The organism is Thermoflavimicrobium daqui (assembly GCF_003313465.1).
GTDB lineage: Bacteria > Bacillota > Bacilli > Thermoactinomycetales > Thermoactinomycetaceae > Thermoflavimicrobium > Thermoflavimicrobium daqui.
Window position 1 is genome coordinate 1 of record NZ_KZ845681.1, and the last position, 45118, is coordinate 45118.

The window sequence follows — 45118 nt, forward strand, 5'->3', positions numbered from 1 at the left end:
CATTATCCAAACAGTAATAGTCTTCAACAAGATCATAGATAAAGTCAAAATTGATGCTTTCTTCGATTTTGCGGACCAAATGGTCCGCAGGTACCAAATCATCTAATGCTATAATCTCCATCTGATGTCGACCATTTTCCCCTCGTTTGGTTAACACAAAACATCCCCCATTTATAACTTTCTACTTTCTTTATTCGACAAAAAAAGCTTGTCGACCTGTTCAAAAATGAACTTTGTCGACAAGCTGTAACATCCCCATAAGGGATGTTTTTCTTTGTATATTGGTCTATCTTTCTTCACCCTTGTCCAAAATAAGAACAACTAGAATTGAAAGGAAAGATGGACCTTATGCGTATGGCAGATTGGTTAACATATACAGATATTGAACAACTTAAAAAACTAAATCAATATTACGGATTTACTGCAGATCGACACTCAAAACATGATTTAATTTGTAGTTTACTTCGCCATGTACATCAAAAAAATGCGCTACAAAAAATGGTGGATCAACTTTCTCCTTCCGAATATCGATTTCTGCAATTGCTCATTTTAGATCCAAGCCCATCCTTTACGATGGAAGAATTGATGGCTAAGGGAAGAGCAGCTCTAAATGGAGAAGATGGAGAACCTCGTAGCTTTGTCGTCAACGCTTTGAAAAAGGGATGGCTGTTTCCAGGATATTCGTTGCAAACCCAATTTTTGTACCATATTCCTTCAGATACACGTGAAAAAATGGTGGAATTACTTCTAGAACCCTATCAAAAATTTCGTACAGATCAACCCGCTTTTTATCGTGATGAAGAAATGCAGATGGTGCATGATTTGATTCATTTTTTAGATTTTCTACGCAAAGAAATAGTACGAATTACACATGATGGAGCTATTTATAAACAGCAGCAGCGTCAGTTATTTCAAACTTTTTATATCAAGGAAGAACCTCTGGTTCATAAAGGTCCGCGTTTTGGTTTTGGCAGACGTTATCACTTGTACCCTGATCGCTTTTCTCTCATCTATGATTATGCGTTTTATGAAGGATTTTTTGTCGAAGAAGACGGATATTTGTGTTTAACAGAATCTGGTTCCGGGAAAATAACTAAAACAATAGATGAGAATGAAGCTAAAAATCTTTATCGTTTCTGGATACGTCTTTACCGCAAACCCATATATCACCTTCCTATTTTGATTCGATGGATTGGATTACTTGCGCATCCAGGATGGTTTCCACTTCATCAAGCGTATGAGATTATCAGACCTTGGATTAAATCTTTCTACTATGAAACAGAAGAGTCTTTGTTTCAAAAGATGATACAGATGCTTGTACACTTAGGTGTTATTCGTTTGGGAAGTGAGGATAGTCAAAGTTTTATTACACTGACGCAAGTAGGTGTAAAATGGATGCATGGGATTTCAGCATTTCGTGAGAAGGTGATTGAAGACGGCTTTATAAAAACTTCAATCGAATGAAAGCAGTTGAATGGCAGGAACGGTTAGCTTTTTGTCGAAATTGTATATACGCAGATATATCTATTAGTAAATATCTAGAATCTACCTGTATGAACTAATCAAAGTATTTTACATGATCTGATTAAAAATTCAGATCATATCTTTAGAGGGTAGCCTCTATTTATAAATTGACCAGATAATAAATTGGTGAGTTGGGTAGGGGGTACAGAGCATATATGGGCAATAGCGTAACCGTTTCTGAGAAAAAAGAATTTCTAGATTGGTTTTTAAATCATTATGAGCTACAGAATAAAGGTGCTGCATTTCTGCTCCGATTCCTATCCTCAGATGAAAAGCTACTTCAGAAAGTTCACTTTGTTGAAAATGTACGTCTCTTACGGAAATGCTTGATTATCTCTACAAAATGTTCGAAAATGCCGTCGTTTCGTTTTATCAAGAATAAACGTATGGACTCAGATGTTGAAACCGCTTTCTTTGATATTAAGTTCTCTCCAAATGAAGACATTTATATTGGGCTATATTTTAAAGATCAAAATTCGTGCCCGGAATATGCCGCGGTATTGGAGGGGAACCCCATGGAAAAACAAGACTTGGTACAAGACAAGTTGCTAGGTCTGTTCGCGGAGATACTTCTTGACCATGCGGTACTCGATTTTAAGCAAAAGCAGCTCTATAAACAAATTGATGAAGCACTAGCAGCTGGAGACAGAGAAGCTTTTTTACAACTCAGCGAACAATGGCGGGAAATCCTAGAACTTAAAAAATAGATCAGATATAATTTTGCTCGGGGATAACCTGAGCTTTTTTTTGGAGAAAAGGATGGGTATCATGCGATTAATGGATATGAATACAACTGAATGGCAACAGTTTGCCCCCTATATCGATACACTTTGCATACCGATTTCGAGTTTTAGTTTACAGGAAAAACAGCTTAATCGTCTACAAGCACAAAGAGTTGAGCAAATTACTAAGCGCTTCGAAAAAAAGCTAATGGGAAGAGTGTTACTGCTACCACCCATTTCATATGTAGGAAAAGATTCATCTGTCTTCCTTTCTTATTTAAATGAAGTGATGACCGATTTATCTCAGCTTTCCTTTCATTATTTAATATTGGTGATCGATGGCCAATATAAATACATAGAAGAGGTTGATTTAACTCATTTATCTTTTATGGACTCAGTGGTGCATATGGTTCCAACAATAGAAGCAGAATTGGATGAAGCGGCTAAAGAGGAAATGATTGATCAAGAAATCATGAAATTATATAATAAAACGCTCAAAATTTGGCAAACTAACATCTAAATGGAATTGAGTGTCATAATATTGTCGGTATATAGTCACATGTATTTCCTTGACTTTCACTTTGAGCATTCGTTATTATGAAAGATGTCCTAGTAAGAGGTTTTATATTATTGTGTCCTATTTTTAAGTAAAAGGTTCCGGTTTTTCTTAAAGTGGACGGTTGCCTATAGAGGGAGGTCGGAAGTGTCGTGAGTAAAAAGGTTTCCCGCCGTAAATTTTTAACCTATATGTTAGGTGGGACAGCTGGTTTCCTTGGTGCAGGCATGCTCTTTCCAATGGTTCGCTTTGCCGTTGATCCTGTTCTCAAAAAAGGAGGCGGCGTTGGTTTTGTCGATGTGAATTTACCAGTTAATCAAATCAAAGATAAGCCAATTGCAGTTGAGTTTAAAGTACATCGGAAAGACGGTTGGTATGAGCCTGCAGAAGGTGAAACATTAACAGCATGGGTAATGAGACAAAATGGTAAGGTTGTAGCACTATCCCCAGTCTGTAAACATTTAGGTTGTACAGTAAACTGGGATAGTAATCCACAATTTAAAAATGAGTTTTTCTGTCCTTGTCATTTTGGTCGTTATTATAAGGATGGTACGAATGTTCCAGGAACTCCACCATCCAAACCACTGGATAAGTATCAGATTAAAGAAGAAAATGGAAAACTGTTGATCGGACCAGTAATTAAAGCTTAATATTGCAGCGACTGGAGGTGTAGCATGATGCTGCGCGCCATTTATGATTGGGTAGATGAGCGTTTAGACCTTACGCCGATTTGGCGTGATGTTGCTGACCATGAAGTACCCGAACACGTAAACCCAGCACACCATTTTTCTGCATTTATCTATTGCTTTGGTGGGCTGACTTTCTTTGTGGTCGTTATTCAGATTTTGTCTGGCATGTTTTTGGCACTTTATTATGTACCCGATATTGTGAACGCTCACGCAAGTGTAAACTACTTACAAAATGAATTGGCTATGGGAGCCATTGTTCGAGGAATGCACCACTGGGGTGCTAGTGTTGCGATTGTGATGTTGTTCTTGCATACGTTAAGGGTATTCTTTACCGGGTCCTATAAGAATCCACGTGAATTTAACTGGATCGTCGGGCTATTAATCTTTGCGGTGATGATCGGGTTAGGATTTACGGGTTATCTCTTACCATGGGACAATAAAGCATACTTTGCGACCAAAGTAGGTGTAGAGATTGCTGCCTCGGTGCCATTTATCGGAAAATACATCGCTATCTTCTTACAAGGTGGAGATATTGTTGGAGCGGTAACACTGGAGCGTTTCTTTGCTCTACATGTGTTCTTCCTCCCTGCAGCACTCTTTATGTTACTTGGTGTACACTTTATCTTAATCCGACGTCAGGGTATTTCTGGCCCACTATAAGGTCTACGCGTGAGGAGGGATCCACATGGCTCATAATCCAGAAGGAAACCGTAAACAAGTCCATTACGTGGGAGACTCGCGCGTTCGTGCAGACCGTCCGAAACGTTATGCCCCGGACTACTCCGAGTTTCCTGGTAAAAACGAAGCTTTTATACCTGACTTTCTCTTAAAAGAATGGATGGTAGCTGCCGTTTTCCTAGTTGGATTTATGACATTGGTCATGTCTGAACTTCCACCATTGGGGGAGAAGGCTGACCCTACAAATACGAGTTTTTTACCAGTGCCTGATTGGTACTTCTTATTCCTTTATCAGTTACTTAAATATAAATGGGCATCCGGTCCGTATGTCGTGCTTGGAACCGTTGTTTTACCATTAATCATGGCTGCAGCACTCTTACTTGCTCCTTGGCTTGATAGTGGTAAAGAACGCCGCCCACATAAACGGCCTGTAGCGACAGGATTGATGATCCTATCTGTCATTGCAGTTGCCGCCTTAACATGGTCAGCTGAAGCTGAGCACGAACAGCAAGCAGAATCAGCTCCTATCCGTATGCCGAAAGCGACCAAAGTCATGGCAGTGGATGAACAAGGTTATCAACTCTTTAAAGAGAGTGCTTGTATCAAATGTCATGGTGACCAACTCCAAGGGGTTAATGGTCCTCACTTAATCGGGGTAGGAAACAAGCCAGGTATGACCACAGATAAAATCATTGAAATTATTGATCATGGTCGTGGCGGAATGCCAGCTGGAATGTTCCAAGGTTCTGACCAAGAAAAACGTGCTTTAGCTGAATGGCTGATGAAACAAAAGCAAAAATAATAGATACTTAACGAAACCTGGTTGTGAATGCCCGCAACCAGGTTTTTACATAATGAAAGCGTGGGATCAAGTTGATTCGAGCTGCATTTAACTTTTTACAAGCATTATTACAGCAGCGTTGGTGTTTATGGATTTTATTTTGGGTGAATTTGTTAGGATCTCTATATGGATTTTACTGGTATAAGGATCAGCTTGCGATAACACCTTCACACTTGCTCATCTTTGTTCCAGATAGCCCTACGGCTTCCGCTGCTTTTACATTGGTTCTATTGTTTTTTCTCATACGAAAAAAAAGCCCTTTTACTGAGGCTTTTGCAGCAATTACCTTATTTAAATACGGCATTTGGGCTGTAGTGATGATCATTTGGGGAGGGATTTTAGATCCCCAACCATTTTTAAAGGCGCTTTCATGGCAACATTGGATGCTCATTGCTTCTCACTTAGGGATGGCAGCACAAGCTATTTTATATGCACCAAGATATTCGTATCGACTAAAAGAAGTGATTTGGGTTTCTGCGTGGACCTTGCTAAATGATGCGATGGACTATGGGCTTGATATTCATCCATGGGTACATCCAGCAGTCGAACTGCAACAAGCGTATGTAGCCTTCTTTACGGTGATGTTAAGCCTAATTAGTATTGCTTTATTTGTTTATCTTCGAAAAATACGAACAAGTCATCTTTCATCAATCCATACGACATATAAATAGCTTCATAAGAAAAGAGCCTTCCAGTAAATGGAATTAAAAGGCTCTTTATACGATGCTCTCTTTACTTAGCGTTATTCGGGTTTTTGTCGATAAGGTGCTTCACTTTAGATAGAGTGAATTCATCTTTTTCAATGGTTAACCAGATGATTTTTTTCCCTTTCTTAAAAACATGTAAGTGTCCCATTTGGTCTTCTTTAGTCCAGCCCCATTTTTTAATTTCATTTAAATACTCTGGAGAAGGGTAAAGTCCTTGCTCTCCACCAATATTCTTTAGCTGATATTTAGCATATTTTTCGATCATCGGATTATTGGCTTTTCCTTCGGCTAATTTTGCATGTTGTGGTATCGGAAACTCTTTATCGATACTGGAGTGGATGAAGGGGGCTTCTGCATGATTTGGATTGGAACAGCCACCAATGATACAAAGCATCCATAGTATAGGGAAAGAAAGTTTAAAAACGTTTTTCATTTTTAACGGTCATCCCCTTTTCCATTTCAGTTGTGCCAATTATTAAATATAGGAAGTAATGAAGGCATGCTTTCGTCATATTCCCTTCTGTGCTAAAAAGGACACGGAAAGGTCTCTTAGGCGAAAAACAACCCTTTTTTTAACAGGTTTTGGATAATCGACACTACCGTTTCCATACTATTTTCCATATCAATTCCCTGAGTACCTGCTTTATAAGTGAGTTAACCTTGATTGGATAAGCCTCCCCACTAGCATAAATGGGGAGGCTTATTAATAACCTTCATCTTATTTCGTTTTTTTCCAGGAATCTTTTAAAGACACAATCCGGTTAAAAACAAGCTTTTTTTTGGTTGAATACTTATGGTCTACACAAAAATAGCCATGACGAATAAACTGAAATCTTTCTTCTGGTTTGGCTTCGACAAGGGATGGTTCAACGATACAATCCTTCACAATCACTTTTGATTGTGGATTGATCATGTCTAGCCAATTGATTTTGTCATCCTTGGGAATTTCATGATTGATAAACAGTGAATCATATAAGTGAACGTCTGCTTTCACACCATGTAATGCTGAAACCCAATGGATGGTTGCTTTCACTTTACGCCCTTTGAAACCTGTTCCGCTTTTGGTTTCGGGATCATAAGTACAATGAAGCTCAATAATTTCACCGTCATCATCTTTAATTACTTCATTACATTTTATAAAATAGGCTCCTTTTAATCGTACTTCTTTGTCTGGAGATAGCCTATGGAAGCCTTTGACAGGTGTCTCCATAAAATCGTCTTTTTCAATATAGATCACTTTGGAAAAAGGTACATTTCTTTTCCCTAACTCATCATTCTTGGCATTGTTTTCGATGGGTAAGTACTCGAATTCATCTTCAGGATAATTGGTAATGACTACTTTTAAAGGATTTAAGATAGCCATTGCACTTGGCACTTTTGTTTGTAAATCCTGACGTATAAAATGTTCCAGCATGGCGATGTCAACCGTACTTTGATGTTTAATTAAACCAATCTCTTCAATAAAGTTTTGGATACTCTCAGGTGTATACCCTCTTCTCCTAAGTCCACGTATCGTAGGAAGCCTTGGATCATCCCATCCATCGACGTATTCTCCAGCGATTAATTCTTTGAGATAACGTTTACTTGTAACAACACCTGTTATATTTAATCTGCCAAACTCTCTTTGTTTGGGAGGCTCTGAGATATCTAATTCGTTAAGTACCCACTCATATAGAGGGCGATGGTCTTTAAATTCAATCGAACATAAGGAATGTGTGATTCCTTCGATAGCATCTTGAATCGGATGTGCAAAGTCATACATCGGATAGATGCACCATTTGTTTCCTGTTCGATAATGGTGTGCATGGATAATTCGATAAATAACAGGATCTCTTAAATTCATATTGGGTGAGCTCATATCGATTTTGGCACGTAAAACTTTAGCGCCTGTAGGAAATTCGCCATTTTTCATTCTCGTAAATAAGTCAAGATTTTCCTCAATAGAACGATTTCGATAGGGGCTCTCTTTACCTGGTTCTGTTAGTGTTCCTCTATATTCAGTCATTTCTTCTGGTGATAAGTCACAAACATATGCCTTTCCTTTTTTAATCAGAGAAATAGCATATTGATAGATTTCATCTGAATAATCCGAACCAAAATAGATACGGTTACCAGGGTTATATCCAAGCCAGTCTATATCTTCGATAATAGCATTGACATATTCGATATCCTCTTTTAAAGGATTGGTATCATCAAAACGGAGATTAAAGTGACCGTTAAATTTTTTGGCAATGGAATAATTAGTATGGATGGCATAAGCACTACCAATATGAAGATACCCATTTGGTTCTGGAGGGAATCTTGTACAGATTTCTCTACTAAATGTTCCTTCTTTAATATCCTCACTAACTATTTTATGTAAAAAATCCTGATGCATCGTTTCTTTTTCTTCACTCACTCTAAACGCCTCCTACTCACTTTGTTTTATATACAATAAAAAATCTCCTCTCCAAGACCTAAGTCTTGGGGACGAGATTTATATTCGCGGTGCCACCCCAATTTGTTAATATGTCACCATATTAACCTTATTTGGTATTGCATTGTGATGAATGCTCATACCATTGCTCGATAACAGGAGCTACTGTCACACCACCCCCTAGTGATAGGTTCCGATGTGATGCTCAGAGGCTTGGTTCAATAAACTATTCTTACTCCTTTCCAGCTACCGGAGCTCTCTGTAAAGAATGAAATTTACCTACTCTTCTCTTCATCGCATGTTATTTTTTTGAAAGTGTTCTTATGTAATGATGATCTCTTTATATGTTATCACTTCAGTCTCCTTCATGTAAATATGATTCATTATATCGATGTTTTTTTACTATCATGGGTATCTTAGGTTTTATTTATTCCAATTTTATTGTTCCTAATGTATTAGGGTTCCTTCTTTTCTCATTATTCACAAGTAGGGCTAGAAGAAAATCCCATTCATAGACATATTTCATTGGACAACCTGAATAAACTGTCAGCAAAGGATGTAATAGGAAGAGGGGATTGGGGTGTCACCACCACGTAGGATGAAGTGGATTGCTATTTTTTTGATCGGGTGCTTAGTACTTGTTGGAACCAAAATGGTTTGGGCCAATGAAAAATGGTCAGATCAGCAAGAAGAATGGTCTAAAACAGCGCTTAAAATTACAAATTCGATCAACAAAAAACAGTTTTTAGTAGCGAAAGAGGAACTTACCAAGTTGTCTACCCAATTTGCTGAGGCGAATTTTGCACATAAAAACTTAAGTGTAGCAGGAATTCGTGCTCTATCTGATACGATTTTAGAGTTAGAGCAAGAGTTAAACCGTTTAATGCCAAATGAACAAAAAATGAAAATAGCAGCATTAAGATTATCCATCGCTTTTGATACGCTTTCTCATCCTTATCAACCATTATGGAAGCAATATTATGATCCTTTAAAAGAAAGACTCCTTGAAGTAAAGCAAGCCGTACATAAAAATAAGACGGCTGAATTAAAGGAGGCGATCTATCAGTTCACCCGTGAATATAAATTAATTCATCCTGCCTTAATTATTAGTAAAAGCAAGCCAACGATTCAGAAGTTAGATTCATTGATTATGGCTTTACAGCGAGTAGATCAGCCAGAGATGATCCAGTCGAGCATAAAAGAGCTTGAAAATATATTATACCCACTCTTTTTTGGCTCGGAAAAAGATGTGATGGCCGCTATCGCACCTTTTGGAACATTACCTTTTTATTGGGTTTTACTATGGGTAAGTGGTTTTATCATCTTGATTTTGGCCTATGTTGGATGGAGAAAATATCAAGGAGAAGAACAAATTGCTCACCGTGCCTAAGAAAAAGCCGACTCTTCTACTGAAATAAGAGAGAGTCGGTTTTTTTTTGGAGCAGATCTGATCGTATGGTCCCTTAGAAAATAGTGCATCTTGTTATGAGTCGACTATTTGCTTTTTTTCGGTAAGGAAGGATCAACACAACCATTACTACCGATACTGGCATGATCAGGTAGCTTTTTTACTTTTTCCATATTGAGATTTTTGATATCACCGCACTTCGAATTTCTATTTGAATAAATTCCTTTTTTCTTAGCCATGTTTATTTGCTCTTTTATTCTTTCTTGCTCTTCTTGAGGAAGGTCACTTACTTTAGCTATGGGAAGATTTGTGACTTGCTCCTTTTTTGATTGAGTTGTCTGAGAAAAAGCAAAAGGTATGGATACTCCTAAAGCTATAATAGTAAGCCCAATTGCCAAGGACATTTTAAATTTACTCATATCGTATTCCTCGCGATCTTTGGCGATATATAAATATTTTATCGTTTATATACAAGATAAGACACTATATTTTATGCAAAATATAATAATAGATTTCCTCTTTGTATAATGATTGATCTCATGTTTCTCTTATGAATCTAATAAAAAAACCGGCTCTTTCTGTGAATATAAAGAGCCGGTACTTTTTGTTTTCTATCGAGACATCCAGTATACTATTCGATCATATGTAGAGCCAGTAAAGCGAGGCCCATAGTTGGCACTATCTGCATTGGAGCCGCAGCTATTTAATGAAATGACCGCAGTCCAGCCAACTTTTGTATTCCAAATAGGTCCTCCACTCATTCCACCTAACACATAACCATTATGTTGAATGGCATTAGGCCAGTTGGTTAAAGAAGTGATCTTACCTAAACTTTTATATTGATAATTACCATCATAACTACCTTCAGCAGGATATCCATGAGCAAGGACTTGTTCCCCCACTGCATGGTTAGTCGAGCGAATATCAAACCATGAATTAGAAACAACATCCGTTCTCACAGCAGCAAAGTCATGTTTAGCATCTTTAATATACATAGTATCTCGACTTGGCGTTGTTGTGTTGACCCATCCTGCATTTACCCAAAAAGCAGAAGTGGCACCTGAATCATATGGGAAATGATATCCATTTTGACCGCGGAAATAATAGATTGCATTCGCAGGCGTATTGGAGAGTGTATCATAAACACAATGGCCAGCAGTGATCATGGTGTTGTTATCGACGTAAAACCCAGTACACAAATAATCACCATCAGGAAACTCTACCACTAAACTGGCGATAGCATTATTTGGCGCAGAGGTGGTATTGGTTACTTGTTGTAGGTTGTTGGCTGTTTTGATTCCAATATTGGAGAATGAAGCCGTTTTTGTGTTCTGATCTGCTATATTTTTTGGATTTTCAGTTGTTTTTGCATTTCCTAAGGAAACGTCAATGCTACCATCACTTCCGATACTAGCATGATCAGGTAATTTCTTTACTTTTTCCATATCAAGATGATGAATACTACCACCTTTAGATTTTTTGGATAGATTATTATGTGAGTAGATTCCTTTTTCCTTGGCTAATTCCTTCATTTTTTTAATTTTTTCTTGTTGTTCTTTAGGAAGCTCACTTACTTTCTTCTTTTGCATTTTCGCAACTTGCAATTTTTCTGACTTCGGTTGCGAAGTTTGAGCAGAAACAGATGGAAGTGTCATTCCTGTAATTGCCACAGAAAGTCCGATGGAAAGAATGATCTTAGAAAATTTCCCCATATACTAAAACACCTCATAATAATATTATTTTTTTAAGAATACTATATTAGTATACAATAGTAGACGTAATTTTTATATATTTTAAATAGAAAATAGCATTTATCTTGGGAAAAATGTATAGCTATGTAATCTGGGATGTTTCAGCTCGTTCGATAGAGAATGAAGTATGCCGCGATATAAAAGCATTATTAATGAATCATCATCTGCTAGAGTGAAGACGTATTATAGTATAAAAATTGATTTGAGTTTAGAGAAGAAGACAAAGCCATTTTAAATTCTATTTTGGCTTTATATTAAGATTATTTATTGAATAGGGGAATTTTTTTATGATAAATTAGTAATGGCAATATTATAAAAATATAGTTTACTCTACTCTCTAACAAAGTGAAAAGGTGATTTGAGGTATAATTAAGATGTCAAATGAAAAATTTTATAAAATATTGGGCATTTATTCTAATTCCTCTGAAGAAAAAATTGAAAAAAATAAACGAACAATTACTGAAATCAAGATTGAAAAACCCTTTTCAATTGGGTTTCCCTTAATTTTATCTAAATGATCAATATTAATAAAAATGACTGGAGGTTCTTACAGGAGTCTCCAGTCATTTTTATATTACAGTTCAATTTAGAATAAGGCTTTTTCATATATCAGTTTTTAATAATCTTCTCTGAACCAATTTTTTCAAACGTAAATCCTTCACCATGAACATCCCTAGCATCATGTACCACGATAAAGGCATCAGGATCAAGATCATGTACAATTTGTTTTAGTTTTGGCAATTCATTAGGAGCTACTACGACATAAAGAACATCTTTTTCTGAACCGGTAAAAGCACCTTGTCCTTTTAAAATAGTGACACCTCGTTCCATTTTTTCGGTAATTTGGTCTGCTACGGATTGAGCATGGTTGGAGATAATCGTGGTTGCCTTCGATGCATTTAAACCTTCCACGACAAAATCGACGACTCGTGCCCCTACGAAGACTGAGACTAAAGTATACATCGCCATATTTAGATTAATAACAAAAATAGAGCTACAGATGACAGCAAAATCAAATAAGAACATCGTTCTTCCGATACTCCAACCAAAGTATTTATTGACAAGGCGTGCGATAATATCGACACCACCTGTAGTTCCACCAACCCGAAAGATGAGTCCTAACCCGATACCAACGAGAACTCCTGTGTAAAGGGCGTTGAGAAGAGTATCTGTTACCGGCTTTCCTAGATTTTGGGTTAATCCCAAAAAGACCGAGACCGCAGTTGTTCCAATAATAGTGTAAATCAGTGTTTGTTTGCCAAAGACTTTATAACCGACAAAGAAAAGTGGCAGATTAAGTAGGAAAACGAGGATGCCTGTGTCCCAACCTAGTTTGTAATGCAATAGCATGGCAATCCCAGTAAAGCCCCCTTCGGCTAATTTACTAGGAATAGCAAAGTAGTTAATTCCGATAGAAAAAATGAATGCACCAATAAGAATTATGATAATATTTTTGATGTGAAGATAAAGCTTGTTTTTCATATAACTTCTCCTCTTAATGAATCTAGTAGTCCGGAATCATTATACATTTCTGGATAGGAACCTTTCAATGTATGTTTGTTTGAGATCTTGTAGTAGATCAGTTAACATGAGAATGGACAAGGGGGTCGGAAGTTTATGTCTGATAAGACATTTAAAGAGATTCAGCAAGAAGTTGATCAGTACATAGGACAATTTAAAGAAGGGTATTTTCATCCTCTCTCCATGTTGGCACGACTAACTGAAGAAGTGGGAGAACTAGCTCGAGAAGTAAATCATCGCTATGGTGAAAAACCCAAGAAACCAAATGAAGAGGAGAATTCGATTCAAAATGAGTTAGGTGATATCATCTTTATTGTCACCTGTTTCGCTAACTCTTTAAACATTGATTTGGAACAAGCTTTTAATGAAGTGATGGATAAATATAATTCTCGAGATAAAAATCGCTGGACTCGTAAAGAAAAATAGGAAAAAGCGATCCATTCTTTTTTATTTTGTATGGGTAAACAGGGCTATTTATAAAGCAGAGAGTCATTTTTCGGCTAAGAGACCTCCCGTTCCATCTCCATGAAAAAGAGTTGGAATCCGATAGACATTAGGTACGTGACGAGAAAGTGACCTCTGTTTACTCTCTTTATTTACTCAATCAACACGTGAGTATGAAATAGAAAATTCGACAGATAAAGGAGAATAATCATCATGAGTATACGCGTAATTGTAGCAGGAGCTAATGGAAGAATGGGACTAGAAGTTGTAAAATTGATACAACAGACTAATCATTTTACCCTAGCATGTGGTGTCTCACGCTCACAAGCTGGAAAAGATGTAGGAGAAGTGGTGGGAGTGGGTAAGATGAATGCGCCATTTGTTCGTAGCGTTGAAGAAGCATTAACTCAATTCCCCGCTGATGTGATGGTGGATTTTACAACTCCACATGTGGTTCAAAAACATATGGAACTCGCGATCGAAGCAGGAGTGCGTCCAGTTGTCGGTACTTCTGGACTCGGTGAGCAGGAGATACAAGAGCTAAAGCAAACTTGTAAAGATAGAAGGATGGGTGCTATTATTGCCCCTAATTTTGCGATTGGAGCTGTTTTAATGATGGTATTCGCAGCACAAGCCGCAAAATATATGCCCCATGTAGAAGTGATCGAAATGCATCATGACCAAAAATTAGATGCTCCATCAGGTACTTCAGTCAAAACAGCCGAGCTGATTGCTGCGAATCGTCAGGAAATCAAACAGGGACATCCTGAAGAAAAAGAAATGATTACGGGCGCTCGTGGTGCCGACTATCAAGGTTTCCGGATTCACAGTGTACGTTTACCTGGTTTAGTAGCCCATCAAGAAGTGTTATTTGGTGGTGCAGGACAGCTACTCACGATACGCCATGATTCACTCAATCGTGAATCCTTTATGCCAGGAGTGAAGTTAGCAGTGGAAAAAGTGATGGAACTTGATCATTTGGTTTACGGCTTAGAAAATATCCTCGATTTATAAAGAAGGAGGATGGAATGATGGCAAAATTGACTCGCCATCCCTTGTTATGGGGAGAGACACCCCTCATGCCACTACCTCGTTTGGCGAAAAAATTAGGAGTAGCAAGTGTTTGGATGAAGAGAGATGATTTGACAGGAATTGCTTTTGGTGGAAATAAAGTGAGAAAGCTCGAATATTTGCTGGGACATGCCTTACAAGAGGATTGTGATTTAATTATTACGGGTGGGAGTCCTGGTTCGAATCATTGTCGTTTAACCGTTGCCGTGGCTAATCATATTGGACTTGATACCTGGCTATGTTTTAGTGGAAATAAGTTGGGGGAAGTACAAGGAAATCTTTTTCTGGATCAATTGTTAGGAGCAAAGGTATTTTTAACAGGCTGTTATGGATCGGAAGCCCTCTTAACAGTGATGGAAGAAAAGGCCGAAGAAGCTAGAAAGCTAGGAAGAAAGCCTTATGTAATCCCTGTTGGTGGATCAACCAATGTAGGCGACTATGGTTATTTTCATGCTTGGCATGAGTATATAGCACAATTGGATCAATTAGAAACAGTACCCAATTTTGATGAAATTTATGTAACAGTAGGTACAGGTGGAACGATGGCAGGACTGCTTGCTGGACAAGCTTCCACTCCTAACTCATCCCGAATTGTAGGGGTTAGTGTCTGGCAGGATCAGAAACAAGCCACACAGGATATTTTACATCTTACAAATGATCTCCTTCGTGAAATAGATAAGCCAATCAGTGTGACTATTGAGGATATCCATGTATTCGATCAATATATTGGTCAAAAGTATGGAGTTCCGTCAGCAGAGGGAAATAGGGCGATTCGAATGCTCGCAGAACTAGAAGGGCTTTTTGTGGATCCTATTTATACAGGAAAAGCATTAGCAGGGATGATTGATCAGCTAAGCCAAACGAATTCAGCTCATAAACATGTTTTATTCTGGCATACAGGAGGTACACCTGCTTTATTTACTCATGTTTCTTCGTTATTAGAGAAGGGAGAAAGATAACTATGATTCAAGAGCATGGACAAGTGGACATCCTTGCTTTTGCAGCACATCCTGATGATGCAGAGTTAGGAATTGGTGGTACATTAGCGGTTCATGCTGCAAAAGGGTTTAAAGTCGGCATTTGTCATCTGACTGATGCGGAGCTATCTTCGAATGGTACGGTGGAACAAAGACAAATCGAAGCAAGGAAAGCGGCTGAGGTTCTAGGTGTTTCCGTAGTGATTGGTCTTGAATTTCCGGATCGAGGTTTAAATCGTTCCCCTGAACAAATTCTATGTATGACTCAAGTCATCAGACAATGTAAACCCAAAGTCGTTTTAGCTCCTTACTTTGAGGATCGACATCCAGATCATGTAGCATGTAGCCTGATGGTTAAGGAAGCGGTCTTTGATGCTGCAATTCGCAAAAAGCAAACACCCGACAATGCTCCTCCCCACCGTGTGTCTGGATTATATTATTACTTTATTAATGATATTCAAAAGCCCGATCTGATTGTGGATATCAGTGAAGTTTATGAGAAAAAGCTGGCAGCAATCCGAGCATATGCTAGTCAATTCGATCGACAAGCTGGTGAAGTGGATACGCCTTTAAATCAACCTTCTTATATTCCGATGGTGGAAGGCAGAGACTCGATCTGGGGACATCAGATTGGTGTACGGTATGGAGAAGGTTTAATCAGTCCAAATCCCATTGCGACTGAAATATTAATCCGATGACAGGAGTGACCAATAGAAAAGTGAAAATAGGAATTACCTGTTACCCTTCACACGGGGGATCTGGTGTTGTTGCTACGGAACTAGGGAAGCTGTTAGCAGAGCGTGGGCATCAAATTCACTTTATTACCTATGATATGCCTTTTCGTTTGGGACAATTTCATCAAAATATTCGTTACCATAGTGTTGAAGCGAATCGGTATGCGGTATTTAAGTTTCCTCCATATGATTTAGCTTTAGCGAGTCGCATGGCACAAGTAGCGAAACTAAATGAATTGGATTTATTACATGTTCACTATGCCGTTCCCCATGCGGTGGCAGCCGTTTTAGCGAAACAGATGGTGGGAGATCATCTCAAAGTGGTGACTACACTCCATGGAACAGATATTACGGTGTTAGGAGAAGATCCCTCATTAAAAGATATTATTTGCTTTGGATTGAACCATAGTGATGCGGTGACAGCCGTTTCACATAGTTTGGTAAAACAGACTGAAGAAATGTTTTGTATGAACAACAAAATAGATATGATCTATAACTTTGTGGATTTACGAGTGTTTTATCCACGAGATGTTACGGATATACGCTTACAATATGGACAAAAAGATGAAAAAATACTGCTTCATATTTCAAACTTTCGACCTGTAAAACGAGTGAAGGATGTTATTCGGATTTTTGATCGTGTTCAGCGAGAGGTCCCAGCTCGTTTACTCTTAGTTGGAGAGGGGCCTGAATGGTCCAAAGTTTGTTCCCTAGTCGAAGAGTTAGACCTTACTTCCAAAGTTATTTTTCTGGGAAAACAAGATGAAGTAGCTCAGTTAGTTTCCTTAGCTGATTTGATCCTTCTCCCTTCAGCGACAGAAAGTTTTGGGATGGTGGCACTAGAAGCGATGGCATGTGGAGTACCGACAATAGGCTCTAATACAGGTGGAATCCCGGAAGTCGTAGAACATGGAGAGACGGGATTCTTAGCAGAAGTAGGAGATATAGAGGCGATGGCTGCTTATGCAGTCAAATTGTTACAAGATGAAAGGCTTTATCAGTCTTTTTCTAAACAGGGTTTAAACCGTGTTCAGGAGAAGTTTTGTGGATTAAAAATTGCGGATCAATATGAACAACTATATCATAGAGTGATAGGAAGATAGCAAAGAAACATTCGTCGAGTCAGGTTCTAGAAGCGAACTGGAACAGGAGCGAATGGTTTATCGGAAAGTAGGGAGACCAAATGAATCCGAAACGTGAAGCCGCTCTTTATATCATAAATAAGTTGGAAGAGATCGGATTTGAAGCATATTTGGTAGGAGGGTGTGTACGGGATGAGGTGTTAAAGCGTTTGCCTCAAGACTATGATGTTGCCACCAATGCCTTGCCTCAAAAGGTACTAAGCCTATTTTCACGAACGGTTCCAACTGGGCTAAAGCATGGAACAGTAACTGTCATTCATCAGAACATACCTATTGAAGTGACCACATTCCGTACAGAGTCTGACTATCAAGATTTTCGGCATCCAAATAAGGTCGAATTTGTTTCTATTTTGGAACAGGACTTGGCTCGACGTGACTTTACGATGAATGCGATGGCACAGGATCGGAATGGAAAGATTTATGACTTTTATGGGGGGCTCACGGATATTCAAGCAGGGCTGATTCGTACAGTTGGAAATCCAGAAGAACGTTTTGCCGAAGATCCACTTCGAATCGTTCGTGCAGCTCGTTTTGCAGCTCAATTACAATTTACTTTAGATAAGAAGACAAAACAAGCTATTCATAAATTGAAACCATTATGTGTTCATCTTTCTATTGAACGGATTATCGCTGAAATCGAAAAAATTTGGCAAAGTAGGGCAATCTCAAGTGGAATCTCGTTGTTATTTGAGGATGATCTGATCCGTTTTTTGCCTCCGTTTACCCACTGGGAATATCAGAAAGCTACCCGAGCGCAATTGGAAAAGTTTGATCAACTAAAAGACCGAATTGTATGTTGGGCTTATCTGATGAACCTTTGTACGAATGGCTCTAAAGATGTAGAATTGAAACTACTACAAATGCGTTTGCCTAATCGAGATATTCAAGCGATTCTCCAGTGTTATCACCTAGCTATTGATTGGCCAGCAGAGATCACAGAGGAACATGGAAAGCTGATGTTACTACAGCATGGTTGGATAGGAGTACAAAGGGCGATTTTTCTTGCAACTGCATTAGGAAGAATTGCAGTATCTAAACCGATTGAGGCAAAGTTTCAAACTTGGTGGCAGGAAATGCCTGTTAAAAGACTAAAAGAATTGCAAATCAATGGACGTGATTTATTAAAGGTTCTACAAAAGCCAGCCGGACCTTGGTTAAAAGAGAAGTTAAATGAACTTTTACAACAAGTTGCTTTGGGAAGATTGCCCAATGAAAGAGAAGATTTGCTGAAGGAAGGTTGTAAAATTGACGCTTTGCATTCGTGACCAGCTCTTATCGCTATTGATCAAGTATCAACCGCAATATGTTTCAGGCGAGGAAATCAGTCGTCAAGTCGGTTGTAGTCGTGCAGCGATCTGGAAGCATATTGAGGAATTACGACAAGAAGGGTATGAGATAGAGGCAAGACCAAGGAGTGGTTATCGCCTAGTTTATCGACCGGACCGTGTGGCTCCTGAAGAGATTAGTTATCATCTCCATACTCAAAAATTCGGTAGAAAGATCCGTTATCAAGAAGTCGTTCATTCTACACAAATTTTGGCACATGAATGGGCAAGAGAAGGGATTGAAGAAGGAGCTCTGGTGGTAGCAGAGCAACAAGAAGCTGGGAGAGGACGACTGGGACGAAAATGGTATTCTCCTTCTCACACAGGTGTTTGGATGAGCTTAATTTTACGCCCTTCCATTTTGTTAACTGACGCCTCCCATCTTACACTACTTGCCTCACTGGGGGTAAAACAGGGAATTGAGAGGGTTACAGGATTACCGATTCAAATCAAATGGCCCAATGATTTACTTATTCATGGGAAAAAAATATGTGGCATTTTGACAGAACTGCGTGGTGAACAGGATCAAGTTCACTATGTCATTATCGGTATAGGGATTAATGTGAATACTCCTAAAGAAAGTTGGCCAGAAGAGATTCGTAGAATTGCCACTTCTTTAGCTATTGAACTAGGGGGCCCGGTTCACCGTGCTAGTTTAATCGCTGCGATTTTGGAAGAGTTAGAGGAAGTATATCAACAATATATGAATCAAGGCTTTACTAAGATCAAAGCTCAGTGGGAAAAGTCGTCTGGTATTTTAGGTAAATCGATCGTTGCTCGCACTGCTCAAGGGACCTATACAGGGATTGCAGAGCAGCTAACTGGGCAAGGGGCTTTGTTATTACGTACAGATCAAGGATTAATTCCTATCCATTCTGCGGATATCTTACTAAAAGAATAAATGGCTGATAAATAATGAATGGACTTCTTTTTAGGAGTCCATTTATGTTTTTTAGAAATAGATCGGAGGGATGGATTAAACAACAGTTCGATAAATCATTGCGCTTTTCTTAGACTTTCGTTAATCTTAAAGTGGTAAGGTGGCATCCTAACGATGGGAGCTACACTTACGACTTTTTCGTGTTTGGCAGCAATAATATCAAATTCTGCTTCGAGCCTTTGGGACGGAGACAGAGAAATGGTATCCGTGTACCACACACGCCTTCAGAAATTTGGTTTCAAGGCGGTGTTTATTTCTCTTTCCCAGGGTGCTCCAATGATGAGAGGGGGACCCAAATTGAGTCAATCTGTAAAAAAAGTAACCACTCGTACATTACAACGTATGAAAAAGAAAAAAGAACCCATCGCGATGATCACTGCTTATGATTTTCCAACAGCTAAGATTGCTGATAAAGCGGGGGCCGATATGATTTTAGTAGGCGATTCGCTTGGTATGGTGGTGCTGGGCTATGAGTCTACGATTCCTGTTACCTTGGAAGATATGATTCACCATACGAAAGCCGTAACACGTGGAACCAAAAGAGCGATGGTGATTGCTGACCTTCCTTTTATGATTGCCCACCTTTCCAAAGATGAGGTATTACGTGCTTCAGCTCGACTATTACAAGTTGCGGGAGCGTATGGAGTGAAACTAGAAGGTGGATCAGAAGTTTGTGCAAATGTTAAAGCACTTACCACAGCAGGTATTCCTGTAGTTGCCCATTTAGGTTTAACTCCACAATCCGTCAATCAGCTTGGTGGGTATTTGATACAAGGCAAAGATGAAAAAAGTGCTAAACACTTGATCGCTGAAGCCAAACGTCTACAAGAAGCGGGTGCTATTGCTTTGGTATTAGAGTGTGTACCCGAAGAATTAGCTCAAGTTATTACCGATTCCTTATACATTCCAGTCATTGGGATTGGAGCGGGGCGTTTTTGCGATGGTCAAGTGCTAGTTTATCATGATATATTGCAATTTGGTGGTGATTTTACACCATCATTTGTGAAGACTTATGCCTCAGTTGGTAAAGCAATGGCTGAAGGAGTTCAAGCATATATCCAAGATGTAAAACAACATCGTTTTCCTGAAGAGAACCATGTCACACACTTATCACAAGAAACAGTCGCTGCGGTATATGGAACAAGTGAGGGAAACTAAATGAAAATCACTCATACGATAGAAGAATTACGTCAAACATTAAAACCTTATCGCCAGCAAACAGTTGGCCTTGTCCCTACGATGGGCTATTTACACGAAGGACACCTCAGTCTTGTCAAGCGTGCTCGTCAAGAGTGTGACATCGTAGTAATGTCTATTTTTGTGAACCCGTTACAATTTGGACCTCAAGAGGACTTAGATAGATATCCACGTGATTTACCTCGTGATGCTGCTCTTGCCGAAAAAGCAGGGGTTGACTTTTTATTTCACCCGACTGTTGAAGAAATGTATCCAACCCCTACTCACACACAAATTATTGTCTCAGAGGTGACCGAGGTTCTCTGTGGTGCCTCACGCCCCGGACATTTTGCAGGGGTAACAACAGTAGTCGGAAAGCTATTTCATATAGTAATGCCTGATCGAGCTTATTTTGGACTCAAAGATGCACAACAAGTGGCAGTTATTGAGCAGATGGTTCAGGATTTAAACTTTCCGATAACAGTGGTAGCATGTGATATTGTACGAGAGTCGGATGGCTTGGCACTCAGCTCACGTAATGTATATTTGTCTCCTGAAGAGCGGAAACAAGCGCTTATTTTATCACAGGCATTATTTGCCGCAAAAGAGGGACTGGGGCAAGGGCGATGGAAAACTGCGCAGGAAGTGAATCACTTTGTACGCAAAACCATCGAAACTCAACCACTCGCAGTGATTGACTATGTAGAAACGTTAACCTATCCAACTTTACAACCGATAGACCAACTAACAGATCAACCAATGATCGTCGCTGTCGCCGTATATTTTGGTCGGACGCGATTGATTGATAATATTTTGTTTGTAGGAAGAGAGTGAGAAACGTGTTCCGGGAAATGATGAAATCTAAGATTCACCAAGCGACTGTGACCGAGGCGAATCTTTATTATGTCGGGAGCATAACCATTGACCAAGATATCCTTGATGCAGTAGATATTTTACCCAATGAAAAAGTACAAATCGTTAATAATAATAATGGAGCCCGCCTAGAAACCTATGTGATTTCAGGGGAACGTGGAAGTGGAGTCATTTGCTTGAATGGAGCAGCGGCTCGACTGGTACAACCAGGGGATCAAGTGATTATTATTTCATATATGTTAATGGATGAGGAAACTGCACGTACGTATCATCCTAAGATTGCCATTATGGATAAGCAAAATCAAGTAAAACAAATGATCACAGGTGAAGTGCATGGTACGATAGTTTAAATAGGAGAAGGGATTAAAGGGAGCGAAATACTTGCTCCCTTATTCAGACTCGATGATTTCAGAGTTTTAGATTAGTTTTAAATCGATATTAATCTGAGTTATTGAATGTTGCCTTAGTGGATAAGAGGCGACTTTTTTATTTTTATCGAAGTGTATCGTATTAATCCGTTTTTAAAAGGAAACAAAGACATATCTTTGCCATTTTTATAGTACGTTTGGATCATGCTTAACTCAATTTAATCGATTATGCTAAATGTGTTTACCGTTGAAAGAAATATTCCTAACTATTGTTTTAGCATACCGGAGGGATTAGATTTGTCATATAAACAGGCTAAATGGCTAATATTAATTATCCCAACATTAACGATTGGGCTATGGGAGTATGTTCGCCATGCCTATTTATTGCCATATATATCGATGGATTTAGGAAATTGGTTATCACCTGTCATTGTATTTTTTATAACAATGACTTTTCTGGTAAAACTGTTCTCCATCATGGAAGGAATTCAAGAGGAATTAAAAAAAGAGAGAGCAGTGAAGGCTGCCCTAGAAGAAAGAGAACGGATCGCAAGAGAATTACATGATGGGATTGCTCAGTCCTTATTTTTACTAGCAGTGAAGGTAGAGCAGATGGAAAGAGCCAATGAATGTTTAAAAAAGGAAAATGGGCATCCATTTCAAGAAATTAAAAAAACGGTTCATCAAGTTAATGAATATGTCCGACAAGCGATTGCAAATCTACGCTATCCAGCGAATGCATCGGTTTTACCTTGGATGGAATCCATGCAAAATTTAACTCGTGAGTTTCAAGAAGAAACAGGTATCAACATCATGTTAGAATGGTTCTTACCTGAGAAGATATTAACAGTGAAAGAAAAAATCGAATTATATTCTTCGATAAGAGAAGGACTTATTAACATTCGTAAACATGCAAGAGCAAAAAATGTATGGATTATTAGTAAAGAAGAAGATCGTGGATGGCTAATTATGGTCAGAGATGATGGTAAAGGATTTGATGGAGATCCTTTTTCTTATAAGAACCGATTTGGTCTGCAAATTATGAGGCGTCGTGCACTGGAAATGAATTGGGAACTTCAGCTACAACGTGAAAAAAATCATACGATTCTTTTGATCCGAAAGAGGAGAAAAGTAAATAAAGAAATAGATGTAGGAAATTCCTCTAATATGGAGTAGAGTAAGAGATTTCTCCCTTACCCATCTAAATCATGGACTTTTGAACCACATCTACTTGCCGATTTAAGCTAATCGGCTTATCTGTACGATGATCGATACTCATATTGGTTATCACACGATTACAACCATCAGTAAGTGCATTTTGATGGATTGATTTGGCAATATCCAAAAGTTGATCGATTTCCCCTTCGATGATCGTAGATGTTGGTGTTAGCTGATAATTTAATCCTTTTTCTTGAATCATACGTACAGCATTAGTAACCGAAGAGCTAAAACTTGGACTATGTGTCCCTACAGGAACAACGCTAATTTCCAAGAGTGGCATCAGTATTTTGCTACCTCCTTCATATAAAGATTTTACATATATCATAGCTCAATTTTTTAAAGATCATGCAAGATCCATATCCATTTAGATATATTGCATGTTTTTTGGATATAAGGAAATACTTTTTTACAAGATTGGGCTGTTACGGAGGGGGAAATATGTTTCACAATCAATGGCTACAAGTTGTCCAACGAGCGCTCGAAGAAATCAAAACCCATTATCCAAACTGTACAGTTCAAGAACGTCCAATATGGCAAAGTCGCTTATTACAGATTAAACAGTCTTGTGATCGCATGCTTGAATCATGGGCTTGTGTCGAAGAAGAAATCACTCAGTTACTACAAGAACATCCAGAGTTACTGGATGAAGGGAAAGTGATTGAAGATGAGGTTTTTCTAGATGAATCAGTAGTACGTCAATTTCGTCAAGGTCAAGGATATTATGGATTAACGATGTTTCATGAGGCTAAACAATTCTTTCAACAAGTTGTAGATGAAGCTCCTGATTTTTTATTAGGGCGTATGTATCTGGGGCTTACTCTTTTTCAAGAAAATAAATTAACAGAGGCAGCCCATCAGTTTCATCTCTTACGACAAACGGCAACCCATGAAGAATTTATTGGATTCGCTCATCATATGTTAGGTTGTATTTACGTTAAACAAGGGAAAGACGAAGAAGCGATCCGCCAATTTAATAAAACCGTTTCTTACTTACCTCAACAGGCAGATGCTTGGTTTAATTTAGGAGCATGTCATTATCGATTAAAAGAATATCATGAAGCAGTTCCCTATTTTTACCATGCTTTATCAATTAATGAAGATGATTGGGAGTCAATGTATTATTTATCTAGTTGTTATCGCCATTATAAAGAATGGGAAAGTGTTACTTTCTGGCGATTAGCCTCTTATGAAAAAACCAATCATCCGCGTGTGATTGAGTCAATTGCCCAAGACTATGAGGAAATGGGACAATCGGAACAAGCATTGAAATGGTATCGGCGATTGCTCTTTTATCATCCGAAAAGTAGTGTCGCCTATCATGGTATCGCATGGAATCTATGGATGTTAGGTCAAAGAAATGAAGCATTTCTTTGGTTAAAAAAAGGTCTTACTCTCTTCCCAACCAATGTGGATCTTCTCTTTTCTTATGTGTGGCTATCATTAAGCCAAGGAGAAACACATGCAGTCCAAAAAGTACTGCAAACACTTCCTACGGACTTAATCAAGCAACCATTATGGCTTGTGGTACGGTCTCGTTTATTTACTCTCCTTGGTAAGTTCGAGCAAGCTACTAAAACAGCAGAGCAATTAATTGAGCAAGAAAATGATTCAGTACGAGCGATGGGTTATTATCAAAAAGGTAGAACCTATCTGGAGATGGGTAAAATTCCGGAAGCCGCTCAGTATTTTCAGGAAGCTCATCACTTAGTGAACCACTGGAAAGATCCTTTGTTCTTTAAAGGTATATGTCATTTGGTAGAAGGAAAGCCGGAGTTGACCCAAAGTTGTTGGCAACAGATTGTTCAATAATTATACATGTTACTAAATAAAGCATCCCTATCATAAGGGGTGCTTTTTACACTTTTTCATAAAATATTGGGCATATATCCTTTTTTTGTAACAAACCTAAAAGCATGATCGAACACAATGAGGAAAGACTAAGACCTATATTCTTTTGAACGGGGGATTCTCATGCATACCATGTGGAAAGGCTCTATTAGCTTTGGATTAGTTAATATTCCCATTAAAATGTATGCAGCTACGGAAGAAAAAGATATTCGCTTCCGCTACTTGCATAAAGAATGTCGTACCCCAGTTAAGAATGTTCGTATGTGTCCACATTGTAATAAAGAGGTACCATGGGAAGAAGTGGTGAAGGGTTTTGAGTATGCGGATGGAAGGTTTGTGATTTTGGAAAAAGAAGAGATGGCTGAGCTCCTTCCAGATCCGAATAAAGCAATTGAAATCTTAGATTTTGTAGAGCTTACGGAGATTGATCCCATCTACTTTAATAAAACATATTATTTAGGAGCACAGGATGCGAATAATAAAGCCTATGCACTTCTACGAAAAGCACTTGATTCATCCCAAAAAATTGGTGTTGCTAAGGTGACGATTCGTTCGAAACAATCTTTGGCTGTGATCCGTGTATATCAAAATTGTTTGGTGATGGAGACGATCTTTTATCCAGACGAAGTACGGGATGTCAAGATGGTTCCAGGTGTACCAGAGGAGATAGAGCTTCCTGAGAAAGAGCTGAAAATGGCCGATCAACTGATCGAAAATTTGACCATCCCATTTGATCCGGAGAAATATCAAGATGAATATCGTAAATCACTCGAAGAAGCTCTAGAAAAGAAAATAAATGCCGAAGAAATCGTTGAAGCACCTGAGAAAAAACCAGAAAAAGTGATCGATTTAATGGCTGCACTTCAAGCGAGCTTAGAAGCAACCACCACAAAGAAAAAAAACAAAAGGGCTCCTCGAAAGAAAAAAGAAAAAGTCACCTCTTAACTTAGTGGGGACTTTCGCCAATAGCGTAGATAAGAATCTTGCCCTGTCGGACGCTTAGATACAAAGCGTCCACTTTTATCATAGTGGTATTCATACTCTTTATAGTGCTCAACAATATATAAATCTTCTACACTTGCTTTATAAAGCTCCCAACGAAACTCTTGCTTTAAATGTGGTTGTATTGTCCCTGCGAATGAAGGAACAGCTTTTTCAAAAATCACTTGATCACGTGCAAGAAGTAATCCAGCAAGCATAAGATTAATCGCTAAAGCCGTAACAGTACTAGCACGTAACAAGGTTTCTTTCCACATGAATACTCTATTCGTTGTCAAAGACATGAATAAAAGAATCCTCCTTTATTTCCTATTCAGTTACTTTATATATATGGAGAAATGGGCAAGTCATCCCAATTATTTTGGTATTATATTATTTTAATACTAGCTGGGGATTTTATGGATTGAAAAGTGGACTTACTGTTATTGCAAAAAAGGGAAAGGATCGTGTTTTTTAAATATCATTCTAACCAGACAATATGTACATAAATCGAATTAGGCGATAAAATGAAGCGTGTTAATTTGGTGGTCGAATGATTAGGAAAATTTAGTATGCATTTCTTGTTTTTGTTTTTTGTACATTGTTATCCTAAATCACACAAAGTATGCTAAAGATACTAAAATAATTCTCATTTTCCCTGATACAACCGATGTCATTCTGGGAAAACTAGGGATGTAGCAAACTTTATATTTGTCTATAAGGATGATTTATCCAATTTAGTAAATGTCATTGAGAATTGATTATAGAGCTTGTATATCTGTTACTATTAACCATATTTGGCGTCCAATCCGATACCTATTTTTTTTTGATAGGAATTGTAGCACGTTATTGGTACATCAAAGGAGTGAAAATAGATGCATTATGTTGAAAGTGTGTCGATTGTTTTATTGGATGATATGGACTTTAAAATCACCGGAAAGGAAGCACAACGGATTTATCAAGAATTAAATCATCAGGATTTTTCATCTGTTCGGATTGAATTGAATGAACAAGTGATCATCATTCCGCGTGAAAGCATCGTGTATATCGTATTTAGACCAAATCGTCGAGCGAATCGAATACAAAATGAAATAGATCAAACATGGGAAAAAGTATTCCGGTTAACAGGGGTCAAAGATGATGACGATGCAGACTGGTATGTACAAGAAAATATCACTTACTTAGGGTATCGAAAAGTCTCGGATGATCCAAAAGTGGCTGACTTACTTATTCGGCTTGAATATCTACAAGAACAACTGGAGTCCATTTTATTTGAAGAAGGTGAAGGGCATTCAAGCTAGATCCATCATGGATATTAGAAAAACGGGGAGTTATATACTCTCTTTTTTTGATCCCCATTTTTACAATAATATTAATATTTCGCATATACTTTAAAATAAAAGCAAACTTAGTGTAAAATAGTTTTTGTAATAAGTTAAATTAAAGTTCTTGTTGTTATAAAAGTTGAAATTAAAATTAGACAAATCAGGAATTTTCATGAAAAAAAATTATTTAGAAAAGGGGTATGATATGTTGCCACATAAAACTTGTAGTGTAGATCGTCTAATTACCTTGTCACAAGATATTCAGCGTGTATTGGAAGGAAAAAAAACCTCGACCCGTCGTCATGGACGTTATGCTGATCCAGGGGAAATTATGATACTGAGAGGAAAAAAATTCGAAATTTACAAGGTATATCGACAAGCATTACGTGAGCTAACAGAAGAACAAGCACAGTCTGAAGGATTTGCTAATCTGAATGAATATAAAGATTATATTTTATCGATCCATCCAGGATTAACTTGGAATCCCGAGGCAAAAGTATGGGTTCATGAGTTTCGGCCATTAGAAGAGTAAAGAAAGATAACGATGAAGTTGGGATGGGGACAATTTCTTACTCAAAGTGCCGATTGTACAAAATAAGTGAATATAGCATGTAATTCGAGCCAAAGCCTAGATCGAATCGCTTTTGTGTAGGATCGACTTTTGACTGAGTGAGATGGCAATAGGAATGAGTGGCGAAGTGATGAGAGGTTGATGGATGCAACAACCACTGAAATAGTTTAAGGGTTATAATCTGCCTATGAAAAACGATAGGGATGACCCAAAAATAAAAAAAAGTGGTTTTAACGCAATATATGGCAACTATTCCATTTAAGAAAAGGGATGACTCTTAACCTTTTGAGTCATCCCCATCGTATTCCAATTGATATGCATAAGCCAAGTCATTCAAATTTATACATAGCTAAAATTAGATCGCTGATGGTTACATAGCTATCGGTTTTTTTCTATAGGATTCACTTTGTAATTATGGATTGTTCGCTAGCCATTTCACGGTTTGTACTGCTAATTTTGCATGGTCCATTTTTCCCCAGTTTGGGTGTAGTTTTTTCTTAAAGTCTCCTGTTCCATCATCGTATGGAGAGGAATCACCAAGGGCGGCAAATCTACCAGAGCCATATGTACCATGAATATGGTAAGGTTCTGATTGGATCGTGATATCTTTTATAATACTCGGATTTTTCTTCGTTACTCGGATGGTAGTACAAGCCCAACAGCCGACCTCTTTAACCTGCTTGGTTAAAGGGGAAGCATGGATTTCTTTGATAGTGGACTGGGTTATATTTTTTCGATGAAAGGAGAAACCAAATATACGGCCGACCCATTCATCTTTTTTAGAAGAATAACCATTAAAGATATCAACCGAATCCCACCCATCATGATTCCGATCCGAATTTGTATGATCGGCGATCAAGTAGACACCACCTCCCTGTTTCACAAAATCATTAATCGCTCGCTTTTCGTCAGTAGTATAGTTGATATTGGGTTCTGGTAAAATGAGAACCTGGTAGCCTTGTAATAGTGAAGAAGTCAGTTTTTGATGGGTTGACTCTACTACATACCCGGCTTGATTGAGTGCCTTGGCAAAATCAGAATAGCCACCTTGAATAGTCCAGTCAGCGTTACCAGCAGTTTGTCCATGTCCTTGATCAAATAAAATTTTTGGGCTTGATTTCTTTGTTTCGGCTGTAGCCGAGTTTTGATTCGTGGGAGAAGGGGATGTCTTGCTTTGGCAGCCAACGAGAATACAAAGTAACATCAAAGAAAGTATAAATTTCCCTTTCAAGGAAATCACCTCCATAATAGAAGTATACCTTGTCAGGGGTGTTTGATAAAGTGGATTGGGCATGTAGAGGATTTTATGACAATCATACAGAAGGTGATAACGGAATCAAATTTAATTAGTAAATTTGATAGAGGTGTGCCATAATTAATTTTCACAACCTTGGTGGTTACGTGGGAAAGGAATTGCAGCAGTAGGACAAATAGCTGGTGACATTGAATAACGAATCTTTGGGTAGGAGTAACGCAGTAATTTATTTTTATTAATTTAAACTATTCATAACATTAATGATTTATAATGAAATTAGGTTTCAAATATGCTAATTTATAAGATAGAACCATGAAAATAGGAGGAGAGAGATTATGTATCCAACGCTTGGATGTATTTTAGAGCAAACGGTACAAAGATATCCTGATCGTGAAGCGTTGGTAGATGTGATGAAAAAGCGACGTTGGACATATTCCGAGTGGAATCAAGAAGTGAATCAGTTAGCCAACGCTTTAAATCATGCTGGAGTAAAAAAAGGGGATGTTGTATCCACTTGTTTATATAATCGCAGTGAACTAGTAACGATTTTATTTGCCTGTGCGAAAATTGGCGCCATATTTAATCCAATAAACTTTCGATTAAAGTCGGAAGAGATTGCCTATATCATTCAAGATGCAAAACCACGTGTTTTTATTTTTGAACAAGCTGTGGAAGAAGAAATATTACCTGTTTTTTATCAGTTTCCCATGACACTATTCTGGTCCGTCGACTTCACTCATTGTAATTGGGCTCAATCTTACCACGAACTATTGTCACAAGCTCCTTCTTTTTCACCCCACGTTGATGTTAAAGAAGATGATATTTACGCGGTGATGTACACCAGTGGCACTACAGGGAGACCCAAAGGTGTGATGCATCGTCATCGTGATATGATTGAACAAAGTTATATTTTAGCTCATGCTTTACAGCTTTCCGCTGAAGATCGCGGATTATGTGCAGGTCCTCTGTATCACTGTGCTGAACTACATTGTATGTTTGTTCCACGGGTTCATCTCGGTGCTACGAATGTACTCATCCATCACTTTGATCCCCGCCTCGTATTACAAACGATTCAAGATGAAAAAATTTCAGTGATGTTTGGCGCACCAACAATGTGGAATATGATGTTACAGGAAGATCTTTCTCTCTACCACCTATCCACTCTACGAATTGGGTTATACGGTGCAGCACCTATGCCAGCTATTTTGATTCATGAATGTAAAGAAAAACTTGGATTAAAACTTGTTCAAGCTTATGGAATGACAGAGATGGGACCAGCAGTAACCTTATTATATGATCATGAGCAATTAACACGAATCGGTTCAGCTGGAAAAGCTTGTTTAAACCATGAGGTTCGGATAGTAAGACCCAAAGGAGATCCAACTGACGTACTTAAGCCTGGAGAAATAGGTGAAATCATTGTCAAAGGACCATGTTTAATGGCAGGTTACTACAATAAACACATTGCGACCGAAAAAGCAATTCGTAATGGATGGTATTATTCAGGTGATTTAGGATATCTCGATGAAGAAGGATATCTCTATATAGCAGACCGAGCAGATGATATGATTATTAGTGGGGGGGAAAATATATATCCGCGAGAAGTAGAAGAAGTATTGTGTGAACATCCTGCTGTATTAGATGTAGCAGTTGTAGGAAAAAAAGATAAACATTGGGGACAAAAAGTGATTGCTTATGTGGTTAAAAAGGATACTTATTTAACAGACAAAGAATTGGATCGGTTTTGTTGCGAAAGTCATAAACTTTCTAGCTATAAGCGTCCGCGTGAATATATTTTTGTAGATCAACTACCGAGAAATGCGAGTGGAAAAGTACAAAAATTTGTATTAAAAACTTCCTAGAGATTGTTGCAATGTTTCAAAACAAACTGGCTATTATGATGCAACAACCTCTTTATAGAAAAATGGGGGAAAAAATATGAGTCGAGAAGTCGTTATTGTTGAGGCAGTGCGTACACCAGTAGGTAAGAGAAATGGCGTATTTCGTGAACAGCATCCCGTTCAGCTAGCAGCTAAAGTGTTAGATGAGGTGATAACAAGGACGGGTATCGAAAAAAAAGAAGTAGAAGACATTATCATGGGATGTGTTACCCCTATTGAAGAGCAAGCGTGGAATATCGGACGGTTAGCGACTCTTGAAGCTGACTTTCCGATTGAAGTTCCCGCTGTCCAAATCAATCGTGCGTGTGGCTCAGGTCAGCAAGCCGTACATTTTGCTGCACAAGCAATATTAGCTGGTGATATGGATGTAACCATTGGAGCTGGCGTTGAACATATGACGAAGATTGCTGTTTGGAGTGATGGGAATGAGCGAACCATTCCAAATACACTCAAAGGAAAATTTGAATGGATTCATCAAGGAAATTCGGCTGAACGAATTGCCATAAAATATGGTCTGTCTCGTGAGGAACTAGATGAATACTCTTTATTATCTCATCAAAAAGCATTACAAGCACAGCTAGAAAAGCGCTTTCATCATGAAATCGTACCTGTTGAAGGATTAGATAAGGAAGGAGCTCCCATCCTTGTAACACAAGACGAAGGTCCGCGTTCTGATACATCCTTAGCCGCTTTAGCTAAGCTTAAACCTGTCTTCCAAGAAGATGGGATGATTACAGCTGGAAATGCGAGCCAGATTAGTGACGGAGCTGCAGCAGTCCTTTTGATGGAAAAAAGAAAAGCTCTTTCACTCGGATTAAAGCCTAGGGCACGAATTGTGTCTCGAGTTGTTGTGGGATCAGATCCTACTTTGATGTTAGATGGTGTTATTCCTGCTACACAAAAGATCTTACAAAAAACGGGCTTAACCCTTGAAGAGATTGATTTGATCGAGATTAATGAAGCATTTGCCTCCGTTGTATTAGCTTGGCAAAAAACGTTGGGAGTTGATCTGAGTAAAGTGAATGTGAATGGTGGAGCGATTGCTTTAGGTCATCCTTTGGCAGCAACGGGTGCTAAGCTCATAGCTACTTTACTTCACGAACTGGAAAGAAGAGATGGACGATATGGGCTCCTAACCATTTGCATTGGATTTGGTATGGCAACAGCAATGATTATAGAGCGGCTTCCATAATTTTCATTGATTAGGTAATCACCAACCCTTACATGACTTATCCTAATCTACATTCTTGATAAAATTGGATGGATATCAGTAGTCTATCGGAGGAAGTGTATGGAGAATTACCGCCCATTTACAGAAAAAGATGTAGTGGCATATATGCAATCATTTTCTCAATTTTTTCCTAATCATGCTGAACTAGTATGTAAAGAGATTGGCGATGGAAATTTAAATATGGTATTTCGCGTTATTGATCAGCGTTCAGGTCAAAGTATCATTCTGAAACAAGCACTACCTTATCCTCGAGTAGTAGGTGATTCATGGCCGCTTACATTAGATCGAGTGCGAATTGAAGCTGAGGCGCTTGAAATACAGGCTCATTATGCTCCTGGACTCGTTCCAAAGCTATATCATTATGACGAAAAATTTGCTTTAGTTGTGATGGAAGATTTATCTGATCATATTATCTTACGTAAAAGTCTTATTACTGGTAAAATATATCCGCAGATAGCAAATGATTTAGCTGAATATCTTGCAAATACTTTGTTTTTTACATCCGATTATTATTTAAAATCAGAACAGAAAAAAATTAAGCAAGCACAGTTTATCAATCCCGAAATGTGTAAAATGACGGAAAAGCTCGTTTTTACAGATCCTTATTTTAACGCTGAGACCAATTCATTTAACCCATTGATTCAACGACATATTGAAAAGATTTGGAAGTCCCATCTGTTAAAGAAAGAAATCGCTCAGCTAAAACTAGCTTTTATGACAAAAGCCCAAGCACTCATTCATGGAGATCTCCATTCAGGCTCCATTATGGTTAAAGAAAACTCGACAAAAGTGATTGATCCAGAGTTTGCCTTCTTTGGTCCGATGGGATTCGATATGGGTGCCCTTTTTGCCAATATCCTACTTTCTTATATTTCGCAAGAGGCCCATATTGCTAATAGTCATGCACGAAAAGAATATCAATCATGGCTTCTTTGGTTGATAGAAGAAATCTGGCATCGATTTACTGAGAAGTTTCGTATGCATTGGGCGATGTATGTCAAAGATGAAATTTTTTCTGTTTCTGGCTTCGTGGATGAGGTTATACGAGAAACCCTTCAAGACACAGCCGGATTTGCTGGATGTAAAATGATGCGTCGTGTGATTGGTTTGGCGTCATTACCTGATTTTGATGTGATTGATGATCAAGAGCTTCGTGCTAAGTTAGAATCAGCTGCCTTATTGATCGGACAGTACCTCGTCTTAGATCGGAAAAATATCTCACAAATCTCAGATCTTATCGCTGTGATAGAAAAGGTGAAAAGTTCATGAATGCAATTCCACATCCTTTATCCGTGATTTGGCAAAACGATCATCTTCAGTTGCTAGATCAACGAAAGTTACCTACTGAAACAGTTTATATGGAATTACAAACTCCTGAATCCGTATGGGATGCTATTTATACATTAGCTGTACGTGGTGCTCCAGCGATTGGGATTGCTGCTGCCTATGGTTTATATCTAGGCATTCGTCAAGTAGAAAGTATGGATCAGTTTTGGCGTGAGTTAAAGCGTGTCGCAGATTATCTTAATTCGGCTAGACCCACAGCAGTTAACTTGTCTTGGGCTCTAAACCGTGTGCAAGAAAAAGTGATGTCTCACCAATCGCAATCTCTCGAACAACTCAAAGAGATCGTACTAGCTGAAGCTAAGTTGATTCATCAAGAAGATGAAACAGTTTGTCGGAAAATAGGGGAAAACTTGCTAACCTTCATGCAAGATGGTATGGGAATTTTAACCCATTGTAATGCAGGAGGGCTAGCAACAGCTGCTTATGGTACGGCTTTAGCTCCAATATATCTGGCGAAACAAAAGGGCTGGAATTTAAAAGTATTTGCCGATGAAACTCGTCCCGTTCTACAAGGTGCCCGTCTGACTGCTTATGAATTACAACAAGCGGATATCGATGTAACATTGATCTGTGATAATATGGCTGGAGTTGTCATGAAACAAGGATGGGTACAAGCTGTTATTGTAGGAACTGACCGGGTTGCGGCGAATGGAGATGTTTGTAATAAGATCGGAACCTATAGTGTTGCTGTTTTGGCTAAGGAACATGGAATTCCTGTTTACGTTGCAGCACCCACTTCGTCGATCGACTTAAATACAGCTACCGGAGATGAAATTCCCATCGAAGAAAGAGCTCCTGAGGAAATTACTGCTGGCTTTGGTAAACAAACAGCACCAACTGAAATCAAAGTGTTTAATCCAGCTTTTGATGTGACACCTGCTAAGTATATTACCGCGATTGTAACCGAAAATGGAGTCATTCGTGCTCCTTTTGCTAATGGTCTCAAAGAGCACGTTCATAAAAATAAAGATAACTAAAACCAATGGTGAACCTATCTGGTGAATAATGATCCGAAAAATGATGTTGGCGATGTCAATCGAAGATACGACATCGCCTTTTTTTAAAACCAAGAAAAAATTTTAAATTAGCCCTTGCATGATTCAATTCCATATGGTATATTAAATATTGTGCTTAGCAAAATAAAATTTTGTAACGGCGCGGGGTGGAGCAGCTGGTAGCTCGTCGGGCTCATAACCCGAAGGTCGCAGGTTCAAATCCTGTCCCCGCAACCAAAGATAAAAAGGTGAAGCCTTAGAACATAGGGCTTCACCTTTTTTTTTTGTTGCTTTATAAGAAGGATGATACTTGTTCTTATATAATTAGAATCCCACCGTAAAAAAGTAATTTTCCCCACTAAAGATGAAAAGGAACAAGAAAGACTAACTTTCATGTAATTATTCTATTTTGATTATCACTTTCTATATTAACGTTAAATATTACAATATGGTTATAAATAAACGGCAACAGGGTATAAATCCTCTATTGTGGAGAGGAGGGAAGATCTGTGCGAAGAATAGATGTTGTTTACGCACTAATTTATGACGATCATCAAGAAAAAATTTTAATGGTAAAAAATATTAGGCATAATTCATTTGATTTCACTCTTCCAGGGGGTGGCGTGGAGATCGGAGAAACATTGGAGCAGGCTGTTATTCGAGAAACCAAAGAAGAAACAGGTTTTCATATTGAAGTAGATGGTATTGTTTCCATAAACGAAGCATTCGTAAAGGCAAAGGGTCACCATGCTGTTTTCTTTACTTTTTTAGGAAGAATCATTGGCGGAGAAATGAAAATATCATGTCCAGACGAAATTGCAGACATCGTCTGGATGGATCTTCCAACTGCTGATCAATGGTTGAAAAATGTACCGAATGGTGTTAAATCTACAGCCCCATATCTATTTGAGGGTATTCGTTAATAATGATTTTCCTTCATCGAATAGTATATACGGCATGTTGCATCATTCGATTGAAAATCCAGATCATCCCTAGAGGAAGTCGCAAATTGTTTATGTGAATCCATATAATTAATAAAAAAACAAGGGTTAACTCGATCTTATGAGTAACCCTTGTTTGCATTTATTTATTGATCACATATTTTTCAATATCATCTAGCATTAGATGAGCTGCTTTGATTCCGCCGGCAGTGGTCCAAATAATATCATCCACTTTGTGTACTTTTTTGTTTTTGACCACATTTAGTTTTTGCCAAACAGGATCGCTCATCCATTCTTTTTCAAGATCACTTGCACCTGGTTCCGCTTCATATAAGAAATAGAATAAAATATCTCCATCTACTTCTGATAGACGCTCTTTGGTAATTTTTTCGATGGCCGAATCCTTGGTTTGTGGTTCCGGACGTGCAAAGCCGAGTTGTTCAATAATGGAACCAGGGAAAGATTGTTTGTAATAAATGCGAGTTTCTCCTGGGACAAAACGCACTAATGAAATTTTTTGCTTTAGCTTGTCTCCTGCTTTTTTCTTGATATCTTCGACTCGCTGATCAAACTCTTTGAGTACCTTTTCACCCTCAGCTTTTTTATTGACCGCATCCGCATAGAGAGGGAGGTTTTTCTGCCAATCGCCACCTAATTTATCAGCAAAAACAGTAGGAGCAATTGAGCTTAGCTCATTATAGACTTTTTCTTGTCTAACTTTATTACCGATAATTAAGTCAGGCTTTAGGTTGGTTATCGCTTCGATGTTCGGTTGGTCTTCGGTTCCTACATCTTTAACACCTGTTAAATCTTTTTCCAAATGTTTATACCAAGTACCATCTTTTTGATAAGCACGTACTGCCCCAACGGGTTTTACTCCAACGGCTAATAATGCCTCGATCCCTTCATTGGTAAGTACAACGACGCGTTTGGGTTCCGTAGGTACATCAGTTTTACCCATGCTATGTTGAATGGAGCGAGTAGGTCCTTTTGGTTTGGCTGTTTCTGCAGGAGCGCAACCGACAAAGAGTAATAGTGCAGATAAGAATAAAATAAATCCGGTCCATCGCTTATGTATGCTTTTCATGGGTCTCCTCCTATTTATTAGTTGAGAAAGAAAATCATTCTCTTTGATTGTAAAATGACGATTTGTTGCTGTCAATATAATTGAGAATGAAAATCGCAGTTGTTGACATTTTTTTCTGGATGTTTCTATACTAACCATAGTTGAATGTACAGAATGGGAGAAGGAGAGACTGATGGGGGTACTACAAAGTAGTAAAACAAAGATCGTAGGAGGCTTTTTGGGAGCTGTTATTTTAGTTATCTGTATGGGAATGGGAATCGTATTTGGAACGACTCATATTTCTTTACAAACAGTAATTGATTCTTTTACTCATTTTAATGGAAGTCAAGAACATCTTTTTATCAAAGAAATACGTCTTCCACGTATGATTATTGGAACAGTTGTGGGAATTTGTTTAGGAATTGCTGGAGTATTATTACAAGCTCTGACACGTAATCCGCTTGCGGACTTAGGGATATTTGGACTTCATGCGGGAGCTTCATTCTTTATTGCTTGTGCTGTTTTCTTTTTCTCTATCTCTTCACTTACTTCATTTATTTGGATTGCTTTTTTAGGGGCAACTATCAGTGGACTCATTGTATTTATTATCGGAAAATGGGGTGGTGAGGAAGTTTCATCCCTATATCTAACTTTAGCTGGAGCTTCGATGGCTGCACTTTTTTCCTCAGCGACCCATGCTATTTTTGTGATCAATCAAAGAGCTTTAGAAGAGGTTTTAGTGTGGATTACAGGCTCTTTGGCAGACCGGAAACTAAGTATGCTAATGGATGTTTTACCTTATATGATTGTAGCTTGTCTGATCGCTTTTTTGATTAGTAATAAAATCGACACTTTATTACTGGGTGAGAAAGTAGCAATGGGACTGGGTCAACGTACCGTATGGTTAAAAATCGTCATGGTTTTTCTAGTGATCCTCTTATCGGCAAGTACGGTTTCAATTGCTGGACCAATTAGTTTTGTAGGATTGGTTGCACCTCATTTTGCACGTTATTTTGTAGGAAATACGACACGATGGACTCTTCTTTATAGTGGTATGATTGGTGCTATTTTGCTCCTTATCGCTGATATACTAGCTCGGGTGGTAACTGATCAATTTGAACTTCCAGTAGGGATTGTGATGGCAATGATGGCAGCCCCATTCTTTATTTTGCTTGCACGAAAGGAGGGTTGATAAGAATGAGCAGATGGAAGGTGATCCGTAGTAAACAACCTTTCTTTTCTTGGCTTATAGATCGTAGGGCACTCCGATGGTTGTTTTTATTTATAGTCATTGCATGGATTACTTTTGTCATAAGTGTTGGAGTGGGCGCTGAATATATTGCGCCTTGGAATGTACTTAAGTCGATTTTCGGTGCCGGGGAAGCAAGTGAAACGTTGATTGTTATGAAATTTCGGCTGCCACGTATTTTAACCTCCTTTTTAGTAGGAGCAGCTTTAGCTGGAGCAGGAGCTCTATTACAGGCAGTAATCCGAAATCCGCTCGCTTCTCCTGATTTAATCGGTATTACGAGTGGGGCTTCTGTTTCAGCTGTTTTCTTTTTAGTATTTCTTGAGCAAGTCAGCATTCAATATTTACCATTGGTTGCAATCATTGGAGCTATTCTTGTTACGTTCCTACTGTACTTCTTAGCGTGGAAAAAAGGGGTTTCTCCAATCCGTTTAGTATTAGTAGGAATTGGTATTCACGCTTTTATGCAAGCAGGTACACAATTGTTACTAGTTATGACTCCCATCATTCATAATATAGCTAAAGCACACTTATGGTTAACAGGAACCGTTTATGGTTCTGGCTGGCCAGAAGTGACGATGATGTCCATTTGGTTATTGGTGTTAATTCCCATCACCATTTGGATCATTCCTAAGGCTAATATGCAGTTATTTCATGATGATTTGGCGATTTCTCTGGGAAGCAAAGTAGAGCAAACAAGATGGATCCTATTATTATTGGTGGCAGCATATACGGGTGTAGCTGTTTCGATGGGAGGACCGATTGTTTTTATTGGTCTCATTGCCCCGCATATCGCTCGGCGTTTAGTTGGTCCTTTTCTAGGTATGTTATTCCCGTTAAGCTTGGTGACTGGTGGATTGATTGTGATGATTGCAGATTTAATTGCACGGTCGGCTTTTTATCCACTCGACTTGCCGGTTGGAATTTTCACTTCACTGATCGGGGTCCCTTTCTTCCTTTATTTACTTCGGAAGGTGGGTAAGGTGAAGAAGGTGTAAGATCAGGCTAGAACCTATTATCAGAGAAAAAATAGAATCAATTTGCTTAGCCAAGCGACACCTAAGAAAATGCGATGGTGTCGCTTGGTTAATATATCGTTATAGAAAAATACTCCTTTCCTTCTGGAAGAAGGACTTAAGCTTTTCTAATAAAAATATTTATAAACTAATCTATATATGATTTCATTCAAAGGAGGGAATAATAATCTTAAAAATAAAAAAATACCCTTTTTTACCAAAACAATGGTCGCTGGAGTGGCGAATGATTTGGTGGATCTCTCTTTTATTGTTTGGCATTATTATATTCCTAGGGAGTTCTTTTTATTTTATCTTGATAAGTCATATTGAAAATCAGGTTGGAAAAAGAGCTCTAAGCGTAGCACAAACTTTGTCAGAAATCCCAGAGTTACGTCAAGCATTTCAGACAGAGGAGCCAAGTAAAATCATTCAGCCGCTTGCTGAACGGATTCGAAAAAAAACAGATGCCGAGTTTATAGTCGTAGGTAATAAACAGGGAATTCGTTATGCGCATCCTGTGCCTAATCGGTTAGGTAAGAAAATGGTAGGTGGAGATAATTCTCCTGTCTTGACAAAAGGTGTTTCGTATATATCGAAAGCAGTTGGCAGTTTGGGACCATCTGTAAGAGGAAAAGTTCCTGTCATTAGTGATCAAGGAGAGATTGTAGGTGTTATCTCGGTCGGATTTTTAATAAGTGATATTCAACAGCTTTCGCAAACTTATTTAAAACAAATCATGATAATTATCTTTATTTTATTTTTCATGGGGATCATGGGTGCTATTGTTCTAGCAAAGTATATCAAGCGTGCTATTTTTGGCTTAGAACCTGAAGAGATCTCTGCTCTTTATAAAGAGAGGAATGCTGTGATCGAGTCTGTTCGTGAGGGGATTATTGTTGTTAATCAAACAGGTCATATTTCGTTAGTCAATCACTCTGCTCTAGAAATATTAGATCTTCCACCCCAACAGTTAGCTATTGGTAAGCCAATCCAATTGCTCTTACCACGCACTCGTTTATTAGAAGTATTAAGCAATGGAGAAGCTGAATTAGATCGGGAGGTATGTTTATTTGGGAAACAGATTGTGGTCAATCGTTTACCAATTCGAAACGAAATGAACAAAGTAATCGGTGTCGTAGCTAGCTTTCGCTTAAAATCAGAGATGGATAAGCTAAATCAAGAACTATCTCAAGTGAAACAATTTGTCGAAGCATTACGTGCACAAACACATGAATTTAAGAACACCCTATATACCATTTCAGGTTTAATTCAACTCGAATCTTATCAAGAGGCAATTGAACTGATCACATTGGAAAGTAAGATTCATGAAGATCAAATCACATGGGTGATGGAGAAATTCGCTGATCCATGGATGGGAGCGATCCTAATCGGTTTCTATAATCGAGCGCGAGAGTTAAAGATCCATTTTATGATTGATCCAGAAAGTAGCATCGAGACCATTCCTAAGCATATCCCTCACTCTACGATTGTTTCTATACTAGGTAATTTGGTTACCAATGCATTTGAAGCAGTTCAAGATCAAGAAGAGACAAACAGAAAAGTAAAGCTGTTTATCACCGATATTGGTGATTCATTATGGTTTGAAGTTGAAGATAGTGGTGGTGGGGTTTCTGAGGAAATAATCCCGGCTATTTTTCAGCAAGGTTTTTCTACCAAAAAAGGGATAGAAGGGCAACAAAGAGGATTCGGCCTTGCTAAAGTCAAACAGCTCACAACTGAGTTAGGAGGAACAATTACAATCGAAAAAGGCGAATGGGAAGGAGCTCTTTTTTCCGTCACTTTACCCAAACGAGGAGATGAAACGAAGTGATTGAAGTTTTAATTGTAGAAGATGATTGGCGTGTTTCTGAAATTAATCGGCGTTTTATAGAGAAAATCGAAGGCTATCAAATTGTAGGAATTGCTAATAATGGTGAGGAAGCGAAAGAGTTTCTCGAAGTGATGAAGCCACAGTTAGTACTATTAGATATTTATTTACCTGATATGAAAGGAATTGAGTTAGTTTGGTATATTCGTCGTTTTTTCAAAAAGACAGATATTATTATGATTACGGCTGCGGGAGAAATAGAGACTGTACAAGAATCGATCCGAGGAGGAGTATTTGATTACCTAGTAAAACCAATCCGCTTTGATCGATTTAAGAGAAGTATGGAAAATTACCGTGAACATTTAAACACTCTATCTATGTATAAAAAATTAGACCAAAAACAATTAGATCAAATCTTATGGCGAAAAGAAGAAATGAATAAAACATCTTATGAGCCTGTTCTACCAAAAGGAATTGATCCGATTACACTAGAAAAGGTAGTACAGATTGTTGGTCAGTATAAAGAAAATGGCTTAACAGCGGAAAGCGTAGGGGTCAAAATGGGAGCTAGTCGAACAACAGCGAGACGTTACTTGGAATATCTTGTATCCATACACCGCCTAAAAGCAGATCTTTTATATGGTTCTATTGGTCGTCCTGAACGAAGATACTATCCTGTGGATCATTCATAAACAAAATAAACAAAATGAACTTTATGTTGTTTATTATTATTATTTATAAAAAATTTATTTTATTTGCTCATTTTGTTACAGTTAAGGCAGGAATTAATCCTGTCTTTTTTATGTAAGCGTTCTCAATAGGAGGGAGTATATTGAAAAAATTATTAGCTGTTTTTTTATCTAGTATGCTAGCCGTTGGAATAGCTGCATGTAGTCAAAAACCTAACTTCGGAAATAGTGGGAAGGGATATCCTGACAAGCCAATAACAATCGTTGCTCCTTCAGGTGCTGGAGGAGGGTGGGATCAAACTGCCCGTTCACTCACAAAAGTTTTACAAGAAACTAAGTTAGTCAATCAAGCCATTTCTGTAGAAAACAGACCTGGAGGTGGGGGAGCAGTATTCTTAGCAGAATATGCCACCCAAGAAAAGGAGAATTCATATAAGTTATTTGTCAATTCACCTCCGATTTTGATTAATCATTTGAAAAAAGAAGGAAATAGCCCATTCGGAATCAAGGATGTGACTCCTCTTGCCCAGATGTTTAAAGATTATGGAGCTATCGTAGTAAAAGCAGATTCACCTATTAAAGATTTATCATCTGTACTAAAAGAACTAAAAGAGAATCCGCAAAAATATACATTAGCTGGAGGATCAGCTCCTGGCTCTATGGACCATCTGATCGCTGTATTGCCAGCATTTAAATCTGGGGTTGATATTAAAAAGTTAAAGTATATATCTTATGATGGCGGAGGAGAAGCAATGGCTTCTTTATTAGGTGGAAATGCCGATATCATCGCTACCGATGTTTCAGGAGCCCTAGAATATAAAAAGTCAGGAAAAGTTCGCATTTTAGCTGTGACTGCACCTGAGCGGTTACTTGGTGACATTAAAGATGTACCTACTTTGAAAGAAGTAGGGTTAAAAGATACAGAATTCATCATCTGGCGGGGTGTTTTTGGGCCCAAAGAAATGTCAGCAGAAGCGAAGAGGTTTTGGGAAGAGAAACTGAAAGCTCTCTCAAAAAAAGAAGAATGGAAAAAAGAGCTCCAAGCGAAAGGATGGATTAGTGAGTATAAAGGATCTGCTGAGTTTACCACATTCCTAAAGCAACAAGAAGTCCAGGTTCAAGAGTTGCTCAAAGCATTAAGTATGAGTAGATAAAAGGGAGAAAAAGACTCTTCTTTTATGAGTAACTGGAGGTGTAATATGAGTCGCTCTTTTGATCGGATTGCAAGTGTTTTATTTTTGATGGTTGGTGCGTTTTTCATTGTTGAAAGCCAGAAGCTTTCTTCGTCTGCTTATGGTAGTAGAGTGGGACCAGAGCTATTTCCGATGGGATTGGGGATATTACTTATTTTACTAAGTATTCTTTTGATTTATAAAACCTTTCGCTATTCAAAAGAAGAAAAGAAAGTAACTCCAGTGGATGTTAAACGTTTTTTGATTATTTTCATAGCTACCCTATTATATGCTTTACTACTAGAGTTAATGGGGTATGTTTTATCTACCTTTATCTTTTTAACAGTGGCTTTTCAAACCATGGAGAAAGGAAAGTTGTGGTTAAGTATTTTAATCTCTGGTGCCTTTTCTCTGGGAGTCTACTATCTTTATGTCGAAGTTTTAAAAGGAACTTTACCTGCTTTTCCGTTTTAGAGCGGGGTGTAGTAAAGGGGGTGGAATGAAATGGGAACATTAGAATATTTGTATAATGGTTTCATTGTTGCTTTACAGTGGCAAAATATAATCTATGCTTTTATTGGTGTGCTGATTGGGACAGCTGTAGGAGTACTACCCGGTATTGGCCCAATGAGCGGGGTCGCTTTGTTAATCCCACTTACTTCTACCTTAACAGCAGGATCTTCACCAGAAGAAGCGGCTGCAAGTGCGATTATTTTATTAGCAGGGGTTTATTATGGAGCGATGTACGGAGGATCAACCACTTCTATTCTTTTAAATACACCAGGAGAGTCTTCATCCGTTGTTACAACTTTAGATGGGTATCAGATGGCGAAACAAGGTAGAGCAGGTGCAGCTCTTTCTATTGCAGCGATCGGTTCATTTTTTGCTGGGCTTGTTGCACTGATTGCACTGGTATTTTTAGCTGAACCTTTGTCTGAACTTGCTTTAAAATTTGGACCTGCTGAATATTTCTCACTGATGCTGCTGGGCTTATGTGCAGTAAGTGGATTAGCTGGTCGATCAATGACCAAAGCCTTAATGATGACTGTATTTGGTCTATTACTTGCAACGATTGGAATTGATAATGTCTCTGGAGTAGCACGATTTACATTTGGATCTCCTGTTTTATATCAAGGTTTAGAATTTTTAACGATTGCAGTGGGTTTGTTTGCTCTAGGGGAAGTATTTAAAACGATCATAGAGAAAGATAAGACAGAAGGAACTGTCACGAAAGTAGGGAATGTTTATCCGAACAAGCAAGATCTAAAAGCGAGTGCGGGGCCGATCACACGAGGTTCATTGTTAGGATTTTTTATTGGTGTTTTACCAGGTGCTGGAGCCACACTAGCTTCCTTCTTTTCTTATAGTATGGAGAAGAAATTAAGTCGTAATCCTGATCGGTTTGGAAAAGGAGAAATTGCCGGTGTTGCTGCCCCTGAGTCGGCAAATAATGCTGCATCAGGTGGGGCAATGATTCCCCTATTGACATTAGGAATTCCTGGTTCGGGTACGACCGCTATTTTAATGGGAGCTTTGATTATGTATAATGTCCAACCAGGTCCACTTTTGTTTGATAAGCACCCACAAGTTGCTTGGGGATTAATTGCAAGTATGTTTATTGGGAATTGTATGCTTTTAGTTCTGAATATGCCGTTGGTTAAAATATTTGCGAAGATTATTGAGACCCCACCAAAGTATCTGATTCCTATGATTATTGCTATTTCATTTTTCGGAGTTTATGCTGTTCAGATTCATACTTTTGATCTCTTTTTGTTGGTTGCTTGTGGGGTATTGGGCTATCTACTTTCAAAAAATGATTTTCCGTTAGCTCCATTGGTACTTGGGCTTGTTTTGGGCCCCATGATAGAAAATAACATGCGTCGAGCTTTAACCACATCGAATGGAGATTGGAGTATTTTTGTTACGCATCCCATCTCACTTATATTTTTAATCATAGCAGCTTGTTGGATTCTTATTCCCATCATTCTAAAGTGGAGTGGGAAAAAAGTATTAATTAATGAAGAAGATTAATCGAAATAATAGAAATGGAAGAAGGTGTTCCCTTTAGCTGATTAAGGAGGAAACTCTGATCAGTAAAGCGGGTCAACCCTTCTGTACGACGAAACTCTGTTCTTCTGATAATCGAAAACAGGATGAGCTAAAAGGGTAAAACAAAACTAGCTAAGCTCGTCTCACATTGAAAGTGGTAGTCGCTTCTTTTACTTTGCTTCATTTTGAATGTAAGTGGGGGATTAGTAAGATGCTTCACGGTCTTTTAGGTCATCCCCAGGTTTATTGAATTTAAGATTTTGAGTGATTCTTATTTGATATATACATGTATTTTTTAAAAAAAGGGTTGCATTTATTAAATCAGCATGATATATTATTACTTGTCGCCGCGAGATGCGGTGAAACAAAATGAAACGCACCTTGAAAATTAGATAAGGAAATGATAGTCAAGGGAAAAACATTCACCGAGAGTGAGTACCTTAAAATATTAGGCTTAGGTAGGTTAAGCTAGTAAGGGCACACGGAGGATGCCTTGGCGCCAGGAGCCGATGAAGGACGGGACGAACACCGATATGCTTCGGGGAGCTGTAAGTAAGCTTTGATCCGGAGATT

The 45118-nt window shown here is 38.4% G+C and carries 44 protein-coding genes, 1 tRNA gene, 1 rRNA gene, 1 pseudogene and 1 other annotated feature; of the genes and pseudogenes, 37 read left to right on the forward strand and 10 right to left on the reverse strand.

The annotated features are described in order from the left end of the window. Positions 1-157 (reverse strand): annotated as a pseudogene (locus DL897_RS18750) (IS5/IS1182 family transposase); the annotation flags it as partial. A 191-nt stretch (positions 158-348) separates the two neighbouring features. On the opposite strand from DL897_RS18750, the gene DL897_RS17030 reads away from it, so the two are divergent. From DL897_RS17030 to DL897_RS17060, 7 genes are all read left to right on the forward strand, one after another. Beyond that, positions 349-1464: a hypothetical protein gene (locus DL897_RS17030; RefSeq protein ID WP_113660320.1), complete on the forward strand. Its 1116-nt coding sequence runs from the start codon at positions 349-351 to the stop codon at positions 1462-1464. A 215-nt stretch (positions 1465-1679) separates the two neighbouring features. Continuing rightward, positions 1680-2231 carry a YpiB family protein gene (locus DL897_RS17035; protein WP_113660321.1) on the forward strand — a complete coding sequence of 184 codons (552 nt, stop codon included), beginning with the start codon at positions 1680-1682 and terminating at the stop codon, positions 2229-2231. A gap of 61 nt (positions 2232-2292) precedes the next feature. Beyond that, positions 2293-2766 (forward strand): DUF2487 family protein, encoded by a 474-nt coding sequence (locus tag DL897_RS17040; RefSeq protein ID WP_168188858.1) that lies wholly within the window; start codon positions 2293-2295, stop codon positions 2764-2766. A gap of 188 nt (positions 2767-2954) precedes the next feature. Beyond that, positions 2955-3452 carry a Rieske (2Fe-2S) protein gene (locus DL897_RS17045; protein ID WP_276308602.1) on the forward strand — a complete coding sequence of 166 codons (498 nt, stop codon included), beginning with the start codon at positions 2955-2957 and terminating at the stop codon, positions 3450-3452. Positions 3453-3479: 27 nt separating this feature from the next. After that, positions 3480-4151, forward strand: a complete 672-nt coding sequence (gene qcrB, locus DL897_RS17050; RefSeq protein WP_113660362.1) for a menaquinol-cytochrome c reductase cytochrome b subunit — start codon at positions 3480-3482, stop codon at positions 4149-4151. A gap of 25 nt (positions 4152-4176) precedes the next feature. Next, positions 4177-4971, forward strand: coding sequence for a menaquinol-cytochrome c reductase cytochrome b/c subunit (locus tag DL897_RS17055; RefSeq protein ID WP_113660323.1), 795 nt, complete (start codon positions 4177-4179; stop codon positions 4969-4971). A gap of 71 nt (positions 4972-5042) precedes the next feature. Beyond that, complete coding sequence (locus DL897_RS17060; RefSeq protein ID WP_113660324.1) at positions 5043-5681, forward strand: DUF1405 domain-containing protein; 639 nt, start codon at positions 5043-5045, stop codon at positions 5679-5681. Positions 5682-5742: 61 nt separating this feature from the next. Here DL897_RS17060 and DL897_RS17065 read toward each other — a convergent pair whose 3' ends face one another. Then, a complete protein-coding gene (locus tag DL897_RS17065; RefSeq protein WP_113660325.1) occupies positions 5743-6150 on the reverse strand; it encodes a hypothetical protein in 408 nt (135 codons plus the stop codon). 285 nt (positions 6151-6435) lie between these two features. Further along, positions 6436-8115 (reverse strand): glutamine--tRNA ligase/YqeY domain fusion protein, encoded by a 1680-nt coding sequence (locus tag DL897_RS17070; RefSeq protein WP_113660326.1) that lies wholly within the window; start codon positions 8113-8115, stop codon positions 6436-6438. Positions 8116-8179: 64 nt separating this feature from the next. Further along, positions 8180-8437: a binding site (T-box leader), on the reverse strand. Positions 8438-8713: 276 nt separating this feature from the next. Here DL897_RS17070 and DL897_RS17075 point away from each other — a divergent pair. Continuing rightward, on the forward strand, positions 8714-9523 hold the full coding sequence (locus DL897_RS17075) for a sporulation protein YpjB (protein ID WP_113660327.1): 810 nt from the start codon (positions 8714-8716) through the stop codon (positions 9521-9523). Between the two features lie 104 nt (positions 9524-9627). Here the strand turns inward: DL897_RS17075 and DL897_RS17080 are convergent, their stop codons facing one another. From DL897_RS17080 to DL897_RS17090, 3 genes are all read right to left on the reverse strand, one after another. After that, entirely contained in the window at positions 9628-9960 is a 333-nt protein-coding gene (locus DL897_RS17080; RefSeq protein ID WP_113660328.1) for a hypothetical protein, read from the reverse strand. Between the two features lie 192 nt (positions 9961-10152). Beyond that, positions 10153-11253, reverse strand: coding sequence for a trypsin-like serine peptidase (locus tag DL897_RS17085; protein ID WP_113660329.1), 1101 nt, complete (start codon positions 11251-11253; stop codon positions 10153-10155). 648 nt (positions 11254-11901) lie between these two features. Further along, positions 11902-12774 (reverse strand): YitT family protein, encoded by an 873-nt coding sequence (locus DL897_RS17090; protein WP_113660330.1) that lies wholly within the window; start codon positions 12772-12774, stop codon positions 11902-11904. Positions 12775-12909: 135 nt separating this feature from the next. On the opposite strand from DL897_RS17090, the gene DL897_RS17095 reads away from it, so the two are divergent. The 11 genes from DL897_RS17095 to DL897_RS17145 all read left to right on the forward strand — a co-directional run bounded on the left by DL897_RS17095 (position 12910) and on the right by DL897_RS17145 (position 23039). Beyond that, positions 12910-13239, forward strand: a complete 330-nt coding sequence (locus DL897_RS17095; RefSeq protein WP_113660331.1) for a nucleotide pyrophosphohydrolase — start codon at positions 12910-12912, stop codon at positions 13237-13239. Between the two features lie 231 nt (positions 13240-13470). Then, the gene (dapB, locus tag DL897_RS17100) at positions 13471-14271 is read left to right on the forward strand and encodes a 4-hydroxy-tetrahydrodipicolinate reductase (RefSeq protein ID WP_276308604.1); all 801 of its coding nucleotides are present in this window, start codon (positions 13471-13473) and stop codon (positions 14269-14271) included. A 17-nt stretch (positions 14272-14288) separates the two neighbouring features. Continuing rightward, complete coding sequence (locus DL897_RS17105; protein ID WP_168188859.1) at positions 14289-15287, forward strand: 1-aminocyclopropane-1-carboxylate deaminase/D-cysteine desulfhydrase; 999 nt, start codon at positions 14289-14291, stop codon at positions 15285-15287. Positions 15288-15289: 2 nt separating this feature from the next. Next, complete coding sequence (bshB1, locus tag DL897_RS17110) at positions 15290-16003, forward strand: bacillithiol biosynthesis deacetylase BshB1 (RefSeq protein ID WP_113660334.1); 714 nt, start codon at positions 15290-15292, stop codon at positions 16001-16003. Then, a complete protein-coding gene (bshA, locus tag DL897_RS17115; RefSeq protein ID WP_113660335.1) occupies positions 16000-17142 on the forward strand; it encodes an N-acetyl-alpha-D-glucosaminyl L-malate synthase BshA in 1143 nt (380 codons plus the stop codon). Before bshB1 ends, bshA begins: the two co-directional genes overlap by 4 nt. A gap of 80 nt (positions 17143-17222) precedes the next feature. Further along, on the forward strand, positions 17223-18446 hold the full coding sequence (locus tag DL897_RS17120; RefSeq protein WP_113660336.1) for a CCA tRNA nucleotidyltransferase: 1224 nt from the start codon (positions 17223-17225) through the stop codon (positions 18444-18446). Continuing rightward, positions 18427-19407, forward strand: coding sequence for a biotin--[acetyl-CoA-carboxylase] ligase (locus DL897_RS17125; RefSeq protein WP_113660337.1), 981 nt, complete (start codon positions 18427-18429; stop codon positions 19405-19407). Before DL897_RS17120 ends, DL897_RS17125 begins: the two co-directional genes overlap by 20 nt. Positions 19408-19743: 336 nt before the next feature. Beyond that, positions 19744-20604 (forward strand): 3-methyl-2-oxobutanoate hydroxymethyltransferase, encoded by an 861-nt coding sequence (panB, locus tag DL897_RS17130; protein ID WP_113660338.1) that lies wholly within the window; start codon positions 19744-19746, stop codon positions 20602-20604. Next, the gene (panC, locus tag DL897_RS17135; protein WP_113660339.1) at positions 20605-21456 is read left to right on the forward strand and encodes a pantoate--beta-alanine ligase; all 852 of its coding nucleotides are present in this window, start codon (positions 20605-20607) and stop codon (positions 21454-21456) included. Between the two features lie 5 nt (positions 21457-21461). Next, positions 21462-21845 carry an aspartate 1-decarboxylase gene (gene panD / locus DL897_RS17140; RefSeq protein ID WP_113660340.1) on the forward strand — a complete coding sequence of 128 codons (384 nt, stop codon included), beginning with the start codon at positions 21462-21464 and terminating at the stop codon, positions 21843-21845. 315 nt (positions 21846-22160) lie between these two features. Next, the gene (locus DL897_RS17145; protein ID WP_113660341.1) at positions 22161-23039 is read left to right on the forward strand and encodes a sensor histidine kinase; all 879 of its coding nucleotides are present in this window, start codon (positions 22161-22163) and stop codon (positions 23037-23039) included. 25 nt (positions 23040-23064) lie between these two features. Here the strand turns inward: DL897_RS17145 and DL897_RS17150 are convergent, their stop codons facing one another. Continuing rightward, complete coding sequence (locus tag DL897_RS17150) at positions 23065-23364, reverse strand: MTH1187 family thiamine-binding protein (protein WP_113660342.1); 300 nt, start codon at positions 23362-23364, stop codon at positions 23065-23067. Between the two features lie 158 nt (positions 23365-23522). Here DL897_RS17150 and DL897_RS17155 point away from each other — a divergent pair, with 158 nt between their 5' ends. Together DL897_RS17155 and ku are read left to right on the forward strand one after the other, a co-directional pair. Further along, complete coding sequence (locus DL897_RS17155; protein ID WP_168188860.1) at positions 23523-24893, forward strand: tetratricopeptide repeat protein; 1371 nt, start codon at positions 23523-23525, stop codon at positions 24891-24893. A gap of 162 nt (positions 24894-25055) precedes the next feature. Beyond that, entirely contained in the window at positions 25056-25877 is an 822-nt protein-coding gene (ku, locus tag DL897_RS17160) for a non-homologous end joining protein Ku (RefSeq protein ID WP_113660344.1), read from the forward strand. Here ku and DL897_RS17165 read toward each other — a convergent pair. Then, entirely contained in the window at positions 25874-26215 is a 342-nt protein-coding gene (locus DL897_RS17165) for a hypothetical protein (protein WP_113660345.1), read from the reverse strand. The genes ku and DL897_RS17165 overlap by 4 nt on opposite strands. A 570-nt stretch (positions 26216-26785) precedes the next feature. On the opposite strand from DL897_RS17165, the gene DL897_RS17170 reads away from it, so the two are divergent. Next, positions 26786-27211: a hypothetical protein gene (locus DL897_RS17170; RefSeq protein ID WP_113660346.1), complete on the forward strand. Its 426-nt coding sequence runs from the start codon at positions 26786-26788 to the stop codon at positions 27209-27211. Between the two features lie 196 nt (positions 27212-27407). Further along, complete coding sequence (locus tag DL897_RS17175; RefSeq protein WP_113660347.1) at positions 27408-27767, forward strand: ASCH domain-containing protein; 360 nt, start codon at positions 27408-27410, stop codon at positions 27765-27767. Positions 27768-28218: 451 nt separating this feature from the next. On the opposite strand, the gene DL897_RS17180 is transcribed toward DL897_RS17175, so the two are convergent. Continuing rightward, positions 28219-29037 (reverse strand): Gldg family protein, encoded by an 819-nt coding sequence (locus DL897_RS17180; protein WP_168188861.1) that lies wholly within the window; start codon positions 29035-29037, stop codon positions 28219-28221. A 359-nt stretch (positions 29038-29396) separates the two neighbouring features. Between DL897_RS17180 and DL897_RS17185 the strand changes: the two genes are divergently transcribed. From DL897_RS17185 to DL897_RS17210, 6 genes are all read left to right on the forward strand, one after another. After that, entirely contained in the window at positions 29397-30923 is a 1527-nt protein-coding gene (locus tag DL897_RS17185; protein ID WP_113660349.1) for a fatty acid--CoA ligase, read from the forward strand. A 76-nt stretch (positions 30924-30999) separates the two neighbouring features. Continuing rightward, the gene (locus tag DL897_RS17190; protein ID WP_113660350.1) at positions 31000-32154 is read left to right on the forward strand and encodes a thiolase family protein; all 1155 of its coding nucleotides are present in this window, start codon (positions 31000-31002) and stop codon (positions 32152-32154) included. A gap of 99 nt (positions 32155-32253) precedes the next feature. Continuing rightward, positions 32254-33462 (forward strand): S-methyl-5-thioribose kinase, encoded by a 1209-nt coding sequence (gene mtnK, locus DL897_RS17195; RefSeq protein ID WP_113660351.1) that lies wholly within the window; start codon positions 32254-32256, stop codon positions 33460-33462. Further along, positions 33459-34517, forward strand: coding sequence for an S-methyl-5-thioribose-1-phosphate isomerase (gene mtnA, locus DL897_RS17200; protein ID WP_113660352.1), 1059 nt, complete (start codon positions 33459-33461; stop codon positions 34515-34517). The genes mtnK and mtnA overlap by 4 nt, the downstream gene beginning before the upstream one ends. A 179-nt stretch (positions 34518-34696) precedes the next feature. Beyond that, positions 34697-34772: transfer RNA gene (locus DL897_RS17205), tRNA-Met, on the forward strand. Positions 34773-35044: 272 nt separating this feature from the next. Next, positions 35045-35458: an NUDIX hydrolase gene (locus tag DL897_RS17210; protein WP_113660353.1), complete on the forward strand. Its 414-nt coding sequence runs from the start codon at positions 35045-35047 to the stop codon at positions 35456-35458. 160 nt (positions 35459-35618) lie between these two features. On the opposite strand, the gene DL897_RS17215 is transcribed toward DL897_RS17210, so the two are convergent. After that, complete coding sequence (locus DL897_RS17215) at positions 35619-36563, reverse strand: ABC transporter substrate-binding protein (RefSeq protein WP_113660354.1); 945 nt, start codon at positions 36561-36563, stop codon at positions 35619-35621. A 172-nt stretch (positions 36564-36735) separates the two neighbouring features. On the opposite strand from DL897_RS17215, the gene DL897_RS17220 reads away from it, so the two are divergent. The 8 genes from DL897_RS17220 to DL897_RS17255 form a co-directional block, all read left to right on the forward strand. Continuing rightward, complete coding sequence (locus DL897_RS17220) at positions 36736-37734, forward strand: FecCD family ABC transporter permease (RefSeq protein WP_113660355.1); 999 nt, start codon at positions 36736-36738, stop codon at positions 37732-37734. A 5-nt stretch (positions 37735-37739) separates the two neighbouring features. Next, positions 37740-38789: a FecCD family ABC transporter permease gene (locus tag DL897_RS17225; protein WP_113660356.1), complete on the forward strand. Its 1050-nt coding sequence runs from the start codon at positions 37740-37742 to the stop codon at positions 38787-38789. A 262-nt stretch (positions 38790-39051) separates the two neighbouring features. Further along, on the forward strand, positions 39052-40638 hold the full coding sequence (locus DL897_RS17230; RefSeq protein WP_113660357.1) for an ATP-binding protein: 1587 nt from the start codon (positions 39052-39054) through the stop codon (positions 40636-40638). Continuing rightward, on the forward strand, positions 40635-41327 hold the full coding sequence (locus DL897_RS17235) for a response regulator (protein ID WP_113660358.1): 693 nt from the start codon (positions 40635-40637) through the stop codon (positions 41325-41327). Before DL897_RS17230 ends, DL897_RS17235 begins: the two co-directional genes overlap by 4 nt. Before the next feature lie 173 nt (positions 41328-41500). Next, positions 41501-42478: a tripartite tricarboxylate transporter substrate binding protein gene (locus tag DL897_RS17240; protein ID WP_113660363.1), complete on the forward strand. Its 978-nt coding sequence runs from the start codon at positions 41501-41503 to the stop codon at positions 42476-42478. Positions 42479-42523: 45 nt separating this feature from the next. Further along, positions 42524-42970, forward strand: coding sequence for a tripartite tricarboxylate transporter TctB family protein (locus DL897_RS17245; RefSeq protein WP_113660359.1), 447 nt, complete (start codon positions 42524-42526; stop codon positions 42968-42970). A gap of 30 nt (positions 42971-43000) precedes the next feature. Next, positions 43001-44527, forward strand: a complete 1527-nt coding sequence (locus tag DL897_RS17250; RefSeq protein WP_113660360.1) for a tripartite tricarboxylate transporter permease — start codon at positions 43001-43003, stop codon at positions 44525-44527. A 479-nt stretch (positions 44528-45006) separates the two neighbouring features. Next, positions 45007-45118 (forward strand): 23S ribosomal RNA (locus tag DL897_RS17255); the annotation flags it as partial.

Coding starts and splice junctions, on each gene's coding strand:
- DL897_RS17030 (WP_113660320.1), top strand. CDS start 349: ATGCGTATGGCAGATTGGTTAACATATACAGATATTGAACAACTTAAA.
- DL897_RS17035 (WP_113660321.1), top strand. CDS start 1,680: ATGGGCAATAGCGTAACCGTTTCTGAGAAAAAAGAATTTCTAGATTGG.
- DL897_RS17040 (WP_168188858.1), top strand. CDS start 2,293: ATGCGATTAATGGATATGAATACAACTGAATGGCAACAGTTTGCCCCC.
- qcrB (WP_113660362.1), top strand. CDS start 3,480: ATGCTGCGCGCCATTTATGATTGGGTAGATGAGCGTTTAGACCTTACG.
- DL897_RS17055 (WP_113660323.1), top strand. CDS start 4,177: ATGGCTCATAATCCAGAAGGAAACCGTAAACAAGTCCATTACGTGGGA.
- DL897_RS17065 (WP_113660325.1), bottom strand. CDS start 6,150: ATGAAAAACGTTTTTAAACTTTCTTTCCCTATACTATGGATGCTTTGT.
- DL897_RS17080 (WP_113660328.1), bottom strand. CDS start 9,960: ATGAGTAAATTTAAAATGTCCTTGGCAATTGGGCTTACTATTATAGCT.
- DL897_RS17085 (WP_113660329.1), bottom strand. CDS start 11,253: ATGGGGAAATTTTCTAAGATCATTCTTTCCATCGGACTTTCTGTGGCA.
- DL897_RS17090 (WP_113660330.1), bottom strand. CDS start 12,774: ATGAAAAACAAGCTTTATCTTCACATCAAAAATATTATCATAATTCTT.
- DL897_RS17095 (WP_113660331.1), top strand. CDS start 12,910: ATGTCTGATAAGACATTTAAAGAGATTCAGCAAGAAGTTGATCAGTAC.
- dapB (WP_276308604.1), top strand. CDS start 13,471: ATGAGTATACGCGTAATTGTAGCAGGAGCTAATGGAAGAATGGGACTA.
- DL897_RS17105 (WP_168188859.1), top strand. CDS start 14,289: ATGGCAAAATTGACTCGCCATCCCTTGTTATGGGGAGAGACACCCCTC.
- bshB1 (WP_113660334.1), top strand. CDS start 15,290: ATGATTCAAGAGCATGGACAAGTGGACATCCTTGCTTTTGCAGCACAT.
- bshA (WP_113660335.1), top strand. CDS start 16,000: ATGACAGGAGTGACCAATAGAAAAGTGAAAATAGGAATTACCTGTTAC.
- DL897_RS17120 (WP_113660336.1), top strand. CDS start 17,223: ATGAATCCGAAACGTGAAGCCGCTCTTTATATCATAAATAAGTTGGAA.
- panC (WP_113660339.1), top strand. CDS start 20,605: ATGAAAATCACTCATACGATAGAAGAATTACGTCAAACATTAAAACCT.
- DL897_RS17150 (WP_113660342.1), bottom strand. CDS start 23,364: ATGCCACTCTTGGAAATTAGCGTTGTTCCTGTAGGGACACATAGTCCA.
- DL897_RS17155 (WP_168188860.1), top strand. CDS start 23,523: ATGTTTCACAATCAATGGCTACAAGTTGTCCAACGAGCGCTCGAAGAA.
- ku (WP_113660344.1), top strand. CDS start 25,056: ATGCATACCATGTGGAAAGGCTCTATTAGCTTTGGATTAGTTAATATT.
- DL897_RS17165 (WP_113660345.1), bottom strand. CDS start 26,215: ATGTCTTTGACAACGAATAGAGTATTCATGTGGAAAGAAACCTTGTTA.
- DL897_RS17170 (WP_113660346.1), top strand. CDS start 26,786: ATGCATTATGTTGAAAGTGTGTCGATTGTTTTATTGGATGATATGGAC.
- DL897_RS17175 (WP_113660347.1), top strand. CDS start 27,408: ATGAAAAAAAATTATTTAGAAAAGGGGTATGATATGTTGCCACATAAA.
- DL897_RS17185 (WP_113660349.1), top strand. CDS start 29,397: ATGTATCCAACGCTTGGATGTATTTTAGAGCAAACGGTACAAAGATAT.
- DL897_RS17190 (WP_113660350.1), top strand. CDS start 31,000: ATGAGTCGAGAAGTCGTTATTGTTGAGGCAGTGCGTACACCAGTAGGT.
- mtnK (WP_113660351.1), top strand. CDS start 32,254: ATGGAGAATTACCGCCCATTTACAGAAAAAGATGTAGTGGCATATATG.
- mtnA (WP_113660352.1), top strand. CDS start 33,459: ATGAATGCAATTCCACATCCTTTATCCGTGATTTGGCAAAACGATCAT.
- DL897_RS17215 (WP_113660354.1), bottom strand. CDS start 36,563: ATGAAAAGCATACATAAGCGATGGACCGGATTTATTTTATTCTTATCT.
- DL897_RS17220 (WP_113660355.1), top strand. CDS start 36,736: ATGGGGGTACTACAAAGTAGTAAAACAAAGATCGTAGGAGGCTTTTTG.
- DL897_RS17225 (WP_113660356.1), top strand. CDS start 37,740: ATGAGCAGATGGAAGGTGATCCGTAGTAAACAACCTTTCTTTTCTTGG.
- DL897_RS17230 (WP_113660357.1), top strand. CDS start 39,052: ATGATTTGGTGGATCTCTCTTTTATTGTTTGGCATTATTATATTCCTA.
- DL897_RS17240 (WP_113660363.1), top strand. CDS start 41,501: ATGCTAGCCGTTGGAATAGCTGCATGTAGTCAAAAACCTAACTTCGGA.
- DL897_RS17245 (WP_113660359.1), top strand. CDS start 42,524: ATGAGTCGCTCTTTTGATCGGATTGCAAGTGTTTTATTTTTGATGGTT.
- DL897_RS17250 (WP_113660360.1), top strand. CDS start 43,001: ATGGGAACATTAGAATATTTGTATAATGGTTTCATTGTTGCTTTACAG.